At 65.0% G+C, this 54102-nt stretch carries 60 protein-coding genes and 1 pseudogene (1 of these 61 only partly in view); 27 read left to right on the top strand and 34 right to left on the bottom strand.

Annotated features, from left to right (window positions below; translation table 11 throughout):
* Positions 1-662 carry the 3' portion of a MetQ/NlpA family ABC transporter substrate-binding protein gene (locus ACK6AU_RS03235; protein ID WP_185696696.1) on the top strand. It extends 112 nt beyond the left edge of the window, so 662 of the gene's 774 nt are visible here — the last part of the coding sequence; its start codon lies beyond the left edge, outside the window; it ends in the stop codon at positions 660-662.
* Positions 663-873: 211 nt separating this feature from the next.
* Here the strand turns inward: ACK6AU_RS03235 and ACK6AU_RS03230 are convergent, their stop codons facing one another.
* Genes ACK6AU_RS03230 through ACK6AU_RS03210 form a run of 5 tightly spaced genes read right to left on the bottom strand, consistent with a single transcriptional unit; the run spans position 874 to position 4782 of the window.
* Positions 874-1509, bottom strand: coding sequence for an SCO family protein (locus tag ACK6AU_RS03230; RefSeq protein WP_185696697.1), 636 nt, complete (start codon positions 1507-1509; stop codon positions 874-876).
* Entirely contained in the window at positions 1506-2408 is a 903-nt protein-coding gene (cyoE, locus tag ACK6AU_RS03225) for a heme o synthase (RefSeq protein ID WP_185696698.1), read from the bottom strand. Before cyoE ends, ACK6AU_RS03230 begins: the two co-directional genes overlap by 4 nt.
* Entirely contained in the window at positions 2396-3475 is a 1080-nt protein-coding gene (locus ACK6AU_RS03220) for a heme A synthase (protein ID WP_185696699.1), read from the bottom strand. The genes cyoE and ACK6AU_RS03220 overlap by 13 nt, the downstream gene beginning before the upstream one ends.
* A gap of 10 nt (positions 3476-3485) precedes the next feature.
* Complete coding sequence (locus tag ACK6AU_RS03215; protein WP_053137961.1) at positions 3486-4076, bottom strand: hypothetical protein; 591 nt, start codon at positions 4074-4076, stop codon at positions 3486-3488.
* Positions 4042-4782: an SURF1 family protein gene (locus ACK6AU_RS03210; RefSeq protein WP_185696700.1), complete on the bottom strand. Its 741-nt coding sequence runs from the start codon at positions 4780-4782 to the stop codon at positions 4042-4044. Before ACK6AU_RS03210 ends, ACK6AU_RS03215 begins: the two co-directional genes overlap by 35 nt.
* Positions 4783-4852: 70 nt before the next feature.
* On the opposite strand from ACK6AU_RS03210, the gene ACK6AU_RS03205 reads away from it, so the two are divergent.
* Entirely contained in the window at positions 4853-5056 is a 204-nt protein-coding gene (locus tag ACK6AU_RS03205) for a twin transmembrane helix small protein (RefSeq protein ID WP_185696701.1), read from the top strand.
* Positions 5057-5062: 6 nt separating this feature from the next.
* Here ACK6AU_RS03205 and ACK6AU_RS03200 read toward each other — a convergent pair whose 3' ends face one another.
* The 4 genes from ACK6AU_RS03200 to coxB form a co-directional block, all read right to left on the bottom strand.
* Positions 5063-5950 carry a cytochrome c oxidase subunit 3 gene (locus ACK6AU_RS03200; RefSeq protein WP_185696702.1) on the bottom strand — a complete coding sequence of 296 codons (888 nt, stop codon included), beginning with the start codon at positions 5948-5950 and terminating at the stop codon, positions 5063-5065.
* Between the two features lie 33 nt (positions 5951-5983).
* On the bottom strand, positions 5984-6544 hold the full coding sequence (locus ACK6AU_RS03195) for a cytochrome c oxidase assembly protein (protein ID WP_185696703.1): 561 nt from the start codon (positions 6542-6544) through the stop codon (positions 5984-5986).
* A 36-nt stretch (positions 6545-6580) separates the two neighbouring features.
* Entirely contained in the window at positions 6581-8176 is a 1596-nt protein-coding gene (ctaD, locus tag ACK6AU_RS03190; protein ID WP_185696704.1) for a cytochrome c oxidase subunit I, read from the bottom strand.
* A gap of 82 nt (positions 8177-8258) precedes the next feature.
* Complete coding sequence (coxB, locus tag ACK6AU_RS03185) at positions 8259-9386, bottom strand: cytochrome c oxidase subunit II (protein ID WP_185696705.1); 1128 nt, start codon at positions 9384-9386, stop codon at positions 8259-8261.
* Positions 9387-9810: 424 nt separating this feature from the next.
* Between coxB and ACK6AU_RS03180 the strand changes: the two genes are divergently transcribed.
* Positions 9811-10461: a hypothetical protein gene (locus tag ACK6AU_RS03180; RefSeq protein ID WP_022642257.1), complete on the top strand. Its 651-nt coding sequence runs from the start codon at positions 9811-9813 to the stop codon at positions 10459-10461.
* 66 nt (positions 10462-10527) lie between these two features.
* Here ACK6AU_RS03180 and ACK6AU_RS03175 read toward each other — a convergent pair whose 3' ends face one another.
* The 3 genes from ACK6AU_RS03175 to ACK6AU_RS03165 all read right to left on the bottom strand — a co-directional run bounded on the left by ACK6AU_RS03175 (position 10528) and on the right by ACK6AU_RS03165 (position 14155).
* A complete protein-coding gene (locus ACK6AU_RS03175; RefSeq protein ID WP_409297702.1) occupies positions 10528-12048 on the bottom strand; it encodes a SulP family inorganic anion transporter in 1521 nt (506 codons plus the stop codon).
* Between the two features lie 91 nt (positions 12049-12139).
* Complete coding sequence (locus tag ACK6AU_RS03170; RefSeq protein ID WP_409297700.1) at positions 12140-12877, bottom strand: carbonic anhydrase; 738 nt, start codon at positions 12875-12877, stop codon at positions 12140-12142.
* A 219-nt stretch (positions 12878-13096) separates the two neighbouring features.
* Positions 13097-14155 carry a PA0069 family radical SAM protein gene (locus ACK6AU_RS03165; RefSeq protein WP_185696707.1) on the bottom strand — a complete coding sequence of 353 codons (1059 nt, stop codon included), beginning with the start codon at positions 14153-14155 and terminating at the stop codon, positions 13097-13099.
* 316 nt (positions 14156-14471) lie between these two features.
* Here ACK6AU_RS03165 and ACK6AU_RS03160 point away from each other — a divergent pair, with 316 nt between their 5' ends.
* Positions 14472-14828 carry a hypothetical protein gene (locus ACK6AU_RS03160; RefSeq protein ID WP_185696708.1) on the top strand — a complete coding sequence of 119 codons (357 nt, stop codon included), beginning with the start codon at positions 14472-14474 and terminating at the stop codon, positions 14826-14828.
* Positions 14829-14873: 45 nt separating this feature from the next.
* Here ACK6AU_RS03160 and ACK6AU_RS03155 read toward each other — a convergent pair whose 3' ends face one another.
* Genes ACK6AU_RS03155 through ACK6AU_RS03145 form a run of 3 tightly spaced genes read right to left on the bottom strand, consistent with a single transcriptional unit; the run spans position 14874 to position 18727 of the window.
* Positions 14874-16178, bottom strand: a complete 1305-nt coding sequence (locus ACK6AU_RS03155; RefSeq protein ID WP_185696709.1) for a cytochrome c — start codon at positions 16176-16178, stop codon at positions 14874-14876.
* Between the two features lie 12 nt (positions 16179-16190).
* Positions 16191-17975 (bottom strand): GMC family oxidoreductase, encoded by a 1785-nt coding sequence (locus tag ACK6AU_RS03150; protein ID WP_031320868.1) that lies wholly within the window; start codon positions 17973-17975, stop codon positions 16191-16193.
* 2 nt (positions 17976-17977) lie between these two features.
* Positions 17978-18727, bottom strand: coding sequence for a gluconate 2-dehydrogenase subunit 3 family protein (locus tag ACK6AU_RS03145; protein WP_185696710.1), 750 nt, complete (start codon positions 18725-18727; stop codon positions 17978-17980).
* 293 nt (positions 18728-19020) lie between these two features.
* Between ACK6AU_RS03145 and ACK6AU_RS03140 the strand changes: the two genes are divergently transcribed.
* Positions 19021-19662 carry a tyrosine-protein phosphatase gene (locus ACK6AU_RS03140; protein ID WP_185696711.1) on the top strand — a complete coding sequence of 214 codons (642 nt, stop codon included), beginning with the start codon at positions 19021-19023 and terminating at the stop codon, positions 19660-19662.
* A gap of 105 nt (positions 19663-19767) precedes the next feature.
* Here ACK6AU_RS03140 and ACK6AU_RS03135 read toward each other — a convergent pair whose 3' ends face one another.
* Positions 19768-20055 carry a YheV family putative zinc ribbon protein gene (locus ACK6AU_RS03135; RefSeq protein WP_022642248.1) on the bottom strand — a complete coding sequence of 96 codons (288 nt, stop codon included), beginning with the start codon at positions 20053-20055 and terminating at the stop codon, positions 19768-19770.
* Positions 20052-22130, bottom strand: a complete 2079-nt coding sequence (prlC, locus tag ACK6AU_RS03130; protein ID WP_409297695.1) for an oligopeptidase A — start codon at positions 22128-22130, stop codon at positions 20052-20054. The genes ACK6AU_RS03135 and prlC overlap by 4 nt, the downstream gene beginning before the upstream one ends.
* Before the next feature lie 75 nt (positions 22131-22205).
* Here prlC and ACK6AU_RS03125 point away from each other — a divergent pair, with 75 nt between their 5' ends.
* Complete coding sequence (locus tag ACK6AU_RS03125) at positions 22206-22751, top strand: gamma carbonic anhydrase family protein (RefSeq protein WP_185696713.1); 546 nt, start codon at positions 22206-22208, stop codon at positions 22749-22751.
* Between the two features lie 28 nt (positions 22752-22779).
* The gene (locus ACK6AU_RS03120; RefSeq protein ID WP_185696714.1) at positions 22780-23430 is read left to right on the top strand and encodes an HAD family hydrolase; all 651 of its coding nucleotides are present in this window, start codon (positions 22780-22782) and stop codon (positions 23428-23430) included.
* A 70-nt stretch (positions 23431-23500) separates the two neighbouring features.
* Here ACK6AU_RS03120 and ACK6AU_RS03115 read toward each other — a convergent pair whose 3' ends face one another.
* Together ACK6AU_RS03115 and ACK6AU_RS03110 are read right to left on the bottom strand one after the other, a co-directional pair.
* Positions 23501-23959, bottom strand: a complete 459-nt coding sequence (locus tag ACK6AU_RS03115) for an REP-associated tyrosine transposase (RefSeq protein ID WP_185696715.1) — start codon at positions 23957-23959, stop codon at positions 23501-23503.
* A 142-nt stretch (positions 23960-24101) separates the two neighbouring features.
* Complete coding sequence (locus ACK6AU_RS03110) at positions 24102-25181, bottom strand: aminopeptidase (RefSeq protein WP_409297692.1); 1080 nt, start codon at positions 25179-25181, stop codon at positions 24102-24104.
* Positions 25182-25240: 59 nt separating this feature from the next.
* On the opposite strand from ACK6AU_RS03110, the gene ACK6AU_RS03105 reads away from it, so the two are divergent.
* Complete coding sequence (locus tag ACK6AU_RS03105) at positions 25241-25657, top strand: hypothetical protein (RefSeq protein WP_409297690.1); 417 nt, start codon at positions 25241-25243, stop codon at positions 25655-25657.
* Positions 25658-25701: 44 nt separating this feature from the next.
* The gene (locus tag ACK6AU_RS03100; RefSeq protein WP_185696718.1) at positions 25702-26121 is read left to right on the top strand and encodes a hypothetical protein; all 420 of its coding nucleotides are present in this window, start codon (positions 25702-25704) and stop codon (positions 26119-26121) included.
* A gap of 6 nt (positions 26122-26127) precedes the next feature.
* Here ACK6AU_RS03100 and ACK6AU_RS03095 read toward each other — a convergent pair whose 3' ends face one another.
* Complete coding sequence (locus ACK6AU_RS03095) at positions 26128-26361, bottom strand: DUF1161 domain-containing protein (protein WP_022642240.1); 234 nt, start codon at positions 26359-26361, stop codon at positions 26128-26130.
* A 143-nt stretch (positions 26362-26504) separates the two neighbouring features.
* Entirely contained in the window at positions 26505-26936 is a 432-nt protein-coding gene (locus ACK6AU_RS03090) for an OsmC family protein (RefSeq protein ID WP_409297687.1), read from the bottom strand.
* A 224-nt stretch (positions 26937-27160) separates the two neighbouring features.
* Between ACK6AU_RS03090 and ACK6AU_RS03085 the strand changes: the two genes are divergently transcribed.
* Entirely contained in the window at positions 27161-28162 is a 1002-nt protein-coding gene (locus ACK6AU_RS03085) for an LLM class flavin-dependent oxidoreductase (protein WP_409297685.1), read from the top strand.
* A 73-nt stretch (positions 28163-28235) separates the two neighbouring features.
* Here the strand turns inward: ACK6AU_RS03085 and ACK6AU_RS03080 are convergent, their stop codons facing one another.
* Both ACK6AU_RS03080 and ACK6AU_RS03075 read right to left on the bottom strand, forming a co-directional pair.
* Positions 28236-28460: a DUF1161 domain-containing protein gene (locus ACK6AU_RS03080; protein ID WP_185696721.1), complete on the bottom strand. Its 225-nt coding sequence runs from the start codon at positions 28458-28460 to the stop codon at positions 28236-28238.
* A 134-nt stretch (positions 28461-28594) separates the two neighbouring features.
* Positions 28595-28810 carry a dodecin gene (locus tag ACK6AU_RS03075; RefSeq protein ID WP_022642236.1) on the bottom strand — a complete coding sequence of 72 codons (216 nt, stop codon included), beginning with the start codon at positions 28808-28810 and terminating at the stop codon, positions 28595-28597.
* Positions 28811-28967: 157 nt separating this feature from the next.
* Here ACK6AU_RS03075 and ACK6AU_RS03070 point away from each other — a divergent pair, with 157 nt between their 5' ends.
* Entirely contained in the window at positions 28968-29294 is a 327-nt protein-coding gene (locus ACK6AU_RS03070; protein ID WP_022642235.1) for a YqjD family protein, read from the top strand.
* 22 nt (positions 29295-29316) lie between these two features.
* Here ACK6AU_RS03070 and ACK6AU_RS03065 read toward each other — a convergent pair whose 3' ends face one another.
* On the bottom strand, positions 29317-30210 hold the full coding sequence (locus ACK6AU_RS03065) for a LysR family transcriptional regulator (RefSeq protein WP_185696722.1): 894 nt from the start codon (positions 30208-30210) through the stop codon (positions 29317-29319).
* Between the two features lie 124 nt (positions 30211-30334).
* Here ACK6AU_RS03065 and trpB point away from each other — a divergent pair, with 124 nt between their 5' ends.
* Positions 30335-31555 carry a tryptophan synthase subunit beta gene (gene trpB / locus ACK6AU_RS03060; protein WP_022642233.1) on the top strand — a complete coding sequence of 407 codons (1221 nt, stop codon included), beginning with the start codon at positions 30335-30337 and terminating at the stop codon, positions 31553-31555.
* Positions 31555-32367 (top strand): tryptophan synthase subunit alpha, encoded by an 813-nt coding sequence (gene trpA / locus ACK6AU_RS03055; RefSeq protein ID WP_409297682.1) that lies wholly within the window; start codon positions 31555-31557, stop codon positions 32365-32367. Before trpB ends, trpA begins: the two co-directional genes overlap by 1 nt.
* Positions 32368-32434: 67 nt before the next feature.
* On the opposite strand, the gene ACK6AU_RS03050 is transcribed toward trpA, so the two are convergent.
* Positions 32435-32761, bottom strand: coding sequence for a DOPA 4,5-dioxygenase family protein (locus ACK6AU_RS03050; RefSeq protein ID WP_185696724.1), 327 nt, complete (start codon positions 32759-32761; stop codon positions 32435-32437).
* A gap of 82 nt (positions 32762-32843) precedes the next feature.
* Between ACK6AU_RS03050 and ACK6AU_RS03045 the strand changes: the two genes are divergently transcribed.
* Positions 32844-33503 carry an NAD(P)-dependent oxidoreductase gene (locus ACK6AU_RS03045; protein ID WP_185696725.1) on the top strand — a complete coding sequence of 220 codons (660 nt, stop codon included), beginning with the start codon at positions 32844-32846 and terminating at the stop codon, positions 33501-33503.
* Between the two features lie 3 nt (positions 33504-33506).
* Here ACK6AU_RS03045 and ACK6AU_RS03040 read toward each other — a convergent pair whose 3' ends face one another.
* A complete protein-coding gene (locus ACK6AU_RS03040; RefSeq protein WP_185696726.1) occupies positions 33507-34505 on the bottom strand; it encodes a LysR family transcriptional regulator in 999 nt (332 codons plus the stop codon).
* 215 nt (positions 34506-34720) lie between these two features.
* On the opposite strand from ACK6AU_RS03040, the gene ubiA reads away from it, so the two are divergent.
* Together ubiA and ACK6AU_RS03030 are read left to right on the top strand one after the other, a co-directional pair.
* Positions 34721-35626, top strand: a complete 906-nt coding sequence (gene ubiA / locus ACK6AU_RS03035) for a 4-hydroxybenzoate octaprenyltransferase (protein ID WP_185696727.1) — start codon at positions 34721-34723, stop codon at positions 35624-35626.
* Positions 35627-35685: 59 nt separating this feature from the next.
* Positions 35686-36165, top strand: coding sequence for a DoxX family protein (locus ACK6AU_RS03030; RefSeq protein ID WP_185696728.1), 480 nt, complete (start codon positions 35686-35688; stop codon positions 36163-36165).
* Here the strand turns inward: ACK6AU_RS03030 and ACK6AU_RS03025 are convergent.
* Positions 36131-36262 (bottom strand): annotated as a pseudogene (locus ACK6AU_RS03025) (LysR family transcriptional regulator); the annotation flags it as partial. The gene ACK6AU_RS03030 and the pseudogene ACK6AU_RS03025 sit on opposite strands and share 35 nt — an antisense overlap.
* Positions 36263-36343: 81 nt before the next feature.
* On the opposite strand from ACK6AU_RS03025, the gene ACK6AU_RS03020 reads away from it, so the two are divergent.
* Positions 36344-37912, top strand: a complete 1569-nt coding sequence (locus tag ACK6AU_RS03020; protein ID WP_409297678.1) for a SulP family inorganic anion transporter — start codon at positions 36344-36346, stop codon at positions 37910-37912.
* 75 nt (positions 37913-37987) lie between these two features.
* On the opposite strand, the gene aroE is transcribed toward ACK6AU_RS03020, so the two are convergent.
* Together aroE and hemF are read right to left on the bottom strand one after the other, a co-directional pair.
* Positions 37988-38809 carry a shikimate dehydrogenase gene (aroE, locus tag ACK6AU_RS03015; protein ID WP_409297676.1) on the bottom strand — a complete coding sequence of 274 codons (822 nt, stop codon included), beginning with the start codon at positions 38807-38809 and terminating at the stop codon, positions 37988-37990.
* A 43-nt stretch (positions 38810-38852) separates the two neighbouring features.
* A complete protein-coding gene (gene hemF, locus ACK6AU_RS03010) occupies positions 38853-39770 on the bottom strand; it encodes an oxygen-dependent coproporphyrinogen oxidase (RefSeq protein WP_185696731.1) in 918 nt (305 codons plus the stop codon).
* A 167-nt stretch (positions 39771-39937) separates the two neighbouring features.
* Between hemF and ACK6AU_RS03005 the strand changes: the two genes are divergently transcribed.
* Positions 39938-40915, top strand: coding sequence for an NADPH:quinone reductase (locus tag ACK6AU_RS03005; protein ID WP_409297673.1), 978 nt, complete (start codon positions 39938-39940; stop codon positions 40913-40915).
* A gap of 64 nt (positions 40916-40979) precedes the next feature.
* Here ACK6AU_RS03005 and ACK6AU_RS03000 read toward each other — a convergent pair whose 3' ends face one another.
* Complete coding sequence (locus ACK6AU_RS03000; protein WP_185696733.1) at positions 40980-41537, bottom strand: L-threonylcarbamoyladenylate synthase; 558 nt, start codon at positions 41535-41537, stop codon at positions 40980-40982.
* A 54-nt stretch (positions 41538-41591) separates the two neighbouring features.
* Positions 41592-42695, bottom strand: coding sequence for a DNA-processing protein DprA (gene dprA / locus ACK6AU_RS02995; protein WP_185696734.1), 1104 nt, complete (start codon positions 42693-42695; stop codon positions 41592-41594).
* 369 nt (positions 42696-43064) lie between these two features.
* Between dprA and def the strand changes: the two genes are divergently transcribed.
* The 5 genes from def (at position 43065) to ACK6AU_RS02970 (ending at position 47642) form a co-directional block, all read left to right on the top strand.
* The gene (gene def, locus ACK6AU_RS02990; protein WP_185696735.1) at positions 43065-43571 is read left to right on the top strand and encodes a peptide deformylase; all 507 of its coding nucleotides are present in this window, start codon (positions 43065-43067) and stop codon (positions 43569-43571) included.
* 70 nt (positions 43572-43641) lie between these two features.
* Positions 43642-44586 (top strand): methionyl-tRNA formyltransferase, encoded by a 945-nt coding sequence (gene fmt / locus ACK6AU_RS02985; RefSeq protein ID WP_409297670.1) that lies wholly within the window; start codon positions 43642-43644, stop codon positions 44584-44586.
* Positions 44583-45893, top strand: a complete 1311-nt coding sequence (rsmB, locus tag ACK6AU_RS02980) for a 16S rRNA (cytosine(967)-C(5))-methyltransferase RsmB (RefSeq protein WP_185696737.1) — start codon at positions 44583-44585, stop codon at positions 45891-45893. Before fmt ends, rsmB begins: the two co-directional genes overlap by 4 nt.
* Positions 45894-45917: 24 nt before the next feature.
* Positions 45918-47291, top strand: a complete 1374-nt coding sequence (trkA, locus tag ACK6AU_RS02975; protein WP_053137831.1) for a Trk system potassium transporter TrkA — start codon at positions 45918-45920, stop codon at positions 47289-47291.
* A gap of 33 nt (positions 47292-47324) precedes the next feature.
* Positions 47325-47642 (top strand): tetratricopeptide repeat protein, encoded by a 318-nt coding sequence (locus ACK6AU_RS02970; protein WP_185696738.1) that lies wholly within the window; start codon positions 47325-47327, stop codon positions 47640-47642.
* A 159-nt stretch (positions 47643-47801) separates the two neighbouring features.
* Here the strand turns inward: ACK6AU_RS02970 and ACK6AU_RS02965 are convergent, their stop codons facing one another.
* The 3 genes from ACK6AU_RS02965 to ACK6AU_RS02955 form a co-directional block, all read right to left on the bottom strand.
* Positions 47802-48041, bottom strand: a complete 240-nt coding sequence (locus ACK6AU_RS02965) for a PilZ domain-containing protein (RefSeq protein WP_185696739.1) — start codon at positions 48039-48041, stop codon at positions 47802-47804.
* A gap of 70 nt (positions 48042-48111) precedes the next feature.
* Positions 48112-48999 (bottom strand): lysophospholipid acyltransferase, encoded by an 888-nt coding sequence (locus ACK6AU_RS02960; RefSeq protein WP_185696740.1) that lies wholly within the window; start codon positions 48997-48999, stop codon positions 48112-48114.
* Between the two features lie 91 nt (positions 49000-49090).
* Complete coding sequence (locus tag ACK6AU_RS02955) at positions 49091-49651, bottom strand: DNA-3-methyladenine glycosylase I (protein WP_185696741.1); 561 nt, start codon at positions 49649-49651, stop codon at positions 49091-49093.
* An 81-nt stretch (positions 49652-49732) separates the two neighbouring features.
* On the opposite strand from ACK6AU_RS02955, the gene glyQ reads away from it, so the two are divergent.
* The 4 genes from glyQ to ACK6AU_RS02935 form a co-directional block, all read left to right on the top strand.
* Entirely contained in the window at positions 49733-50686 is a 954-nt protein-coding gene (glyQ, locus tag ACK6AU_RS02950) for a glycine--tRNA ligase subunit alpha (protein ID WP_022641565.1), read from the top strand.
* Complete coding sequence (glyS, locus tag ACK6AU_RS02945) at positions 50683-52737, top strand: glycine--tRNA ligase subunit beta (protein WP_185696742.1); 2055 nt, start codon at positions 50683-50685, stop codon at positions 52735-52737. The genes glyQ and glyS overlap by 4 nt, the downstream gene beginning before the upstream one ends.
* Positions 52738-52754: 17 nt before the next feature.
* Positions 52755-53288: a D-glycero-beta-D-manno-heptose 1,7-bisphosphate 7-phosphatase gene (gene gmhB / locus ACK6AU_RS02940; protein ID WP_185696743.1), complete on the top strand. Its 534-nt coding sequence runs from the start codon at positions 52755-52757 to the stop codon at positions 53286-53288.
* 80 nt (positions 53289-53368) lie between these two features.
* Positions 53369-54102 (top strand): lysophospholipid acyltransferase family protein (locus ACK6AU_RS02935; protein ID WP_409297665.1); only part of this gene is annotated, 734 nt, incomplete at its 3' end.

The following is a 54102-nucleotide window of genomic DNA, read 5'->3' as shown; positions in this document are numbered from 1 at the left end:
TCAAACCGGCCCTGGCCAAGGAAGGCGTGGACCTGAAGGTCAAGGTCTTCACCGACTACGTGCAGCCCAACGTGCAAGTGGCGGAGAAACGCCTGGACGCCAACTTCTTCCAGCACCAGCCGTACCTGGATGAGTTCAACAAGGCCAAGGGCACCCAGCTGGTGAGCGTCGCCGGCGTGCACGTGGAGCCCCTGGGCGCCTATTCAAGCAAGTACAAGCAACTGTCGGAACTGCCCAACGGCGCCACCGTGGTCGTGCCCAACGACGCCACCAACGGCGGCCGCGCCCTGTTGCTGCTGGACAAGGCCGGCGTGATCAAGCTCAAGGACGCCAACAACATCCTGGCCACCGTCAAGGACATCGCCGAGAACACCAAAGGCCTGAAATTCCGCGAACTGGAAGCCGCCACCATCCCGCGCGTGCTGACCCAGGTCGACCTGGCCCTGATCAACACCAACTACGCCCTGGAAGCCAAGCTGGATCCGGCCAAGGACGCCCTGGTGATCGAAGGCAAGGACTCGCCTTACGTGAACATCCTGGTGGCCCGTCCTGACGACAAGGACTCGGAGGCCATGAAGAAGCTGGTTGCCGCCCTGCACAGCCCTGAGGTGAAGAAGTTCATCGAAGAGAAGTACAAGGGCGCGATCGTGCCGGCGTTCTGATCGACTCGCAGAAACAGCAACGGGGCGCCTTGGGGCGCCCCGTTGCGTTTCAGCATTCAACCGCCTATGTGTAGCCGCATCCTGAAACCCCGGCACGCTGTATGTAGCCGCTGCCGCAGGCTGCGCACGGCCTCGCAGAGGACGCGACCTGGCGATCCTGAAGGCGCTGCGCGCCTTGGCGCAGCCTGCGGCAGCGGCTACAGGGCAAGCATTACTTGCGTTGCACCATCGCCGGTAGCTGGGCCACCAGCTTCTGGTTGTTCAGCGGCGCGCGGATGAAGCCACGCTGGTTGCCGTCCGGGCCGATCACCGCCAGGTTGCCACTGTGGTCCACGGTGTAGTTGGGCTTGCTGGTGTCGGCGGGGATGAAGGGAATGCTCACGGCATTGGCAAGCTTCTGCAGGTCTTCGACCGAAGAGGCGGTCAAACCCTTGAAGTCCTTGTCGAAGTAGCCCAGGTACTGCTTGAGCTGCTGCGGGGTATCGCGGTTGGGATCGACGCTGACCAGCACCACCTGCAACTGGTCCACCACCTCCTTGGGCAGTTCGCTCTTGATCTGGCGTAGCTGGGCCAGGGTGGTGGGGCAGATGTCCGGGCAGAAGGTGTAGCCGAAGAACAGCAGCGACCACTTGCCCTTGAGCTCGTCCACCACCACTGGCTGGCCATCCTGGTCGAGCATCTTCACCGCAGGCAGGGTGCGGCTCTGGGGCAGCAGGATGATGCCGGCGTCGATCAGTGCGGTAGGGTCGCCCTGGCCTTTGCCGGACAGGACTTTATTGACGGTCAGGCCCAGGATCAGGGCTACCACGGCAACGAGGATGAAGACGGTTTTCTGGGTTCTGGTCATAGGTTCAACAGTAGGTAGTGGTCTACGAGCAAGGCGATGAACAGCAGGAACAAGTAGTAGATAGAGTACTTGAAGGTATCGATCGCCGCGTGTGGTCGAGTGCCACGGTACAGCACCCACGCCCATTGCAGGAAGCGCCCGCCCAGGATCAGGGCGCAGGCCAGGTACAGCACGCCGCTCATGTGGATCACGAAGGGCAGCAGGCTCACCGCCAGCAGGGCGAAGGTGTAGAGCAGGATATGCACCTTGGTGTACTGCTCGCCGTGGGTCACCGGCAGCATCGGGATATCGGCCTTGGCGTATTCCTCCTTGCGGTGGATGGCCAGGGCCCAGAAATGCGGTGGGGTCCAGGCGAAGATGACCAGCACCAGCAGCAACGGCTCGGCGCTCAGGTGGCCGGTGGCGGCGACCCAGCCCAACAGCGGCGGGGCGGCGCCGGCCAAGCCGCCGATGACGATGTTCTGCGGCGTCGCGCGCTTGAGAAAGCCGGTGTAGACCACCGCGTAGCCCAGCAGCGAGGCCAGGGTCAGCCAGGCCGTGAGCGGATTGGTGAAGGCCAGCAGCAACGCCTGCCCGGCCAGGGCCAGAAGCAGGGCGAAGGCCAGCGCGGCCCGGGGCGAGACCCGGCCCTCGGCCAGTGGACGCTTGCGCGTGCGGGCCATCTGCGCATCGATGCGCCGGTCCACCACATGGTTGACGGCCGCCGCGCCTCCCGCGCACAGGCCGATGCCCAGGTTGCCGAACACCAGCACGGTCCAGGGCACGCCGGCCCGGGTGGCGAGGAACATGCCCACCAGGGAGGTGATCAGCATCAGCACCACCACCTTGGGCTTGGTCAGTTCCAGGTAATCGCGCCACAGCGCCTGGGGGTGCTGACGGGTATCGATCAGAGTCGCCATGGCATCTCTCCTTTGATAGTGACAAGACCAGACACCGGCTTGCGAGGACTGAGCCGCCAGCCCAGGGGCCGGCGTTCGCGGACCTGCACCAGGCTGGTCCGGGCGTGATAGTTGACCAGTACCAGGGTCAGCAACAAGGCAGCGCCCCCGGCGTTGTGAGCCACGGCCACCGGCAGCGGCAAGTGCAGCAGGACGTTGCTCAGGCCCAGGCCGACCTGGGTCGCCAGCGCCACCAATACCAAGGCGGCCAGGCGGCTCATGCCCACCTGGCGCAACTGCCAGGCCAGCCCCAGCAGCACCAGGCTCACCAGCACCGCACCCAGGCGGTGGGTCATGTGGATCGCGGTGCGGGCATCGCTATCCAACTGCCCGCCCAGGTAATTGGGGCCGATGTGCTGGGTCAGGTGGAAGCCATTGGCGAAATCCATCTGCGGCCACCACTGCCCATGGCAAGTGGGCAGGTCGATACAGGCCACCGCCGCATAGTTGGAGCTGACCCAGCCACCCAGGGCAATCTGTCCGATCACCAGCACCAGGGCGGCCGTGGCCCAGTGCTGCAGGCGCCGCGGCACGATCAGCGCCGGCAGCACGCCGGACAAGCGCAGGGTCAGCAGGAACAGCAGGCTCAGGGTGGCGAAGCCGCCGAGCAAATGCGCGGTGACCACCTGGGGCCAGAGCTTGAGGGTCACGGTCCACATGCCGAAGGCGGCCTGGGCGAACACCACCGCCAAGAGGAACAGCGGCAGCTTCAGCGGCTGCCCGGGATAGCGCCGATGGGTCCAGGAACGCGCGGCCAGGAGCACGATCAACAGCCCCAGGGTGCCGGCGAAATAGCGGTGGATCATCTCGTTCCAGCCCTTGTGCGCTTCCACCGGCGCCTCGGGAAAGTGCAGCTCGGCATGGGCCAGCTGGGCCTCGCTCTTGGGCACGCTGATGAAACCGTAGCAACCGGGCCAGTCGGGGCAACCGAGACCGGCATGGGTCAGCCGGGTATAGGCCCCCAGCAGCACCACGATCAACGCCAGCAGGGTGGCGAACAAGGCAAGGCGAAATCCAGGTTTGGCCATGTCGATGCCCTCATCCGATGTTCGACAGTTTCAGCAGGTGGCGCAGGTCGTCGAGCAAGTCCTTGCCCTTGACCCCGGCGTCATAGCGCAGCACCAGGTTGCTGTGGGGATCGACGATCCACAGCTGCGGCGCCTGGGAGTCCCTGGCGCCCTTGGCGAAGGTCGCCAGGTCCAGCGGGTAGCGCTGCAATTGCGGGTACTCGCGCTGCAACCTGGCCTCGAACCCGGCGTCCAGTGGCTGGGCACTGGCCAGGGCATGGCTGGCCCGCGAGGCATCGCGGCCCAGGGCCACCTGGAGCTGGCGCGCCAGGTACACCAGTTGCTGGCAATCCTCGAGGCAGCCCCGGGGCGCGGTGACCAGGATCTGCCACCGGTTGTCCTCGGCGAAAACCCCGATCTGCGCGCGAGTCTGGCCATTGCCGATCATCTCGCCGTGATAGCTGCGGCTGTCCGGCACCCAGAACTGCAGCTTGTACATGCAGGTGGCGAGGATCATCGGGCCGATCACCATCAGCACGATCAGCACCAGTTGCCAACGACCGCGCCGCCGGCTGGGCATCCGGGTTTCAGAGATGTTGGGTGGATTCATGGCCGTTCCCATGGCGTTTCTCCCTTGCGTTGTGCCAGCCGAAGTAGCCGTAGAGGGCGAGCAGGGCCAGAGCCAAGGCGAACCACTGCGCGGCATAGGCCTGGTGCTTTTGCGGGCCCATGGCGACCACGGGCCACTGTGTGAGATAGGCGCCGGGGCCGGATTCCTGGCGCACCTCATGATCGAAACCTGTGCGACCCAGCTCGGCCCACAGCTTGTCCGGCAGCACCGCCGTCACCAGCCGCGGCCAACTGGCCCCCGATGGATCGGCATGCAGCTGGAACGCCGACCCCGGTGCGACATAGACCCAGGCCTCCAGGTCCAGGCTCTGCGAAGGGGTGTCGAAACGCGGCGGTGTGCGCCGGTCGGGCCAGGGCAGCCAGCCACGGTTGACCAGCAACCAGCGGCCGCTGGCCTGGTCCAGGAAGGGTTGCAGCAGCTCGACCCCGACCTTGCCCTCGTGCAGGCGGTTATCCAGCAGCAGGCTGTGCTCGCCATCGAAATGCCCGTGCAAGCGCACGCGCGCGAAGGCCGGGTCCGACGCCTCCAGCAGCTCGAACAACGGCACCGGCGCGGCCGTCCGGCGTTCGGCGTAGCTGTCCAGCAGCTGGCGCTTCTGCTCGCCACGCCCCAGTTGCCAGAACCCCAGCCAAACCAGCACCGGCAGCAACGCAAGCACCACCAGGGTCGGCACCAGGCCCGGGCGAAAGCCCTTCATGGCCGCGCCGCAAACGTGAGAAATCCACTCGCTATACTGACTTGCATCGCGCTTCCCCCCGGAGTCCACCATGCTCAAAGCAGCCATCGTCCTGATGCTGATTGCCACGGTTGTCAGCCTGTTCAGCGGCCTGTTCTTTCTGGTCAAGGACGACAGTCAATCCAAGCGCCTGCTGACCTCGCTGAGTATTCGAGTGTGCCTGGCCGTGATCACCGTGGGCTTGATCGCCTGGGGTTTCTTCAGCGGCCAGCTGGTGTCCCATTCCCCCTGGTAAGGCTGTTCAGAGCACGTAGACGAAAACGAACAGGCCGATCCATACCACGTCGACGAAGTGCCAGTACCAACTGGCGGCCTCGAAGCCGAACTGGTGCTCGGCATCGAAATGCCCACGCATCACCCGCATCAGCATCACGAACAGGATCAGCGTGCCAATGGTCACGTGGGCCCCGTGAAAGCCGGTGAGCATGAAGAAGGTCGCGCCGTAGATCCCAGAGCCCAGGGTCAGGCCCAGCTCGTGATAGGCATGGATGTACTCCTTGGCCTGGAAGCCCAGGAAGGCACAGCCCAGCACCACGGTCAGCGCCAGCCACAGCTTCAGTGCCCCGCGATGGCCCTTCTTCAGGGCGTGGTGGGCGATGGTCACGGTGACGCTGGAGCTCACCAGCAGCACGGTGTTGAGCAGCGGCAAGCCCCAGGGGCTGATGGTCCCCTTGGGCGATGGGAACAGCTTCGGATCGGGGTTTTCGAGTAGCGGCCAGACGAACTGGAAGTTCGGCCACAGGGTGTGGGCGATGCCCTTGTGTCCCTCGCCGCCAAGCCAGGGCCCGGACAGGTGCCGCACGTAGAACAGGGCGCCGAAGAAGGCCAGGAAGAACATCACTTCCGAGAAGATGAACCAGCTCATGCCCCAGCGGAACGAGCGGTCGAGTTGGTCGCTGTACAGCCCGGCGCGGCTTTCCTTGATCACCGCGCCGAACCAGCCGAACAGCATGTAGGCCAGCAGCAGGCCGCCGACGAAGAAGATCAGCGGACCGTGGGATTCCGGGCGCGCCGCCTTGAGGTCGTTGAACCAGGTCGCAAGGCCAGCCACGGTGATGAACATGCCCAGCGTGGCGACGATCGGCCACTTGCTCTGGGCGGGGACGTAATAGTGCTCATGGGTCGCCATTGATTGTTCTCCTTATCGGGCACGCCAGGGCGCCTAGCCGCCAGTCTTGGCGGCGGCCGCCACCGGTGGATGACGCGCGGTGATATCGAACAGCGTGTAAGCCAGCGTCAGGTGCTTCACATCCTTGGGCATGTCGCGATCGACGATGAAACGCACCGGCATCTCGATCTGCTCACCGGGTTGCAGCACCTGCTGGGTAAAGCAGAAGCACTCGGTCTTGTGGAAATACACCGCCGCGCTACTGGGCGAGATGCTCGGGATCGCCTGGGCGCTCATCGGGTGGTCGCTGGGGTTGCGGGCAATGAAGATCATCTCGTTCACCGCACCCGGGTGGACCACGATGTCATCGGACTTGGGGTAGAAGTCCCAGACCATGTCGATGGCGTTGGTGGACAGGAACTGCACCCGCACCTGGCGCGAGGTATCGACCTGCTGTCGTTGCGCATCCTGGTACTGCCCGCTGGTCTTGCCATTGATCCCCAGGGCCTTGCACATCACGTCGTAGATCGGCACCAGGGCGAACCCGAAGACGAACATCGCCACCACCACCAGCAACAGGCGCGTGACCAGCTTCTTCAACGAAATCTCAGCCATCGGCCCATCCTCCCAGCAGGTCCCGCGCCAGGCTGTTCATTTCACTTCCGGCGGCGTGACGAAGGTGTGGTACGGCGCTGGCGACGGAATGCTCCACTCCAGCCCGTCGGCGCCTTCCCAGGGCTTGGCCGGGGCCGGCGCGCCGCCGCGAATGCACTTGATGACGATGAACAGGAAGAAGATCTGCGTCGCGCCGAAGGTGAAGGCACCGATGGACGACACCATGTTGAAATCGGCGAACTGCAGGTTGTAGTCCGGGATCCGGCGCGGCATGCCGGCCAGGCCGACGAAGTGCATGGGGAAGAACGCCATGTTCATGCCGATGAAGGACAGCCAGAAATGCAATTTGCCCAGGGTCTCGTCGTACATGTGCCCGGTCCACTTGGGCAGCCAGTAGTAGGCCGAGGCGAAGATGCCGAAGATCGCCCCGGGCACCAGCACGTAGTGGAAGTGCGCCACCACGAAGTAGGTGTCCTGGTACTGGAAGTCCGCCGGGGCGATGGCCAGCATCAACCCGGAGAAACCGCCGATGGTGAACAGGATGACGAAGGCCACGGCGAACAGCATCGGCGTCTCGAAGGTCAGCGCGCCCTGCCACATGGTGCTCACCCAGTTGAACACCTTGACCCCCGTGGGCACGGCGATCAGCAAGGTGGCGTACATGAAGAACAACTCGCCCACCAGCGGGATACCCACCACGAACATGTGGTGCGCCCAGACGATGAACGACAGGAAGGCGATGGCCCCGGTGGCGTAGACCATCGAGGTGTAGCCGAACAGCGGCTTGCGGCTGAAGGTGGGGATGATCGAGCTGACCGCGCCGAAGGCCGGCAGGATCATGATGTACACCTCGGGGTGGCCGAAGAACCAGAACACATGCTGGAACAGGACCGGATCGCCACCGCCGGCGGCGCTGAAGAAGCTGGTGCCGAAGTGGATGTCCATCAGCATCATGGTCACCACGCCCGCCAGCACCGGCATCACCGCGATCAGCAGGAACGCGGTGATCAGCCAGGTCCAGACGAACAGCGGCATTTTCATCAGGGTCATGCCCGGGGCGCGCAGGTTGAGGATAGTGGCGATGACGTTGATTGCCCCCATGATCGAGCTGATGCCCATCAGGTGGATGGCGAAGATGAAGTAGGTCACGCTTTCCGGCGCATAGGTGGTCGACAGCGGCGCGTAGAAGGTCCAGCCGAAGTTCGGCCCGCCCCCGGCCATGAACAGGGTCGAGAGCAACAGCAGGAAGGCCGCGGGCAGCAGCCAGAAGCTGAAGTTGTTCATCCGCGGCAGGGCCATGTCCGGCGCGCCGATCATCAGCGGGATCATCCAGTTGGCCAGGCCGACGAAGGCCGGCATCACTGCGCCGAAGACCATCACCAGGCCGTGCATGGTGGTCATCTGGTTGAAGAACGCCGGCTCGACGATCTGCAGGCCGGGCTGGAACAGCTCGGCGCGGATCACCATGGCGAAGGTGCCGCCCACCAGGAACATGGTGAAGCTGAACCACAGGTAGAGGGTGCCGATGTCCTTGTGGTTGGTGGTCAGTACCCAGCGCATCAGGCCCTTGGCCGGCCCGTGGGCATGGTCATCATGGCCGGCATGGCCGTGGTCATCGATCACAGCACTCATGTCCTGTCTCCTGCACGCGAATGGACTGGACGATCGGCGGCGGCGCGCCGCGACCGGTTGCGCAGATACCCAAGAAGCCGGCTCATTTGCTTTCCGCCTGTTTGAGCGCCAGGACATCCTTGGGCGTCACCATGTCGCCCTTGTTGTTGCCCCAGGCGTTGCGTTCGTAGGTGACCACGGCGGCGATATCGACTTCCGACAGCTGCTTGCCGAAGGCGGCCATGGCGGTGCCCGGCTTGCCGTGGAACACCAGGCTCAGGTGAGCCTCCTTGGGTCCGGTGGCGATCTTCGAGCCCTTGAGCGCCGGGAACATCGGCGGCAGGCCCTGGCCCTCGGCCTGGTGACAGGCCACGCAGGTGGTGTGGTAGATCTTGTCGCCACGGGCCACCAGTTCGTCGAGGGTCCATTCCTTGCTGGTCAGCTCCTTGAGCTTGGCGGCCTCGGCCTTGCGCTCGCCCATCCAGGCGTCGTAGTCGGCCTGGGACTTGACCTCCACCACGATCGGCATGAAGCCGTGGTCCTTGCCGCACAGCTCGGCGCATTGGCCACGGTAGATGCCGGGTTTGTCGACCCGGGTCCAGGCTTCGTTGACGAAACCGGGGATGGCATCGCGCTTGACCGCGAAGGCCGGTACCCACCAGGAGTGGATGACATCGGCGGCGGTCACCAGGAACCGCACCTTGGCGCCCACCGGCAGCACCAGCGGCTGGTCGACTTCCAGCAGGTAGTGCTCGCCCTTGGCGCTCTTGTTGTGGATCTGTTCGGCGGGAGTGGCCAGGTTGCTGAAGAACTCCACATCCTGGCCCAGGTATTTGTAGTGCCACTTCCACTGGTAGCCGGTGATCTGCACGTCCACGTCCGGCTCGCTGGTGTCGTACATCTTGATCAGGGTCGCGGTGGCCGGCACGGCCATGGCCACCAGGATCAGGAAGGGAACGATGGTCCAGAGGATTTCCACCGTGGTGCTTTCGTGGAACCTGGCCGGGACCTGGCCGGTGGAACGACGGTGAATGATCATCGACCAGAACATCGCGCCGAAGACGATGACGCCGATCACCACACAGATCCAGAAGATGGTCATGTGCAGGTCGAATACCGCGTGGCTTATCTCGGTAGCCCCAGGCGCCATATTCACCGTCCAGGCGGCTTGCGCCTGACTGAATATCGTCCACAACAGGAGGCCCATCCAGACGTGTGGATGTCGCTTCATTGCGGGTTCCCCTTATCGTTCTTGTTATCCCGCCGGCTATACACCTGCGGCAAGGGAGCGACTGCCTAGACTACGAACTTAGACCGTCGAGCCTCGCTGCAATTGCAGTCGGGCATCATCAGCTAACTTCATACATTGGCGAGTATAGCCAGCGACTCTCACCTCGCAACGCAATGGCGTAAACCTGCTGAAACACCCCATGGAAGCTTTGCAGGCCACGGTAATCAAGGGATTGACGAAAAAGAGGGGGTGCGACGATATAACGCACCCTACTAAGTAATAAGTGAATATTACAAATATGTCTTAAACACTTTGATGAGCAGGCTAACTTATGTTCTCCCCCCGAGGGATGGTCGCTAATGGGCGGCAGGCCGTCATCCCACCTCGGTTGTCCCGATCGACCGCCCTTGTCCCTGGAGCTTTCATGAACACCGCCGCATTACGCGAGCAGATCCTATTGGCTCAACAGCACGAAGCCAGCACGGGCCACCTGGCCCGCCAACTGGAAGCGCAGCTCCCTCACCTGCACCCCGCCATCCTGCTGCCCGAAGTCGACGCACAAGGCGTCATGACCCGTTTCGTCAGCGCATACATCGATCAGGTGCCAGACCTTCTGGACGCCGCCAACGCCGTTGCCCGCGAAGCGGGCATCGAATCGCAGATCAAGCCGGTGCTCAAGATCGCCGAGCAATTCTTCCTCCAGCCGCCGGCCATCATGGCCGGGCATGTCGGCCTCGACGGCCTGCTGGACGAAGCCTACCTGGCCCTGCGCCTGGTAGAGGAAGTCAACGACCTGTACATCAAGCACTTCGGCCGTCCACTGATCCCCCTGGACATGACGGTCGCCAATCTCATCGCCCATCAGCTGATCGGCGAAACCTTTGCCAACCAACTGGACGAAGCCGTGCATCACGCGGTCGACGCCATGCTCGACGAAGACAGCTTCGCCCTGGAGTCAGTGGAAACCTACCGCGACCGACTCGGCAGCCCCGACACCGAGGCAGCCTGGAAGCGCTGGCCGTGCCTGTCACGCCAGCTGGGCGTGGAACTGGAACTCGACCAGCCCGCCGCCTGACCCACTCCTCGCCGGCAAGGCCCACCGTGGGCCTTGTGGCGAAGGGCCTGGCGCCAGGCCCATGCTTCACACGCCCATCCCGCCGACACCGCTCAAGCGTCCCTCCAGGCGTCGCTTCAGGCCCCGGGACTCGATCACCAGCCGCGAGCCCTTGGCCGCGCTGGCCCGCTCCCATTCTTCCAGCAATTCCAGGCACGCATGGTCGATGTAGCCCAGGTGGTTGAGCGGCACATGCAAGGTCGTCCCCGCCGGCACCGTGGCCAGGACCTGGCTCAGCGCGGGCACCTTGAGGAAGGTCGCCGTCCCCACCAGGCGCAGTTCCATCTGTCCCGCCTGCGGCAGGTCGACCAGGCTGATCTTCAGGCGCGCGGCCTGCAACGCCAGCTTGAGCAAGGTCAGGGCGAAGCCCACCAGCACCCCGGTCAACAGGTCGCTGAAGACGATCGCCAGGGCCGTCACCGCATAGGTGAACATCGGCATCCGCCCGTAGCGTCCCAAACCACGGAAGGCCTTGAGATCCACCAGCTTGAAGCCGGTGTAGACCAGCACGCCGGCCAGGCTCGCCACCGGGATGCGCTGCAGTACGCTGGACAGCAGCAGGACGAACCCCAACAGCCACAGGCCGTGGAAGATGGTCGAGTAGCGCGTGCGGGCACCGGCCTGGACGTTGGCCGAACTGCGCACTATCACCCCGGTCATCGGCAGGGCGCCCAGCAGGCCGCAGAGCATGTTGCCAGTGCCCTGGGCCGACAGCTCGCGGTCGAAGTCCGAACGCTGGCCGTTGTGCATGCGATCCACAGCAGCAGCCGAGAGCAGCGTCTCGGCACTGGCGATGAAAGCCAGGGCCACGGCCGCTACCAGCAGGGCCGGGTCCGCCAGGTGCAACAGGTCGCCAGGACGCAACCAGTCGATGGCCTCGGCCATGCTCGCCGGCACCTCGACCCGGTTCACCGGCAGCGCCAGCAGCAGGCTGGCCAGGGTCGCCAAGCCCACCCCGAGCAGCGCCCCGGGGACGAAACGCAGCGCCCGGGGCCGCCACTTGTCCCAGCCCCACATCACCGCGATGGTCGCCAGCCCCAGCAACCCGGCCTGCCAGCCCAGGCCATCGAGGGCCCGCGACAGCGCTGCGGGAAAGCGGGCGAGGTTATCCAGCCCCGAGGCCTGGGGCGCGGCATCCACCAGCACGTGGACCTGGGACAACACGATCAGCACGCCGATACCCGCCAGCATGCCGTATACCACTGCCGGTGCCGTGACCCGGAACCAGCACCCCAGGCGCAGGCGCCCGGCCAACCACTGCAACAGCCCGGCCAGCAACAGGACCGGCCCGAGCATGGCCACCCCATGCAGGCGCACCAACTCGAAGACCAGCACCGCCAGCCCCGCGGCCGGGCCGCTGACCTGCAATGGCGATCCCGCCAGCCAACCCACCACCAGGCCGCCGATGATCCCGGTGATCAGGCCCTTGGCCGGCGGCAGGCCCGAGGCGATGGCAATCCCCATGCACAGGGGCAGGGCCACCAGAAACACCACCACCGAAGCCAACAGCTCCCGTGGCAGGACACTTTTAAGCTGTGCTGCACGCATGACAACTCTCCCGACATTTTCTTCAGGCGTGGCAAGGCCGGACTGCTCGCAAGCCGCCCAGGCCAAGACCTCACAAGGAATTGAGGTGGATTCAGAAACGCGCTTTGGGCGTCGCCACGGGAATCGGATGGCTACCGTCGAGCGGCAGGAAACAGCTCTTGTCCGCGTCGTAGGCCTTGATCGAGCTGGTCTCGATGTCATAGACCCAGCCGTGGATGAACAACTGGCCGTTGGCCATGCGCGAGGCAACGGAAGGATGGGTACGCAAGTGCTGCAACTGGGCGATGACGTTCTCTTCGGTCAGGACATGCATGCCCGAAGGCTCGTCGGCGCACGAGCAATTGTCCTGGACCATGGTCCGGGCCACTTCGGCGTGGCGCAGCCAGGCCCTGACCGTGGGCATCTTTTCCAGGCTCTGCGGGTTGAGCACGGCGCGCATGGCCCCGCAGTCCGAATGTCCGCAAACGATGATGTGGTGCACGCCCAGGGCCATTACCGCGTATTCGATCGCCGTGGATACACCACCGTTCATCTGCCCGTAGGGCGGCACCACGTTGCCCACGTTGCGGGTCACGAACAGGTCGCCAGGGGAACTTTGGGTGATGAGTTCGGGAACGATCCGCGAATCGGCACAGGCGATGAACATCGCCCTTGGCCGCTGGGCCGTGGCGAGTTTCTTGAACAACTCTTGCTGCTGCGGAAAGACTTCATGATGAAAATGCAAAAAACCGTCGACGATATGCTGCAGCGCTGCATCGGCGGTCTCGGCGGAACCGTTGGTAGGGGCTGGAGCCGACGCAGCCAGCGGCTGTTTATCCTTGTCACTCATGATTGATGCTCTCTGTCGGATGTGGTGAATGTCCCAGACATGATCCGGCACGACGCCAACGGCTGAGCAAAAAACGACCGAACCGTCGGAAGTGACATCCAAGTCACTTGATGAGCAAGGTAGCCGTGAAAACTTAACTCAAACTGAATGCAGCGCTCTAGAACGCCACTATGGGCCGCGAAACGATGGGCGGCACCTCCCTTCGCAAAAGCCGCGGGCCTACAGCAACGACATCTGCCTGCCCGGCGGACAGAATGCCGAGCAGTCCAGGTCGAAACCGCCGCGACGGTCGAGCCCCAGGCGCTTGAGTGCCTTGGCGAAACGCTGGGCCAGCAGGTCGGCGAACGGGCCCTCGCCGCGCATGCGGCTGCCGAAGCGGCTGTCGTAGAGTTCGCCGCCGCGGCTCTGGCGGATCAGGCTCAGGACATGGGCCGCCCGCTGCGGGTAATGCGCCGCCAGCCATTCCTCGAACAAAGGCGCCACCTCCAGGGGCAGGCGCAGCATCATGTAGGCCGCGCTTTGCGCCCCGGCGGCCTGGGCCTCGGTCAGCAGGGCCTCCAGTTCGCTGTCGTTGATCATCGGGATCATCGGCGAGCACAGCACTCCCACCGGGATGCCCGCTTCGCGCAACACCCGGATCGCCCGCACGCGGGCCTTGGGCGCCGCGGCCCGGGGCTCGAGGATGCGCTTGAGTTCATCGTCCAGGGTGGTGAGGCTGATCATCACCGCCACCAGCCGCTGCCGGGCCAGCTCGGCCAGCAGGTCCAGGTCGCGCAGGATCAGCGAACCCTTGGTGACGATGGTCACCGGATGCCGGTAGCGCAGCAGCACCTCCAGGGTGCGCCGGGTCAGCCGTTGTTCACGCTCGATCGGTTGGTAGGGATCGGTATTGGAACCCAGGTTGATCGGCGCGCACTGGTAGCCGGGTTTGGACAGTTGCTGCTCCAGCAGGGTGGCGGTATTGCTCTTGGCGATCAGCCGGGTTTCGAAGTCCAGCCCCGGCGACATGTCCCAGTAGGCATGGCTGGGCCGCGCATAGCAGTAGATGCAGCCGTGCTCGCAACCGCGATAGGGATTGATCGAGCGATCGAAGGGCAGGTCCGGCGAATGGTTGCGGGTGATGATCGACTTGGCGATTTCCAAGCGCACCTCGGTGCCCTGGGTCAGCGGCACTTCCTGGTGCCAGCCGTCATCCTCGGCCACCGAGCGGCTGGGGGCGAAACGGTTGTGCGGGTTGCTCGCGGTGCCGCGACCGCGGGGCGGCAGGGGGCTGGACATGGGGGCACTCCATAACTGTATGCGCATACAGTAATTGAGCTGCGACAAGCTGCCTAGCGCCGTCGAGCAGAACGCTCGCGAGCTTGGTCAGCGAACGGGTCAGTCGCCCCCACCCATCGTTGATCTTGATCCGTTTATCGCTGGTTTCCAGCTCCTGGTAGCTCCCGCCAAAGCTCGACTTCACCTTCGAATCGAGATCAGGGCCGGTCTGCTCCTTGAGCTCGCAGAAGGCCGACAGACGCCAAGGCCTGCGAAGGATTCGCGCCAACGACGCTGCCTGCGCTATAACGCGGGCGACCCTCAAAGGAACACGGCAATGCCCATGACACCCGGCACACTGGAAAAGATCTTCTATGCGGCCTACGCCTACCTGCCGAGCTACGGGCAAGGCGCCGACCTGATCATCGTCAGGGCCGCGGATGGCCAGCTCTGGGGCCTGGCCTGCGAGTTCGATCTGTGCACCCGGGACATCCGCCAGGCCGCAGTGAGCGGCCCGCAGCCCTTCGATGCAGCCGATGCGAAGTTCGCCGAGGCGCACTGGCGCCCTCACCACGACGACATCGGCCTGCTGCCCGCGAGCTGGGAAGACCTGATGAACGCCGGATTGGCGGACTGCATCGCCGGCTACCAGCTACAAAGCCAGCTGGGGATCCAGCCCTTCCCCCGAGGCTGAAGGGCCGCATCCAACCGGCGCCCGTTGCGGGCGCCGGTCCTGCCACTAGTGACGTGGAATCACGTTGCCCAGGTCGTCGTTGGAGGTGCTCTGCAGGCGCCCGTCACGCAGCCCGGCCACGTCCGCGGCCTTCACCGGCGCGCCCTGGTTGCCCCAGCTGCTGCGGATGAAGCTGACCACGTCGGCCACCTCCTGGTCCGACAGCCGCCAGGCGAAGGGCGGCATGGTGAGGGTCGACGGCGCGCTGTGGGTGGCGGGCAGGGTACCGCCCTTGAGCACGATGTTGATCAGCGAGGTGGCGTCCTCCGATTGCAGCACCGGGTTGCCGGCCAGCGCCGGGAACACCCGGGTATAGCCATGGCCATCGGTACGGTGGCAGGCGGCGCAGTTGTCGATGTACACCGAGGCGCCCGGCTTGCTGTCGTCGCCTTTCCACAGGGCATCGGCCACCTGCTTGTCGTACGGGTGCGGCTGGTCGGCGGGATCGTTGGCCGGCAGCGACTTGAGGTAGCGGGCGATGGCCGTCAGGTCCTGGTCGCTCATGTACTGCATGCTGTGGACCACCACATCGCTCATGCCACCGAACACCGCGCTGCGATCGCTGCGACCGGTCTTGAGGAACTGCACCAGTTGCTCTTCGCTCCAGCTGCCCAGGCCGTCCTTGTGATCGCCACGCAGGCTCTTGGCGATCCAGCCCTCCAGCGGTGCGCTGCCGGACAGGAAGGCACTGCCTTCGCTGGCGCTCAGGGCCTTCTCCTGCATGGTCAGCGCCCGTGGCGTATGGCAGGCGCCACAGTGCCCCAGGCCTTCCACCAGATAGGCGCCACGACTGATCAGCGGGTCGCTGTCGGCCGCCACGGCGGCTGGCGCCACGCTCGGGGCGAACATCCAGCGCCAGATCGACAACGGCCAGCGCATGCTCAGGGGCCAGGGAATGTCGCTGTCCTGGTTATCCCGCACCACCGGCGCCACGCCGTGCATGAAGTAGGCGTAGAGCGCCTGCATGTCGGCGTCGTTGACCCGGGCGTAGGACGGGAAGGGCATGGCCGGGTACAGCGTGCTGCCGTTCTTGGCCACGCCATGGCGCACGGCCCGGTCGAAGTCCTCGAAGCTGTAGTCGCCGATACCGGTCTTGTCCGGAGTGATGTTGGTGGAATAGATCACCCCGATCGGGGTTTCCATCGGCAGGCCGCCGGCGAACGGCTTGCCGTCCTTGGCGGTGTGGCAGGCGACGCAGTCACCGGCACGGGCCAGGTATTCGCCCTGCTTGACCAGGGCCGGGTCGACCTCGGCGGCCTGGAGGGAGGCGCTGCCCAACAGCGCCAGGCTGGCGATAACGAGTGCTTTCATGGTCATCGCTCCTTATGCCTGGACCAGCGGGCCGGGGTTCTTCAGGTACTGCTCGCGGATCGCCCGCGCCGACCAGTAGGTCAGCGCCGCCACCAGCCCGGTGGGGTTGTAGCCCAGGCCCTGGGGAAAGGCCGAGGCTCCAGGCACGAACACGTTGTGCACGTCCCAGCTCTGCAAGTAGCGGTTCAGGGCGCTGGTCTTGGGGTCGGTGCCCATGATCGCGCCACCGTTCAGGTGAGTGGTCTGGTAGGAGGCGGTATTGAAGTGCTCGCCGACCTGCTTGCCCAGCAGGGCGATGGCCTTGGGGTTCATCGCCTGGGCGATCTTGCCCATCTTCTCGACCATGAAGCGGTTCATCTTGATGTCGTTTTCCTGCCAGTCGAAGGTCATCCGCAGCAGGGGCAAGCCGTAGGCATCGCGGTAGACCGGGTCCAGGTCGAGGTAGTTGCCCCGGTAGGACTGGTGCGCACCGTGGGCGTCCATGGACACCTGGTGGGTGTAGTAGTCGGCCGTGGCCTTCTTCCAGGCGCTGCCCCAGGCCGGGGTGCCTGGCGGGTTGGACGTCCCGGCGATCGGCCGGCTGCCGGCCTGGTTGACCCAGAACGGCGAACCCCCGACGAAGCCATGGGGGCCGTGGTCGAAGTTGTCGGCGTTGAAGTCGTCCACCGCCACGCCGTTGCCACCGGCGCCGATGAAGTTGTTGGTGTGCACGTCCTTGTCGAAGTAGGCCTTGATGGTGGCCATGTTCTGGTAGGCGAAGTTCTTGCCCACCACGCCTTCGCCGGTGATCGGGTCGTAGGGCTTGCCGATGCCCGAGAGCAGCATCAGGCGCACGTTGTGGAACTGGAAGGCGCCGAGGATCACCAGGTCCGCCGGTTGCTCGATCTCGCGCCCCTGGGCGTCGACGTAGGTGACGCCGGTGGCCAGGGTCTTGCTGCTGTCCAGGTTGACCTTGAGTACATGGGAATTGGCCCGCAACTCGAAATTCGGCAGCGGCTTGAGGGCCGGCAGGATATTCACGTTGGGCGAGGCCTTGGAATACATGTAGCAGACGTAGCCACTGCAGAAACCGCAGAAGTTGCACGGCCCCATCTGCGCGCCATAGGGGTTGGTGTAGGGCCCCGAGGTATTGGCCGACGGCAGGTTGTAGGGCTTGTAGCCCACTTCATTGGCGGCTTTCTGGAACAGCTGGGCGGAATAGGTGTTCTTCTGCGATTCCAGCGGGAAGTGGTCCGAGCGATCCGGCGCGTAGGGGTTGCCGCCCTTGCCTTCGCCCACCAGCTGGCCCTTCACGGTCCAGGCCTGGCCCGAGGTGCCGAAGACCTTTTCCGCATAGTCGAAGAACGGCTCCAGCTCTTCGTAGGTGACGCCGAAGTCCTGGATGGTCATGTCCTTGGGGATGAAATTCTTGCCGTAGCGTTCTTCATAGTGGCTGCGCATGCGCAACTCGATGGGGTCGGCGCGAAAGTGCACGCCAGACCAATGCAGGCCGGCGCCGCCCACGCCATTGCCGGGCAGGAAGGCACCCAGTTGGCGGTTGGGCAGGGCCACGTCGTTGACGCTGTGGCGGATGGTCACCGTTTCCTTGGAAATATCCTGGAAGAGCTTCTTGCGCACGCTGTAGGTGAGCTCGTCGATCACCTGGGGATAACTGCCGTCCGGGTAGGTGTCCTGCATCGGCCCACGCTCCAGCGCCAGCACATTGAGCCCCGCCTCGGTCAGTTCCTTGGCCATGATGGCGCCGGTCCAGCCAAACCCGACGATCACTGCGTCGACCTTCTTCATCACTGTCGCCATGCTCAAGCCCTCTCGCCGCGAATCGATACTGCCGGGAAGGGGTACTGCTCGTTACGCTCCACCCAATCCATGAAATCGGCGCGCGCGCCGGGGAAGCCGATCAGGGTCCAGCCCACCAGGCCCTTGTTGCCACCGTGGATCGGGTCGCTGAAGAAACCCTCCTTGGTGTTCTGCAACAGCAGGTTGAAGAACAGCTTGGCCGGGACCGTGTCGAACTGCGGCGTACCCGCCTCCAGCTGCTTGAGCAATTCGTCTCGGGTAGCGCTGTCTTGAGCAGCAAATGCTTGGCCCTTGAGCTGCTTGCACCAAGCGTCCGTCGCAGCGATACCCAGGCGATAGATCTCCTTGGGCACCAGCTTGCTCTGCCAGCCCATCTCTGGCGCGGCATCGGCCTTGAACGGGCCTTGCATGTACCACAGGGCACCAGCGGCGTAAGGCGTGTTCATCTGTCGGTCGATGTATTCCGGAACGCCGGCTTCCAACGCGCCAGGCCCCATGTCGTCCGCCGGGATCAGGCGTTCCACCGCCGCCTTGATGAAGGCCCATTCCTCGGCGCTGAAGTAGCTGGGCTCATAGTGGCCGCCACTCGCCTGCTTGCTCGGCGCGGCGGGCTTTTCGGCTGCGACAGCCTCGGGAGCCACGGCCAGCATGCTGCTGCCCAGTCCGGTACTGGCCACGGTGACTACCGGGATCAAGGTCAGGGATTTACGCAAGAACTCACGCCGCGGGTTGTCGCGATCTTGATCGGACATGGGTGCACCTCATCAGGCATTGATGGATTTCAGCCGCGTCATGGCGCGGCTTTGTGTTTTGGTAACGCAGAAAGCCGGGCAAAACCCGGTTTTATGAACACATCAGCAAACAATAGTTACAAATGATAGCAGGCTAAGCATTCGAATTAATCGTTTCAGCTCCAAAAAAAAGCTCAGTTGATTCAAAAAAGGCAGGATCAGATTTGCTTCACGATTCTTTGACACAGGCCTCACGGGGCATTGACCGGTACAGGGCGAGACTGCCGCCATCGTTCCCTCACCCGTGACCGTCCATGTCGAGAACTCGCTTGCTTCCCGCTCTTTGCCTGGCATTGCTGGCCCTGCTCGCTCCCCTGGCGCAGGCCGCCGACCGCCCCGAGCATTGGGCCCAACCGGTGGAAAAACAGTACAACCTGTACCAGATGTCACCGACCCTGTATCGCAGCGCCCTGCCGGACAAAGACGCCGTGCCGTTGCTGGAAAAGCTCAAGGTGGGGACGGTGATCAACTTCCTGCCCGAGTCGGACAGCAGTTGGCTGGCGGCGCCAGGCATCCATCAGGTGCAACTGCCTTACCGTACCAACCACGTGGATGATGCCGATGTGCTCAAGGCCTTGCGCGCGATCCAGAGCGCCGAAGCCCAGGGCCCGGTGCTGATGCACTGCAAGCATGGCTCGGACCGCACCGGACTGATGTCGGCGATGTACCGGGTGGTGGTCCAGGGCTGGAGCAAAGAGGAAGCCTTGAGCGAAATGACCCAGGGCGGATTCGGCGACAGCACCCACTTCAAGGACGGCATTCGCTACATGATGCAGGCCGATGTGGAGAAACTGCGCACGGCACTGGCCAACGGCGACTGCAGCACCAGCGTGTTCGCCACCTGTTCGGTGAAGAGTTGGTTCGAGACGGTCAGCGCCGGCAAGCCGGCGAACTGATTGCGAGGCGGGAGAGGGCTTTCCCGTAGGAGCCAAGCTTGCGCGCCGCGATGTGTCTGACACACCGCTATCGCACGCAAGCTGCACTCCTACAGGGGTTCCCGGTTACTGGGGTTCGTCGGTTTTCTTCTTCAACTTGGGGTTGGGGAAGAACTGCACCGACTGCACCTTGGCATCCGCCACCTTGAGGGCCGCGGTGTTCACCCGCGTGCTCAATTCCTTGGGTACCGACAGTCCCTGCTCGTTCAAGGTGTCGGAGTAACCGCAGGCCACGCATTCGCGATGGGGCACGTCGTCTTCGCTCCACATCATCAGCTTGTCCTGCTCACTGCACGCCGGGCAAACCGCACCGGCGATAAAGCGTTTCTTGGTCTTCACGGGGGCTTCACTCATGCTGCCGCGTCCTCGCTGAGGCCGCTATGGCGCAAGAGTGCGTCAATCGACGGGGCCCGTCCGCGGAAATCGACGAACAGCACCATCGGCTCCTGGGAACCGCCACGGGCCAGGATCGCCTCGCGGAAGGCACGGCCGGTCGCGGCGTTGAGCACACCCTCTTCCTCGAAACGCGAGAAGGCGTCGGCCGACAGCACTTCGGCCCACTTGTAGCTGTAGTAACCGGCGGCATAACCACCGGCGAAGATGTGGGCGAAGCTGTTGGCGAAGCGGTTGTAGGCCGGCGGACGCATCACCGAGACCTCGTCGCGCACGGACTCCAGCACCTGCAGCACGCTGCGGCCATCGCCGTGGGTGGCGTGCAGTTCGAAGTCGAACAGCGAGAACTCCAGCTGGCGCACCATCATCATCCCGGACTGGAAGTTCTTGGCCGCCAGCATCTTGTCCAGCAGGTCCTGGGGCAGGGCTTCGCCGGTTTCGTAGTGACCGGAGATCAGCGCCAGGCCCTCGGGCTCCCAGCACCAGTTCTCCATGAACTGGCTCGGCAGCTCCACGGCATCCCAGGCCACGCCGTTGATCCCGGAGACACCGGCATGCTCGATGCGGGTCAGCAGATGGTGCAGGCCGTGGCCGAACTCGTGGAACAAGGTGGTGACTTCATCGTGGGTCAGCAGCGCAGGCTTGCCGGGTGCGGCCGGAGTGAAGTTGCACACCAGGTTGGCCACCGGGCTCTGCAGGGTACCGCTGGCGGTGCGCCGACGGTCGCGGGCGCCATCCATCCAGGCACCGCCACGCTTGTTCGCACGGGCATAGAGGTCGAAGAAGAAGCGGCCGACGTGCTGGCCGTTCTCCCTGATCTCGAACAGGCGCACGTCCGGGTGCCAGGCATCGAAACCCTTCTGCTCGGCGATCTCGATGCCGTACAGGCGCTGGACGATGGCGAACAGGCCGGACAGCACCTTGTCGATGGGGAAGTAGGCGCGCAAGGCTTCCTGGGACACGCTGTAGCGCTGCTCACGCAGCTTCTCGCCATAGAAGCCGCTGTCCCAGCTTTGCAGGTCAGGGCAACCTTGCTCGGCGGCATAGGCCTTGAGCTGTACCAGATCCTGGGCGGCGAACGGCTTGCTGCGCTTGGCCAGGTCCCGCAGGAAACCCAGCACCTGGTCGCTGGACTCGGCCATCTTGGTGGCCAGGCTCAGTTCGGCGAAGCTGGCGAAACCCAGCAGCTTGGCCAGCTCCTGGCGCAAGTCGAGGATCTCCTGCATCACCGGGCCGTTATCGTGCTGGCCGGCGTTGGGGCCCTGGTCGGAGGCCCGGGTGCAGTAGGCGGCGTAGACCTCTTCACGCAGGGCGCGGTCCTGGGCGTAGGTCATGACCGCGTAGTAGCTGGGGAACTCCAGGGTGATCAGCCAGCCGTCCAGGTCCTTGGCCTGGGCCGCGGCGGCCATCTGCGCCTTGGCCGAATCGGTCAGGCCGGCCAGCGCCGCTTCGTCGGTGATGTGCTTGGTCCAGGCCTGGGTGGCATCGAGCAACTGGTTGGAGAAGCGACTGCCCAGCTCGGACAACTTGCTCTGAACCTCGGCGTAGCGCTTCTGCTGCTCCGGCGGCAGGTCGATGCCCGACAGGCGGAAATCGCGCAGGGAGTGTTCGAGGATGGTCTTTTGCGCCACATCGAAACCCGCCGCCTCCGGGCTCTTGGCCAAGGCGTCGAAGGCCTGGAACAGCTCGCGGTTCTGGCCCATTTCGGTGGAGTAGGCGCTCAATGCCGGCAGGCAGGCCTCATAGGCCTCGCGCAGTTCGGCGCTGTTGCACACGGCATTGAGATGGCTGACCGGGCTCCAGGCGGCGCCCAGGCGATCGTTGAGCTCGTCCATGGCCAGCACCAGGCCGGCCCAGGTCGGCGCAGTGGCCTGGGTCTTGAGGATCTCGGCGATGGCGGCGCGGTTGTCAGCCAGGATCTGTTCGATGGCCGGCTGTACGTGTTCGGCACGGATCGCCGAGAACGGGGGCAGGTCATAGGGCTGCAGAAGAGGGTTGTTCACACTCACGGTGGGCACCTTGGCTGGAAGAAACATTGAGCCATCTTAATTACAATCGACCGCAATCGCAGCTATAGACCCCATTAATAAATCTCAGAGAGGCACCTGCACTTGGCCATCCGCACCTATCAGGACCACAGGCCGAAACTCGGCGAACGAGCCTTCGTCGACCGCTCGGCGGTAGTCATCGGCGACGTCGAGATCGGCGCCGACAGCTCGGTCTGGCCCCTGACCGTGATCCGCGGCGACATGCACCGCATCCGCATCGGCGCCCGCACCAGCGTGCAGGATGCCAGCGTGCTGCACATCACCCATGCCGGCCCGTTCAATCCCGAGGGTTTCCCGTTGTTGATCGGCGATGACGTGACCATCGCGCATAAGGTCATGCTCCATGGCTGCAGCATCGGCAGCCGGGTCCTGATCGGCATGGGCAGCATCGTCATGGACGGCGCGGTGGTAGAGGACGACGTGATAGTCGGTGCCGGCAGCCTGGTACCGCCGGGCAAGCGCCTGGCCAGCGGCTTCCTCTATGTCGGCAGCCCGGTGAAGCAGGTGCGGCCGCTGACCGACAAGGAACGTGCGTTCTTCACCTATAGCGCCGGCAACTACGTGAAGCTCAAGGACCAGCACCTGGCCGAAGGCTACGACCAGCCCTGACCAACCGTTGCACAGCCCAGGAATTCCCATGCATTACCAAACCGTATTGTTCGATCTCGACGGCACCCTCACCGACCCTCGCGAAGGCATCACCCGCTCGATCCAGTTCGCCCTGGGCAAGCTGGGCATCGACGAGCCGGACCTTGCCAGGCTCGAACACTTCATCGGCCCGCCGCTGCTGCAGGCCTTCATGCAGTTCTATGGCTTCGACGAGGCCCGGGCCTGGGACGCGGTGAACTTCTATCGCGAACGCTTCAAGGTCACCGGCCTGTACGAGAACCGCGTCTTCGACGGCGTCATGCCGCTGCTCGAGACCCTCGGCGGCCAGGGCCGGCAGCTGTACATCGCCACCTCCAAGCCCTGGGTGTTCGCCCGGGAGATCGCTCGTCACTTCGACTTCGCCAAGCACTTCAAGGTGATCTACGGCAGCGAGCTGGACGGCACCCGTACCGACAAGGTGGAGCTGATCGCCCACCTGCTGGAGCAGGAACGCCTGGACCCGGCCGACACCCTGATGATCGGCGACCGCAAGCACGACCTGATCGGCGCGAAGCGCAATGGCCTGGACGCGGCAGCGGTGGGCTACGGCTTCGGCAGCCACGAGGAACTGAGCGCCGAGGCACCGGCCTATCACTTCCAGACCCTGGAGCAACTGCACCAGGCCTTCCTGCCGCGCTGAACCGAGTGCATCGCGGGCCAGCACGCTTATCCCGGTAGGAGCGAGGCTTGCCCGCGATGAGGACGGATCGTCAGATCCAGATCGCATCCCAAAGCGAATAATCTCCTACCTGCTTCACTAACCCCGCGCGTAATGGATTGGCCACGATGTACCGTGCAATGGCCAGTACATCTTCTTCCTTGCGAATGCCCCGATCATGGTAACCACGTTGCCAAACTGCCTCTTTGCGCCGCCGCTGGCGATTCAACGATACGCAAATGCGCGAGCGTGTTATGCCCATCAGCACAGGTAACGTGGTGTCGTGCAGTTCGACCAACCAGTGAAAATGATCGGGCATGACGACAAAGGCCAATGAGCTGGCGAGTTGCTCCTGTTCGGCCTGCTTGAAAGCCGCTACTACCAGGCGCCCCGCTTGCAAATTGTCGAATAGGGGTTCTCGGTCCTGGGTGACAGAGGTAAGGACATAGATGTGCCCGGGCTGGGAATAGCGTCCAGTGCGCAGGCGATGAGCGTGAGGTTTTTGGGGCATGGTCAATCCTCCTTGATCATGTTTCAGGCTAGATCGAAGGAGGCAGAGACGGGGTGTATCTGTAGTGCTAGATGTGTCCGGAAAGGCGCTATCGCGGGCAAGCCTCGCTCCTACGAAAGCAAGCGTGTTCCTGGGTGTGCTTCTAGAGGCCACCCATCAGGGCTTTGAGCGCCGCCTTGCGCTTATCGGGCGACTGGCGGCCGAGCTTTTCAACCGCCGCGTAGAAGGCCGGCCAGTCGCCGTGCACTTCCTTGAACAATGCGGCGAAGGCCGGCACCCACTGGTCGTACAGGCCGAAGGGCAAGAGCCGGGCATTGTTCATGGGGGCGTCGATCCAGGCGTCGTAGCGCTTGGAGCCGGCCCATTGGCTGTCCCGTAGCTGGCGGTAGTCCTGGCGCATGCGCTCGAACTCCTGGGCCTTGCGCTGGCGCATCTGCTCGGCGGGCAAGGGCAGGGCATACAGCTGCTCCAGGCGCTTGCGGGTGTCGAGCACCAGCTGGGTGAACTGGTCGCGCTGGCGCAGCTCGCCATCGGTGGCCGGCGGCAAGCCGCGATAGGCCCGCCATTGCCGGGTGCCTTCCTGCTCGACGAAAGTGGCGAAGGACTCGTTGAACTCGGTGTCGTCCTTTACGTAGAAGCGCTGGTGGGCCAGCTCATGGAAGATCAGGGTCGCCAGGCGCTCGTCGCCCCAGTGCAGCATCGAGCTGATGATCGGATCGTCGAACCAGCCCAGGGTCGAATAGGCCTCCACCCCGCCAACGGCCACATCCAGGCCCTTTTGCTGCAACAGCGCCGCCTCGCCCCGGGCCGCGCCCTGGTTGTAGTAGCCGCGATAGGCCACGCAACCGGCGATGGGAAAGCAATGGGTTTGCGGGGCCAGGGAAAACTCCGGGGTAGCGAACACGTTCCACACCACATAGGGCCGGCCGATATCGACGTACAGCCGATAGCTGCGGTTGTCCGGCAGGTGCAGGTGCTCGCTGGCGAAGGTCCGGGCCCGCTGCGACTGGACCAGGTGGGCCCGCAAGGTAGCGTCGCGGGATGGATCGGCCAGCACCTGGGTTACCGGCGTACGCGCGCGCAACAGCTGTAATTGGCCACTGGCCAGCTGGCTGTAGTAGCTGGCGCTGCTGCAACCGTTGAGCAGCAAAAGCACCAGGATCGGAAACCAAACGCGCCAAACGCGATCAAGTACCCCATGGCTTGGACACGGCCTAGTCAAATCGAATCATCCACAGAGAGTCTGCCCGCAAGACTATCTCGCCTGCCTGGAGCTTTGCCATGCGCGTGTTGCTGCTGACCACCGGATTACTGGCCCTCAACGGCTGTGCCAGCCTGCCCGATCCCGACCCGGCGCAAGCCTGGATCGATCTCGCCCCACCCCAGGACACCACCTTGCAAGCCGTGCAAGTGGACGCCAAGGGCGCCGGGGACCCGCGCTACTTCCAGGTCCAGCCGGGCAGCCATGAATTGACCCTGCGCTACCAGTTCGCCGTGGCCCCGGGCAATATCGGCGCCGACGTGGAGAAGCCGCTATGGCGCGACTGCCAGTTGAACGTGAAATTCAGCGATTTCAGCGCTGGCCAGCGCTACCAGGTGCGGGCCGGCAACATCGGCTTCCATCCCTGGGCCAGGCTCTACGACGAACAGCACACCCTGCTGGGCAAGGCACAACCAGCGGGCTGCCAGCGCAGCTGATCGGCGCTATGCTGGGGCTCCTTCGCTAACCCGGCCCCTTGTTCATGCGCCTGCCACTGCTGATCCTCGCCCTTGCCACCCTCACTGCCTGCAGCACGCCACTGCCCAGCGTCGACCCGCAACAGGCCTGGATCGACTTGGCCACCCCGGCGCCGGGGGGCCGGCTGCTGATGGCCGAGCGCCTGGACAACCAGCGCCTGAGCGACGGCCGGTTCTTCCAGGTCACTCCCGGTAGCCACGAATTGATGGTGCGTTTCGATTTCGAAGTGTTCGCCGGCGGCATGGGCATGACCACCGACCCACAGGAGCGGCTGTGCTACCTGAGCCTGCGCTACGACCACTTCCAGGCCGGCCAGCGCTACCGGCTGGAAGCCCGCAACCTGGCGTTCACCCCCAGCGCCCGGCTGTACAACGCCCAGCGCGAGATCGTCGCCGAAGAGCGGATGATCAACTGCGTACCCTGAGCCGGTTCAGCGATCGTTCTTCTGGTAGATGATCTTCTTCGTGCCGTTCTCGCAGCTGCCGACCACCATGTTGTCGTCGTGGACCTCGTCATTGGTGACGATTTCCAGGGTGTAGGAGGAGACGCCCCGGGCCTGGATCTTGGCTTCGATCTCGGCCTTGAGTTCCTCGCAGGGCTTGGGCGCGGCCAGGGCCGATGTGGCCAGCGCACAACTTGCTACCGCCAAGGCAAAACGTTTCATGATTGCAAACTCCCTTGTTGCGGCGTGTGCGAACGCACACTCAAGCCGCAGTCAGGTATTCGACCACATTTTCCATGACCCGGTGCTGAACGGGCGCACAGCCTGGGCCTGCCGGCTCCCGATGCGGAAGCCGGCGGCCACGTTCAACCGAGCAGGGTCGCGTCCAGCGTGATGCTGGCCTTGAGCACCTTGGATACTGGGCAACCTTCCTTGGCCTTGCGGCTCAGTTCGTCGAACTGCTGCTGGCTGGCCCCCGGGATCCTGGCCTTGAGGACCAGGTGCACGGCAGTGATGGCGAAGCCGCCATCGACCTGGTCCAGGGTCACTTCAGCCTGGGTATCGATACTCTCGACCTTGAGCCCGGCCTCGCCGAGGATCATGGAAAACGCCATGGAAAAGCAGCCGGCATGGGCCGCGCCGATCAATTCCTCGGGGTTGGTGCCCTTGCCGCCTTCGAAGCGTGCCGTGAAGCCGTAGGGGGCGTCGCGCAGGACCCCGGTTTCGGTGGAAATCGATCCCACGCCGGTTTTCAGGTCGCCTTGCCAATGGGCCGAAGCCTTTTTCTGGATAGCCATGTATCTCTCCTCGAGGAAGCGGTGCAGGGGAATTCCCGCGCCTCAAGGGTTCTGAGGACAGATCCGCGGGCAAAGTTCAGCCGGTCTGCAGCGACCATTCACCCGACAAATTCACTCTGGCTATTGAAACTCGGGTATATGCCCACATTGCATAGGTCTGACTGACAGATTTCGGCAGGTTTTGCGCGTGTAAAAGCCTGCACACCTCAAGGAGAAGCAGGCTTATGCAATCGCTGTCCGCTGTGAAGTTCTCGACCCTCGACCTGGTGCCCGTGCGTGAAGACGGCAGCCCGGCCCAATCCCTGCGCAATTCCCTGGACCTGGCCCAGCATGTAGAAAAGTTCGGCTATACCCGGTTCTGGGTCGCCGAGCACCACAACATGGATGGCATCGCCAGTTCCGCCACCTCGGTGCTCATCGGCTATCTGGCCGGCGGCACCTCGACCATCCGCATCGGCTCTGGCGGGGTGATGCTGCCCAACCACGCGCCGCTGGTGATCGCCGAGCAGTTCGGCACCCTGGAAAGCCTGTACCCGGGACGCATCGACCTGGGCCTGGGCCGGGCTCCGGGCTCGGACCAGATGACCGCGCGGGCCCTGCGCCGGGAACGTTCCGGCAGCGCCGACGACTTCCCCGAGGATGTGGCCGAGCTGATGGCCTACCTGGGCCCGCGCTCCCCGGAACAGCGAGTGATCGCGATGCCCGGCACCGGCAGCAACGTGCCGGTGTGGCTGCTGGGTTCCAGCCTGTTCAGCGCGCAGTTGGCTGGGGAGCGAGGCCTGCCCTACGCCTTCGCCTCGCACTTCGCACCGCGCTACATGCATGAGGCGATCCGCGTGTATCGCAATCACTTCAAGCCTTCGGCGGTACTGGACAAACCCTACGTGATGCTCGGCGTACCACTGGTAGCCGCCGATACCGACGAGCAGGCCGACTACCTGGCGACCTCGGTGTACCAGCGCATCCTCGCCCTGATGCGCGGCCAGAGCCTGGTCCAGCGCAAGCCGGTCAAGAGCATGGACGGCTTGTGGCTGCCCCATGAAAAGGACGCGGTGGGGAGTTTCCTCGGCCTGGCGATGATCGGCAGCCCGGCGAAGATCCGCGCCAGGCTGGAAGTGCTGGTGGAACAGACGGGCGCCGACGAGTTGATCTTCACCTGCGACCTCTACGAGCACGCCGACCGCCTGCATTCCTACGAGCTGCTGTCCCAGGTGATGAAGGGCTGAGCGGGCCTGGATTCCGGGCACAAAAAAGCCGACGCCTGGCGTCGGCTTGGTTTTTCCCGGAGGCTACAAGGGATCAACCGCGCTTGTAGACGATCTCCTTGGTGCCGGCTTCGCAGGAGCCGACCACCTTGCCATCGGCCGCGGCGCCCTTGTCGACCACTTCCAACGAGTAGTGGGGGACGCCCTTGGCATCGATCTTCGCGGCGATCTCGCTCTTGAGCTCCTCGCATGGCTTGCCGGCGGCAAGGGCAGTTCCCGCAAGACTGAACAGAGCAGCAGCTAAAACTAGTTTTTTCATCGGTCACATTCCCTGGTCGGATCAACAGTGGCGGCGTGAATGCCAGCCTGACAGAGGCTCAAGACAGTTGTAGCGCTTTGCCATTTCCTATGGCACTCGGCCAGCGCACAAGTTCCAGAGCCTAGCTCAAGCCCTCAACTATTGGCAATGCGGAAGCCAACCTTGAGGGTGACCTGGAAATGCGCCGCCTTGCCGTCCTTGATATGGCCACGGGTCTCGGTGACTTCGAACCACTCCAGGTGCTTGATGCTCTTGTGTGCCTCGGCCAGCGCATTGTTGATCGCGTCTTCGATGCTGTTGGGCGAAGAACCGACCAGCTCGACCTTCTTGTAGGTGTGATGATCACTCATGGCACTCTCCTTTTCCGGTGGTGAACTAAAGCCTAGCAGTGATTGCCCGCTGCACTTGTGGCGCCTTGTCTCAGGGGAAGTTCAGATTTTCTGCACTTTCCCAAGGCCGTGCAGTCGGAACCTACACACTTCATCACCACGTTGCAGGAGAGCCCACATGGCCAATTCGTCGTTACGCAAAGCCTCGCTGGAAAGTATGGAAGCCGAGATCGAGAGCCTGCTCAAATCCCTGGAGAGCCTCAAGGATGATGCTTCCGAGGAGTCGCGCAAGACCCTCAAGACCCTCAAGAGCAATGCCGAAAGCGCGCTGAAACATTCGCGCAGCCTGCTCAGCGATGCCTATGAAGAGGTCAAGGTGAAAACCCGCGAGACCGGGATCGCCACCCGCGACTACGCCCAGGAGCACCCCTGGACCACCGCCGGCGTCGCCGTCGGGGCCATCGGCCTGCTGGCCGCCTATCTGTTGTGCAAGCGCAACAACTGAGTCCGGCTCTTCACAGCAGAACTCAAGCCGGTTGGCGCAGTTCGGTCTTCAGCCACTGCGCCAGCTGCCGGGCGCGCCCGTCGGCGGCGCGCTTGGGCGACCATAACGCCAGCTGCCCCGGGGTCTCGCAAAAGCCCCAGGGCGCCACCAGCCGACCCGCCAGCAAGTCCTCGGCCACCAAGGGTTGCGGGGCGATCGCCACCCCCAGCCCGGCCACCGCCGCCTCCAGCAAATAATACAGATGCTCGAACCCCTGGCCGTATTTCAGTGCCTCGGGGGCGATGCCGTTGCGCCGTGCCCAACTGGGCCAGGCCTGGGGTCGTGAGGTGGTGTGCAGCAGCGGCTCGGCCACCAGGGCCGTCGCCGGTGCCTGGTGCAGGCGCGGATAACCGGCGTAGCGCGGGCTGAGCACCGGGCCGATGCGTTCGCCGGCCAGCTCATGCACCTGCATGTCCGCCGGCCAAGGCGGCTCGGCGAACACCAGCAGGGCATCCAGCCCCGGCCGTCGTGGGTCCAGATCGCCTTCGCCGGCGGACAGGTGCAGGCGCAGGTCCGGCAGGTCGGCATTGAGCCGGCCCAGGCGCGGAATCAACCAGCGCGCCAACAGGCTGCCGGAACAACCGAGGACGAAAGGCGCATCGGCGCCGCCTTGAGTGAGTTCGGCACAGACATCCCGCAAGCGTTCGAAGGCCTCGCTGCTGGCGTCCCGCAGGCGTACCCCGGCATCTGTGAGTTTAACGCCACGCCCATCCTTGCTGAAAAGGCTCAGCCCCAAGTGTTCCTCAAGCACCTTCAATTGCCGGCTGACCGCGCCGTGAGTGACATGCAGCTGCTCGGCGGCCTGGCTGACGCTGTTCAACCGGGCAGTGGCTTCGAAGGCCCGCAGGGCATTCAGGGGGGGCAGGTCGCGGCTCATTTGACTTGTGAGTTTTCCTGACATGTTGTGGCGATCTTATCGGTTTTCAGCGCCCGATGGCAGGGGTAGAGTGGGGTCCATTGTTTCCACGCTTTCTTCCACGAATCCATCCGGGAGCGCTCCAATGACCCAGTCCCAATTGCGTAATGGTCCTGACGAAAACGGCCTGTTCGGCGGGTTCGGCGGCCGTTATGTCGCAGAAACCCTGATGCCGCTGATCCTCGACCTGGCCCGTGAATACGAAAAGGCCAAGCAGGACCCCAAGTTCCTCGAAGAGCTGGCCTACTTCCAGCGCGACTACGTCGGCCGCCCCAGCCCGCTGTACTTCGCCGAGCGCCTGACCGAGCACTGCGGCGGCGCCAAGATCTACCTCAAGCGTGAAGAGCTCAACCACACCGGCGCGCACAAGATCAACAACTGCATCGGCCAGATCCTCCTGGCCAAGCGCATGGGCAAGCAGCGCATCATCGCCGAGACCGGCGCCGGCATGCACGGCGTGGCCACCGCCACCGTGGCTGCGCGCTTCGGCCTGCAATGCGTGATCTACATGGGCACCACCGACATCGAGCGCCAGCAGGCCAACGTATTCCGCATGAAGCTGCTGGGCGCCGAGGTGATCCCGGTCGTGGCCGGCACCGGCACCCTCAAGGATGCGATGAACGAAGCCCTGCGCGACTGGGTGACCAATGTCGACAACACCTTCTACCTGATCGGCACCGTGGCCGGCCCCCACCCGTACCCCGCCATGGTCCGCGACTTCCAGGCGGTGATCGGCAAGGAAACCCGCGAGCAGATGCAGGCCCACGAAGGTCGCCTGCCGGACAGCCTGGTGGCATGCATCGGCGGCGGCTCCAACGCCATGGGCCTGTTCCATCCGTTCCTCGATGACCAGGGCGTGCAGATCATCGGCGTCGAGGCCGCGGGCCACGGCATCGAGACCGGCAAGCACGCCGCCAGCCTCAACGGCGGGGTGCCCGGCGTACTGCACGGCAACCGCACCTTCCTGCTGCAGGACGACGATGGCCAGATCATCGATGCCCACTCGATTTCCGCCGGCCTGGACTATCCCGGCATCGGCCCGGAACACGCCTGGCTGCATGACATCGGCCGGGTCGAGTACACCTCGATCACCGATACCGAGGCCCTCGAGGCATTCCACCAGTGCTGCCGCCTGGAAGGCATCATCCCGGCGCTGGAGTCCTCCCATGCTCTGGCGGAGGTATTCAAGCGTGCACCCAACCTGCCCAAGGACCACCTGATGGTGGTCAACCTCTCGGGCCGTGGCGACAAAGACATGCAGACCGTGATGCACCACATGCAACAGTCCCAGCAGGAGAAACACTGATGAGCCGCCTGCAAACGCGCTTTGCCGAACTCAAGGAACAGAACCGCGCCGCCCTGGTGACCTTCATCACCGCCGGTGACCCGAACTACGACACGTCCCTGGCGATCCTCAAGGGCCTGCCGGCCGCCGGCGCCGACGTGATCGAACTGGGCATGCCCTTCACCGACCCCATGGCCGACGGCCCGGCGATCCAGCTCGCCAACATCCGAGCCCTGGGCGCCAAGCAAAACCTGGCGAAAACCCTGCAGATGGTCCGCGAGTTCCGCGTGGACAACAGCGACACGCCGCTGGTGCTGATGGGCTACTTCAACCCGATCCACCACTACGGCGTACCGCGCTTCATCGCCGATGCCAAGGCCGCCGGGGTCGATGGCCTGATCGTGGTGGACATTCCGCCAGAACATAACAGCGAGCTGTGCGACCCGGCCCAGGCCGCAGGCATCGACTTCATCCGCCTGACCACGCCGACCACCGACGACACGCGCCTGCCCAAGGTGCTCGACGGCAGCTCGGGGTTCGTCTACTACGTGTCGGTGGCCGGGGTGACCGGCGCCGGCGCCGCGACCCTGGAACATGTGGAGCAGGCCGTGGCCCGCCTGCGCCGGCATACCGACCTGCCCATCAGCATCGGTTTCGGCATCCGTACCCCGGATCAGGCCGCGGCCATCGCCCGTCTGGCCGATGGCGTGGTAGTGGGCTCGGCGCTGATCGACCACATCGCCAGCGCCGAAACTCCCGCCCAGGCCGTGGACGGTGTGCTGAGCCTGTGTTCGGCGCTGTCCGAGGGCGTGCGCAAGGCCCGGATCGGCTAAGGCCGGGCCAGCAGCGAAAAAGGGTTCCAGGAGCAGTCCTGGAACCCTTTTTTCATTGCCGGGCGCCTCAGAACACGCTCAGGTCCAGAGGCCGCAGCGCGCCCATCCAGATCGCATGCTCGGTGTGATCCCGTAGCTCGTCGCCGGTTTCCGGGTGCAGGAACACCACCAGCCCCTGGCGATTGAGCGCCAACCAGGGCACCACCTGGCCGAACAGTTCCGGCCCGAAGGCCAGCTGGCAACTCCAGTCCGGATGCGGCCCGACTTGCCGCTCGTGGACCCGGCCCATGCGCAGGTCGAACAATTGCGCCGCCTGCTCGCACAAGGCCCGGGCCTGGTCGATGGTGCTGGCGTCAAAATAGACATGGGCGTGATAGCCCTTGATGCATTGCATGCAAACCCTCGCGATGTAAGACGAACCCTCGTGGCCCGCCACAGGTCACAAGCCTACCAGTAGGAAACAAGGAGGCCCGGCCATGAAAAATGCCGAAACCCCAGTGGTCAAGCTGGCGCTCTATGGTGCCATGAGCAGCCTGGGCAGTGCGCTGATGGCGGAAAGCCTGAGGCGCCAGCATGAAGTCATCGCCATTCTCGACGATCTCACCGCCCTGGCCCCGCGCCCTGGCTTGCGCACCAAGGGCGGTAATCTGTTCGATGCCGAGGGGGTGCAGCAGAGCGTAGCCGGCTGCTCGGCGGTGATCTGCCTGCTGGATGCTCCCGGCCTGCCGGGCAGTGCGATCCCGGGCAGGGTCGCCGATCCGCTGGCCCAGGTGCAGGCGGCCGATGCGCTGGTTGCAGGCCTGCAAGCGGCCAAGGTCCAGCGGCTGGTCCTGGTGGGCAATTTCGCCATTCTCGACGACCCGCCCGTCTATACCAGCCTGCCCCGTCACGCTGCCGAGGAGATCCTCGAGGCCCTGCACAACAGCCCGCTGGACTGGACCCTGGTCAACGCCCCGCGTTCGGTGGCCGGGCTGGGTATCGAACACTTCAACCAGGTGGGCGAGAGCCTCGAGCCCGGGCTCGCCGAGCCTCTGCGGCGGCTCAACGGCGTGGCCGTGGGCATCAATGACGAGCTGCGCCTGAATCTGCACCTGCGCGAGCACGTGGAGTTCGTCGGCATCCACGAAAACGCTTGATGCTCAGGACAGGGGAGCCAGGCTCGCCGCCACGTCCAGCAGCTGTCGGCGCAACCACAGGTGGGCCGGATCGGTGTCGTTGCGCCCATGCCAGATCGCCAGCAGCGGCGATGGCTCGACCGCCAGCGGCAAAGGCCGCTGGCACAGGCCCAAGCGCCGCTCAAGATCCCGAGCCAGGGGTTGCGGCACGATCGCCACCAACGGCGACTGCTCCAGCAACTGCGGCAGCACCAGGGAGTGGGGCAGGGTGACCTTGTACCGGGGCCGGCGCCCGATCGCCGCCATGGCTTGCTCCAGCTGCTGGCGGTGGAACATCTCCGATTGCCGGGCGATGCCGCGCTCGAGGATGTAGCCGTTGACCGCGCCTTCCTCCTGGCCACCGACCGAAAGGATGACCAAGGGGCAGTCCGCCAGGGCCTGCAGCGTCACCTGCGGCAGCTCGAGCAGCGGGTGGCCGGGACACATCAGCAATACATCGCGCTGCTCCCACAGGCAGGCGCTGTGCACCCGCCGCGGCAACTCGGCGAACATGCCGATGGCCAGGTCGATACGCCCGACATCGATCTGTTCGGCCAGGTCCAGGCGGGTCGAGGGCCGGACCACCAGGTCCACCCCCGGCGCCTGCCGGGCCAGGCGCTGCAGCAATGGCGCCAGCAGCACCGAACTCAGGTAGTCGTTGCTCGCCAGGGTGAAGGTGCGCACGGCGCTGGCCGGGTCGAAGGCTTCCACGCCCACGGTGCGCTGGATGCTCAGCAACGCCTCGCGCAAAGGGCCGGCGATCGCCTCGGCCCGGGCCGAGGGCTGCATGCCCCGGGCGGTGCGGATGAACAGCTCGTCCTGCAGGGATTCGCGCAGCCGGGTCAGGGCATGGCTGACCGCCGACTGGCTCAAATGCAAGCGCTTGCTGGCCAGGAGGATGCTGCGGTCCTCGTAGACCGCAGCGAAAACCCGCAGCAGGTTGAGGTCGAAACGCGGGAGGCCGGGCACTTCGTCACGGAGCATATTGCATATCCTGCAGGAGGCTATTGCGGATTGTTCGCTTGCCGCCGGGGGCGGGCGCGGGCAACTTTAACAGCATCCGACCCGCACCCAGAACGCCCCGCGACCAAGCCCGGCGATCACGCTGGCGGCTTGCCCGAAGTTCGCTGAAAGCCCTCTGCGTCCCAGGATTGCAGGGCCCGGCAGCGGCGATGGAAGACCACCCTGGAACCACGAACATGAACGCCCCCGATCTCAACGACATCCCGGCCCGGGACTGGGTCGCCACCCGGCTGCCCCGCACCTGGCAACCCTACGCCCGGCTGATGCGCCTGGACCGGCCCATCGGCACCTGGCTGACCCTGCTGCCGGCCCTGGCTTCGCTGCTGCTGTCCGCCGGGCAGGTGCCCCCGGCCTGGCTGGTGCTGGTGTTCTGCCTCGGCGCGCTGCTGATGCGCAGCGCCGGTTGCAGCATCAACGACATCCTCGACCGGCGCTTCGATGCCCAGGTCAACCGCACCCGCCAGCGCCCCCTGGCCAACGGCTCGTTGAGCCTGCATCAAGCCCTGGCCTGCCTCGCGATCCAGCTGTTGTTGGCCGCCGCCTTGCTGTTGACCCTGCAGCCGCTGACGGTGCTGTTGGCCCTGTGCTGCGTGCCCCTGACCCTGGTCTATCCGCTGCTCAAGCGCTTCACCCACTGGCCCCAGGCGTTCCTCGGCGCGGTGTTCAATTGGGGCGTGCTGATGGCCAGCGTGGAAACCACCGGCGCCCTGCAACCCAGCGCCCTGGCGTTGTGGCTCGGTTGCCTGTTCTGGCAGCTGGGCTACGACACCCTGTATGCCTACAGCGACCGTGAAGACGACCTGAAGATGGGCCTGCGCTCCACCGCGACCCTGTTCGCTGGCCAAGGCAAGGCCTGGATCGGCGGCTTCTACACCATGACGCTGTTGTGCTGGGGCGCGGCAGGGTTGCTGGCCGGGGCCAATCCCGGATTCTTCATCCTGCTGCTGCCGATCGGGCTTTCCCTGGCCTATCAGCTCAGCCTGTTCAGCCCCGACGATCCGGGGCCCTGCAACCTCCTGTTCCGCAGCAACTGCCATATCGGCGTCCTGCTGCTGGCCGGGGCCTCGGTAGCCATCGTCTAGCCACGGCCTTCGCCACACCCGCAACAAAAACGACCTCCAACCACACAAGGATTTGTCATATGCCTGCCCGTTCGTTCGCCCCCGCAATGCCCTCGCCAACCTCCGGCAACCCGCCGCAACAGTGGGCGACCCTGCTGCTGCGCCTGGCCCTGGGGGCCATGTATTGCGCCCACGCGCTGTTCAAGATCCTGGTGTTGGGCTGGCCGGGAACGATCAAGCTGTTCAGCCTCACCGGCATGCCCGAGTGGCTGACCTACCCGGCGGTGGCGGCGGAACTGCTGGGCGGCTTGCTGCTGATCCTGGGGATAGGCGTGCGCTGGGTGGCCCTGGCGCTGCTGCCGATGCTGCTGGGGGCCATCGCCTTCGTCCATGGCGCCCACGGCTGGATCTACACCAGCCCGGGCGGTGGCTGGGAATACCTGGCCTTCCTGGCCGTGGTGTCGCTGGCGTTGGTCTGCCTGGGCAACGGCGCGCTGTCCCTGGCCGGATTGTTCAAGGCCCCGGTCAAAGGGCAATGGACGGCAACGCCAAGCCCTTGAGGGCCTGGGCGCTGGTGGCTTGCTCGGCCATCAGCCAGTCGACGAAACGCTGGATCAGTGGCCCCCGGCGTTTACGCTGGGGCAGCACCACGCCACCGGCATTGCGAGCAAGGACTGGGGTAAGCCCTGCGGCAATGCTTTACCCTGACGCCTCTGAACACGCTGAACGCGAGGACCCATGGCCTGGCCAGACCGCCATTCACTGCTGCCGTTCCTGAGCTGGCTGCCACGCCAGACTCGCGCCAGTGTCGGCCGCGACCTGCTGGTGGGCCTGAGCGGGGCGATCCTGGCGCTGCCGCAATCGATCGCCTATGCCCTGATCGCCGGGCTGCCGCCGGAGTACGGGCTGTACGCGGCCATCGTCCCGGTGCTGGTGGCCTGCCTGTGGGGCTCGTCCTGGCACTTGATCTGCGGCCCCACGGCGGCCATTTCCATCGTTCTCTACACCAGCGTCAGCCCCCTGGCGATGCCGGCTTCGGCGGACTACATCACGCTGATCCTGCTCCTGACCCTGCTGGCCGGCATCTTCCAGTGGCTGCTGGGGATGCTGCGCTTCGGCGCGCTGGTGAACTTCGTCTCGCATTCGGTGGTGCTGGGCTTCACCCTCGGCGCGGCGGTGGTGATCGCCCTGGGCCAGTTGCCCAACCTGATGGGCCTGGACCTGCCGAACCAGGCCACCGCCCTTGGCAGCCTGGGCCTGCTGTTGCAGCACCTGGGCGACCTCGACCGGCCGTCCCTGCTACTGGGGCTCGGTACCCTGGCGCTGGGGGTCGGCTTCAAGCTGCTGGCCCCGCGCTGGCCAGGCCTGCTGCTGAGCCTGGTGCTCAGTGCGCTGGCGGTCTGGCTGCTGCCGGGGCTGTTCGGCCAGGTACGGCTGGTGAGTGCCTTCGCCGGCCACTTGCCGCCCCTGAGCCCGTTGCCGCTGGACCTGGAGCTGGTCCTGCGGCTGCTGCCCAGCGCCGTGGCGGTGGGCATGCTGGGGCTGGTGACCAGCCTGTCGATCGCCCGCTCGCTGTCGGCCCGCTCGGAGCAACTGCTCGACGCCAACCAGGAAGTGCGCGCCCAGGGCCTGTCGAACATCGTCGGGGCCTTCTTCTCCGGCTACCTGTCCTCCGGCTCCTTCACCCGCTCGGGGCTGAGCTACGAGGCCGGCGCCCGTTCGCCCCTGGCCGGGGTCTTCTCGGCGCTCTGGGTGGCACTGTTCACAGTGGCCGGCGCCGGGCTGATCGCCCATATCCCGATCCCCGCCATGGCCGGCAGCATCCTGCTGATCTGCTGGGGCCTGGTGGATCACCGGGCCATTCGCGCCTTGTTCCGGGTCAGTCGCGCCGAGTTCGCCGTGATGAGCCTGACCTTCATCGCCACCTTGCTCCTGGAATTGCAGACCGCGATCTATGCCGGGGTCCTGGCGTCGCTGTTCTTCTACCTCAAGCGCACCTCGCAACCCCGGGTGCAGTACAGCCGCGAAGGCGACGAGGACATCCTGCGGGTCGGCGGCTCGATCTTCTTCGGCGCCAGCCATTACCTGCAGGTGCGGATGCAGCGCTGCCACGGGGCGAAACTGGTGATCGACGCGCGGCAGATCAACTTCATCGACTATTCGGCAGTGGCGATGCTGCACCAGGAGGCGCGCCGGCTCAGGCGCCAGGGCGGCAGCCTGACCCTGCGCCGGGCGCGGGCCTCGGTGATCGAGGAATTGCGCAAGCTCGAAGGCGCGGATAAATGCCCGATCCGCTTTGAGGATTGAGCATGGGTTGCTGTGGGGTCATAGCGACGAACCCATCGCCAGCCGGCTATTGGCGATGAACGATGAGGCGAGCCGTCAGAGCGCCAGCTGGCGCCGCAGCTCGGCCAGTACCGGGGCGCTGTCCGGGCGCACGCCACGCCACAGGAAGAAGGCTTCCGCCGCCTGCTCGGCGAGCATGCCCAAGCCATCGAGCACCTGGGCCGCGCCCTGTGCGCTGGCCCAACGGCAGAAGGTGGTCGGCTCCTTGCCGTACATCATGTCGTAGCACACCGTCCTGCCCGGCTCGACCAGGCTGCCGGAGATCGCCGGCAACTCGCCCGAAAGACTGGCGGAAGTGGCGTTGATGATCAGGTCCACCGACTCTTCCAGCCAGTCGTAACCGCTGGCCGACACCAGCCCCAGGTCGGCGAAGGCCGCGGCCAGTTGCTCGGCCTTCTCCACGGTGCGGTTGGCGATCACCACCGAGGCCGGTTGCTCGGCCAGCAACGGCTCCAGGGCACCACGCACCGCGCCACCGGCGCCCAGCAGCAGGATGCGCTTGCCCTTGAGGCCGACCCCGGCGTTGACCGTCAAGTCGCGTACCAGCCCGGCACCGTCGGTGTTGTCGCCCAGCAAGCGGCCATCGGCCTGCTTGCACAGGGTGTTCACTGCGCCGGCGCGCTGCGCCCGCTGGGTGAGGCTGTCGCACAGGCGGTAGGCTTCTTCCTTGAACGGCACGGTGACGTTGGCCCCGCGCCCGTGGGCGAAGAAGCGCCGGGCGGTGCCGGCGAAGTCGTCCAGGGGCGCCAGCAGGGTGGCGTATTCCAGCTGCTGGCCGGTCTGTTCGGCGAACAGCCGGTGGATCAACGGCGACTTGCTGTGGCCGATCGGATTACCGAAGACAACGTACTGGTCCATCTCTTCCCCCTTTGTGCACTGCCGATTCATCCGCCCGGTCCGCTCAGTGGGCGCCGGCCAGCCAGTCGCGATCCTTGAGGAAGTACTCGGTCAGGCGCGCTTCCTCGCTGCCCGGCTCGGCCTTCCAGTCATAACCCCAGCGCACCTGCGGCGGCAGCGACATGAGGATCGACTCGGTGCGGCCGCCCGATTGCAGGCCGAACAGGGTGCCACGGTCGTAGACCAGGTTGAATTCCACGTAGCGGCCCCGGCGGAACTCCTGGAATTCGCGCTGTTGCTCGGTGTAGGGGGTGGCCTTGCGGCGCTGGATGATGGGCAGGTAGGCCTCGATGTAGGCATCGCCGATGGCGCGCATGAAGGCGAAGCTGGTGTCGAAGTCCCATTCGTTCAGGTCGTCGAAGAACAGGCCGCCGATGCCCCGCGGCTCGTTGCGGTGCTTGATGTGGAAGTAGCTGTCGCACCAGGCCTTGTAGCGTGGATAGACATCGGGGCCGAAGGGCGCGCAGGCGCGTTCGGCGACCCGGTGCCAGTGCACGCAGTCTTCCTCGTTGCCGTAGTAGGGGGTCAGGTCGAAGCCGCCGCCGAACCACCAGACCGGTTCCTCGCCTTCTTTCTCGGCGATGAAGAACCGTACGTTGGCGTGGGAAGTCGGTACATGGGGGTTATGTGGATGGATCACCAGGGACACGCCCAGGGCCTCGAAGCCGCGACCGGCCAGTTCCGGCCGGTGGGCACTGGCCGATGGCGGCAGGCCGTTGCCGAACACATGGGAAAAGTTGACTCCGCCTTTTTCGATCACCGCGCCATCGCCGATCACCCGAGTACGGCCGCCACCGCCGGCAGGGCGGGTCCAGGCGTCCTCGATGAAACGGGCGCCGCCGTCTTCGGTTTCCAGTGCGGCGCAGATACGGTCTTGCAGGTCGAGCAGGTAGGCCTTCACGGCCTCGGTGCGGGTAGTCATGGCATCACCTTGGGTCGGGCAAAGCTACGCGGCGCTAGGGATGACGCGCAGGCCGGCGCAAATGGGCGCGTAGCATAACACCGCGCCGGGGCCTGCCACAGTTGACGAAGGTCAAGCAGAGGAGTCCGATAGGGCACTTTTAACAGGCGATCGAGGAGAGAGGAAAAATGGCCAAACGTATCCAGTTCCGCGCCCATGGCGGCCCCGAAGTACTTGAGTATGTGGATTACCAGCCGGCCGAGCCGGGCCCGCAGGAAGTGCGGGTCAGCAATCGGGCGATCGGCCTGAACTTCATCGACAACTACTACCGCAGTGGCTTGTATGCACCACCGGCCTTGCCCTCGGGCATGGGTTTCGAAGGCGCGGGGGTGGTCGAGGCGGTGGGCAGCGCGGTGACCCGCTTCAAGGTCGGCGACCGGGTGGGCTACGGCAGCGGCCCGCTGGGCGCCTACAGCGATGTGCATGTACTGCCCGAAAGCAACCTGGTGCTGCTGCCTGAGGGCATCGGTTTCGAGCAGGCGGCGGCGGTGATGCTCAAGGGCCTGACCGTGCAGTACCTGCTGCGCCAGACCTACGAACTCAAGGGCGGCGAGACCGTGCTGTTCCACGCGGCGGCAGGTGGCGTCGGCGCCCTGGCCTGCCAGTGGGCCAAGGCCCTGGGGGTGAAGCTGATCGGTACCGTCAGCTCGCCGGAAAAAGCCGCCCTCGCCAAGGGCCTCGGCGCCTGGGAAACCATCGACTACAGCCATGAGAACGTGGCCCAGCGGGTGCTGGAGCTGACCGGCGGACGCAAATGCCCGGTGGTCTACGACGGTGTCGGCAAGGACACCTGGCTGACGTCCCTGGACTGCCTGGCGCCACGCGGCCTGATGGTCAGCTTCGGCAACGCCTCGGGGGCGGTGGAAGGGGTGAATCTGGGAATCCTGGCGGCCAAAGGCTCGCTGTACGTGACCCGGCCGACCCTGGGCAGCTACGCCGACAACGCCGAGAACCTGCAACGCATGGCCGACGACCTGTTCGGCATGATCACCAGCGGCCACATCAAGGTCGAGATCAACCAGCGCTTCGCCCTGGCGGACGCGGCCAAGGCCCACGTCGAACTGTCGGCGCGGCGCACCACCGGTTCCACGGTACTGCTGCCCTAGCCTGGGGAAACAGCGGGCGAGGGTGGCGCGCTCCAATCGGCGCCGCAGCCCTCGCCAGCGCGGCTCAGGAAGGCCGGATCACCTTGCCGGTGGCCAGGTCGCGGATCAGGCTGGGGTTCTTGCGCCCGCCCAGGCTGCCACTCAGGACCAGGTCCAGCTGCCCCCGGAAGTACTGCTCGACCCGCAACCGGGTCCGCGCCGCCGGCCGCCCCTGGGGGTTGGCCGAGGTGGAGATCAACGGCCCGACCAGGGCACAGAGCTCGCGCACCAACGGATGATCGCTGACCCGCAAGGCCACGGTGTCGTGGACCCCGGTGACCCATTCGGGCAACAGGTTCTGATGGGGCACCAGCCAGGTATTGGGCCCCGGCCAGGTGCTGGACATGCGTTCGATCCAGGTTTCGGGGAAATCCTCGAACAGGAAGTCGAACTGGTGGATATTGTCGGCGATCAGGATCAAACCCTTGTCCACCGACCGCGACTTGATCGCCAACAGGCGATCCACCGCCTCTTCGTTCCACGGATCGCACCCCAGGCCCCAGACTGCTTCGGTTGGATAGGCAATCACCGCCCCTGCGCGAATCTCTCGTGCGGCTTGTTGCACACGCCAACTGCTGACCATTGCCGACTCTCCAGATAAAAGCTGTGCGCAGTTTACCGATCCTGCTTATAAAACCTAGCTCAGGCGCGCAAACCAGCGCCCGTTTTCATTGACCACGCGACCATCGACCTCCAGTTCGGTCAGGCTCGCCAGCACCCGCGGCAGGGGCCAGCCACTGGCCAGCGCCAGGGCCTCGCTGCCCTGGGGAGCGGCTTGCAGCAAGGCCAGCAGCGGATGGGAATCGGTGGCGACCGGCTCGGCTGGCGGCGGCAAGCGCTGCCAGCCCTGCAGCGTCTCGAGGATGTGCTGGACGCTTTCCACCAGCACCGCGCCATCGCGAATCAGCTGGTGACAACCGCGGGCGCCGGGGTGATGGATCGAACCGGGAATGGCATACACCTCGCGCCCCTGTTCTGCCGCCAGCCGGGCAGTGATCAGCGAGCCGCTGGCGACACTGGCCTCGACCACCAGCACCCCCAGGGACAGGCCGCTGATGATCCGGTTGCGCCGAGGAAAATGCTCCGGACGCGGCCCGGTATCCAGGGCGAACTCGGACACCAGCGCGCTGCCTTGCTCGACCATCGCCCGGGCCAGCTCCCGGTGATGCTGTGGATAACAATTTTCCAGGCCGGTGCCGAGCACCGCCACGGTGCGCCCGCCGACCTCCAGCGCCGCCCGGTGCGCGGCCCCGTCGATGCCCAGGGCCAGGCCGCTGGTGATGACGAAACCGGCCGCGGCCAGGTTCCGGGAAAACGCCGCCGCCGTATCCAGGCCGGGCCGCGAGGCACGCCGGCTGCCCACCAGCGCCAACTGTGGCGACTCGAGGATCGTCGGATCGCCGGCCACGAACAGCAGGGGCGGGGCGTCCTCCAACTGGGCCAGCAACGCCGGGTAGCCGGGCTGGTCCCACATCAGCAAATGCCTGGCCTGGCCGTCTATCCAGGCCAGTGCACGCCGAGCATCCTCGCGCACCGTAGCGCTGCGCCGGGCCTCGGCACAGGCCGCCGGCAATCCCAGGGACTGCCAGGCAGCGGCCGGGGCGCTGAGGGCCTTGGCCGCACCACCGAAAGCCTGGAGCAGGCGCTTGAAACGCATGGGGCCAAGGCCAGGCAGGCCATGCAAACGTAAACGGGCCTCCAGTTCCGCAGGGGAAATGGCGCCAATGGTCGAGTGCGACATGGATCATCCTTGATCGTCATGGCTGCGGCATACACCGGAACAACCTGTGGATAAATCTGTTGGTAACTTGTTGAGGAACACCTTCCCTCAAGACCCCAGGCACTTGCCCGGGCACTCTTGGCCAAGCCAGGCTGGCACGGACGCGCATGGATGGGAAAAAGCGCCGGCGATGCGCCTGCAGCCCAGGGACAGCAAGGCGAACAGTGATTTCCTCAGGGGCTGAATCCCTTTATCATGTGCGTTCGCGTGAAACGCCAAAGCCAGCACGGCTCGCTCCCTTGCAGAGCACGTTTTACATCGGCGGCCCAGGTCCAGGACCTGCCCGGACGCCGGATCCGCCCTCATTTCACACGTGTAGCAATTACGCCTATGGCCATTTTAAACATCCTCGAATTCCCCGATTCGCGCCTGCGCACTATCGCCAAACCCGTGGCCGTAGTGGACGACGAAGTGCGTCAGTTGGTCGACGACATGTTTGAAACAATGTATGAGGCCCCGGGCATCGGCCTGGCGGCGACCCAGGTCAACGTGCACAAGCGCGTCGTGGTCATGGACCTGTCCGAAGACCGCAGCGAGCCCCGGGTCTTCATCAACCCCGAGTTCGAGCCCCTGACCGACGAGATGGACCAGTACCAGGAAGGTTGCCTGTCGGTACCGGGCTTCTACGAAAACGTCGACCGCCCGCAGCGGGTCAAGGTCAAGGCCCTGGACCGCGACGGCCAGCCCTACGAGTTGATCGCCGAAGGTTTGCTGGCGGTGTGCATCCAGCACGAGTGCGACCACCTCAACGGCAAGCTGTTCGTCGACTACCTGTCCACGCTCAAGCGCGACCGGATCAAGAAGAAGCTGGAAAAGCAGCATCGCCAGCAGGCTTGATGGCCGTCTTGCAAAGGCTTGCCATGGCAAGCCTTTTTCTTTTTCGCATCTTCAGCAAGCGAGATTCCCCATGACTGAGCCATTGCGCATCGTCTTTGCCGGCACCCCCGAATTCGCCGCCGAACACCTCAAGGCCCTGCTCGCCAGCCCCTACGAGATCGTGGCCGTCTATACCCAGCCCGATCGCCCGGCCGGCCGTGGGCAGAAGCTGATGCCGAGCGCGGTCAAGGCCCTGGCCGTGGAGCATGCGATCCCGGTCTATCAGCCGCAGACCCTGCGCAACGCCGAGGCCCAGGCCGAACTGGCCGCACTCCAGCCGGACCTGATGGTGGTGGTAGCCTACGGCCTGATCCTGCCCCAGGCAGTGCTGGATATCCCACGCCTGGGCTGTATCAACAGCCATGCCTCGCTGCTGCCACGCTGGCGTGGTGCGGCACCGATCCAGCGCGCCGTGCAAGCCGGCGATGCCGAGAGCGGCGTGACCGTGATGCGCATGGAAGCGGGCCTGGACACCGGGCCGATGCTGCTCAAGGTACTCACCCCGATCAACGCCGAAGACACCGGCGGCACCTTGCACGACCGCCTGGCCGCCATGGGCCCGGGCGCCGTGGTGCAAGCCATCGCCGGCCTGGCCGCCGACACCCTGCAAGGCGAAGTGCAGGACGATAGCCTGGCCACCTACGCCCACAAGCTGAACAAGGACGAGGCACGCATCGACTGGAGCCGTCCCGCCGTGGAACTGGAACGCCTGGTCCGCGCCTTCAACCCATGGCCGGTGTGCCATAGCACCCTCGATGGCGAGAGCGTGAAGGTCCTGGCCGCCAACGTCTCCACAGGCCAGGGCGCTCCCGGTGAAATCCTATCCGCCAGCAAGGACGGCCTGGTCGTCGCCTGCGGTGCCGGCGCCCTGAGCCTGACCCGCCTGCAATTGCCCGGTGGCAAGGCCCTGGCCTTCAGCGACCTGTTCAACAGTCGCCGCGAGAAGTTCGCCAGCGGCAAGGTACTCGGCCAATGAATCCACGCCTGGCTGCCGCCCGTGCCCTGGCCGCCGTACTCAGCGGCAAGGCCTCGCTCAACAGCTCACTGCCCGCGCAGTTGGACAAGGTCGAGGAGCGCGATCGCGGCCTGACCCAGGACCTGGCCTTCGGCACCGCCCGCTGGCAACCGCGCCTCGAGCTGCTGGCCGCGCAATTGCTGCAGAAGCCCTTCAAGGCGGCCGACGCCGATGTCCAGGCGCTGCTGCTGGTGGGCCTGTACCAGCTGTTCTACAGCCGCATCCCGGCCCACGCCGCCATCGGCGAGACCGTCGGTTGTGCCGACAAGCTCAAGAAACCCTGGGCCAAGGGCCTGCTCAATGCCGTGCTGCGCCGCGCCCAGCGTGAGGGCGAGGCACTGCTCGCCGGCATGGAGCGCGACCCGGTGGTGCGTACTGCCCACCCGCGCTGGCTGCAGAAATCGCTCAAGGCCTTCTGGCCCGAGCAATGGGAAGCCATCTGCGCCGCCAACAACGCCCATCCGCCGATGATCCTGCGGGTCAACCGCCGCCACCACAGCCGCGATGCCTACCTGGCGCTGCTGGCCGAAGCGGGCGTTGGCGCCAGCGCCTGCCCGTACAGCGCAGACGGCATCCTGCTGGCCGAGGCCAGTGACGTGCGCGGCCTGCCAGGCTTCGCCGAAGGCTGGGTGAGCGTGCAGGACGAAGCCGCGCAACTGGCCGCCGACCTGCTGGACCTGGCCCCCGGGCAGCGGGTGCTGGACGCCTGCTGCGCCCCTGGCGGCAAGACCTGCCACATCCTCGAAGCCGAGCCGGCCCTGGCCGGCGTGGTGGCCGTGGACCTGGAAGCCAAGCGCCTGGTCCGCGTGCGGGAAAACCTCGAGCGCCTGGGGCTGGACGCCCAACTGATCGCCGCCGACGGCCGCGACACCCAGGCCTGGTGGGACGGCAAGCCGTTCCAGCGCATCCTGCTGGACGCGCCCTGTTCGGCTACCGGGGTGATCCGCCGGCATCCGGACATCAAGCTGACCCGCCAGCCCGACGACATCGCGGCCCTGGCGCAACTGCAAGGCGAGCTGCTCGATAGCCTGTGGCAAACCCTCGAGGTGGGCGGCATCCTGCTCTACGCCACCTGCTCGACCCTGCCCACCGAGAACACCGAGGTGATCGGCGCCTTCCTTGCCCGCACCCCGGGCGCCCGGGAGCTGGACCTGGCCACTGCAGCCGGCCTGCGCCAGCCCCACGGCCGCCAGCTGCTGGCCCAGGAGGGCGGCCACGACGGCTTCTACTATGCCAAGCTGATCAAGATCGCCGCCTCGCGCGGGTAAGCACAAGAATCTAGGGAGTAGTGGATGAAGATCATCATCCTCGGCGCCGGCCAAGTAGGCGGCACGCTGGCCGAACACCTGGCCAGCGAAGCCAACGACATCACCGTGGTGGATACCGATGGCGAACGCCTGCGCGATCTCGGCGATCGCCTGGACATCCGCACGGTGCAAGGCCGCGGCTCCTTTCCCACGGTGCTGCGCCAGGCCGGGGCCGATGACGCCGACATGCTGGTGGCCGTGACCAACAGCGACGAAACCAACATGGTGGCCTGCCAGGTCGCCCACACCCTGTTCCACACCCCGACCAAGATCGCCCGGGTGCGCGAGGCCGCCTACCTGACCCGCGCCGGCCTGTTCGACAACGATGCCATTCCGGTGGACGTGCTGATCAGCCCGGAACAGGTGGTGACCAACTACATCAAGCGCCTGATCGAGCACCCCGGTTCGCTGCAGGTGATCGACTTCTACGAGGGCAAGGCCCAGCTGGTGGCGGTGAAGGCCTACTACGGCGGCCCGCTGGTCGGCCAGCAACTGCGCCAACTGCGCGAGCACATGCCCAACGTCGACACCCGGGTGGCGGCGATCTTCCGCCGCGACCGGCCGATCATGCCCACCGGCGACACGGTGATCGAGGCCGACGACGAAGTGTTCTTCATCGCCGCCAAGGCCCACATCCGCGCGGTGATGAGCGAGATGCGCCGGCTCGAGGAATCCTACAAGCGCATCGTCATCGCCGGTGGCGGGCAGATCGGCGAGCGCCTGGCCGAGGCCATCGAGAGCCGCTACCAGGTCAAGATAATCGAGATGAACCCGGCCCGCTGTCGCTACCTCTCCGATACCCTGGACAGCACCGTGGTCCTGCAAGGCAGCGCCTCGGACCGCGACCTGCTGCTGGAAGAGAACATCGCCGACGCCGATATCTTCCTGGCCCTGACCAACGACGACGAGGCCAACATCATGTCCTCGCTGCTGGCCAAGCGCCTGGGGGCGAAGAAGGTCATGACCATCATCAACAACCCGGCCTATGTCGACCTGATCCAGGGTGGCGATATCGATATTGCCATCAGCCCGCAATTGGCCACCATCGGCACCCTGCTGGCCCACGTACGCCGTGGCGATATCGTCAGCGTGCACTCGCTGCGCCGGGGCGCGGCGGAAGCCATCGAGGCCGTCGCCCATGGCGACGCCAAGTCGAGCAAGGTGATCGGACGGGCCATCGGCGACCTCGGCCTGCCGCCGGGGACCACCATCGGCGCGGTCATCCGTGATGAAGAGGTGCTGATCGCCCACGACGATACGGTGATCGAGGCCGGGGACCACGTGATCCTGTTCCTTGTGGATAAAAAACATATCCGCGATGTGGAGAAGCTGTTCCACGTGGGCCTGAGCTTCTTCTGATCGAACGCTGTCTTGTCCACAGGAGGGACGACAATGCTGGAATCGCTGGAAAAAATGCTCGCCAAGGGTGTGGATAACCCACTGCTGCGCTTCGGCCTGGGCAAGGGCTACCTGGATCAGGGCGAGCATGCCCGGGCCGCCGCCCACCTGCACCAGTGCGTGACCCAGGACCCGAAGTATTCCGCGGCCTGGAAATTGCTGGGCAAGGCCTTGCAAGGGCAGGGCGAGCTACAAGCGGCGCGCCAGGCCTGGGAGCAGGGCCTGGAGGCGGCCCGGAGCCAGGGCGACAAACAGGCGGAAAAGGAAATGACCGTGTTCCTGAAAAAACTCGACCGCCAGTCCCAAGGCTGACCCTCACCCGGTAACCGCTGCCGCAGGCGGCGAACGAGCGCAACGCTCGCGGGGGCTCTCAAGATCTCACCAAAGGCTCAGCGAAAGACCGCCAAGCAAGGCCCTGCGGTCCTTTTCGCCGCCTCGCGGGCTCGGCAGCGGCTACCTACAGGGCCGGGCTCAGAGATAGCGCAGGGAGATGCCCTCGGCGTCCACCTGCACCACTTCCATGCGCACCCGTGGCGCGGCCGCCGGCAAGCCCTGCACCTGGCCATAGACCACGGCGCCCCTGGGCAACCGCGCCAGCTGCGGGCTTTGCACATAGACGCCGCTGGCCGAGAGGTTGCGGGTCTGCCCCAGGCATTCGCCGATGCTCTCGTGGGAAATCTTGATACGGAACGACTTGCGGTGATCGGACATCTTCTGCGCCCTTGTCCAGTGTCTGTGGATAATCCTCGAGCGAGGTTATCCACGGATCGTGCCAGCTCTGTCAGTACCAGCGCGCCTCGCCAGGAGGGCGCTTCTTGAAACGCTTCATGCTCCACATGTACTGGCTCGGGTAGGCCGCCACGTAACGCTCGACCACCTTGCTCATGGCCGCGCAGGAGACTTCGGTGTCGGTGCTGTACATGTCCTGCGGAGCCGCCTCGAGGATCACCTTGTAGCCCGAGCCGTCGGGCAGGCGCAGGGCATGCAGGAACACGCCAACGGCCTTGCCGCCGGCCAGCATGTTGGGCACGAACTTGCTGGTCAGGGCCTGGGTGGCGAAGAAGGGCACGAAGATCCCGGCGGATTCGGCCGGTTCCGGGTCGGCGGGAATGCCCACCGAGCCGCCCTTGCGCACTTCCTTGATGACGCTGAGGATGCCTTCCTTGGTGGAGGCCGCCACGCGGTTGCCCAGTTGCACCCGCTGCTTGCGCAGCAGTTCGTCCACCGCCTTGAGCTTGGGCGGACGGTAGAAAATGATCGGTTTGCACTGGCTGCAGTAGAAGTGGTTGAGCACTTCCCAGTTGCCCAGGTGGCTGGTAATGCCCACCACGCCCTTGCCCGAGGCCAGGGCCTGCTGGAGCACTTCCAGGCCCTGGACTTCACGCACCAGGGCAATGGAGCGCTCGGCCGGCCAGATCCAGGCACAAGCGCTCTCGGTCAGGGACTTGCCGATGTCCTTCAGGCTCTGCCCGACGAGACGCTCGCGCTCGGCGGGGTTCATCTGGGGAAAACACTTGGCCAGGTTGATGCGCACCACGTCGCGGGAGCGGTTGGGCGTCTTCCACATGATCCAGCCGATGGCCGCGCCGACCGCCTGCACCGCGCGCCAGGGCAGCAGGGCAAACAACCGCAGGGCTCCCACCAGCAGGGCGCCTTTGAACTTATCCACAGATGACTCCTGATCTCTTGGTCATGACCTAGTCGCAGCCGGCTATTCTAACCAGCCATCGGCGCCTGTGCGAAAGCGCCTGCCGTGGCGCTCATGGCGCCGGGGAGCTCAGGCTGGGGTAACGATCGCAGTCGCGGGTGTGGTCCATGACCATGCCCGAAGCCTGCATCAGCGCGTAGCAGATGGTCGGGCCGACGAAGGTGAAACCGGCCTTGCGCAAGCCTCGGCTCATGGCCTCGGCCTCGGGCGTCACCGCCGGGACCTCGCTGCGATCGGCAAAATGGTTGATCTTCGGCACGCCGCCGACGAAGGACCAGAGGAACGCCACCGGATCGTCCAGTTCCAGCCAGGCCTGGGCATTGCGCCGCGCGGCCTCGAGCTTGAGGCGGTTGCGGATGATGCCCGGATCGAGCATCAGCTCGTCGATCTCGGCATCGCTCATCTGCGCCACCCGTTGCACATCGAAGCCGAACAGTACCTGCCGATAGCGCTCGCGCTTCTTCAGCACAGTGATCCATGACAACCCGGCCTGGAACCCTTCGAGCAATAACAACTCGAACAAGCGCTGCCCATCGCGCAGCGGTACGCCCCATTCCTGATCGTGATAAGCCATGTACAACGGATCTTCGGTACACCAAAAGCAGCGTGGCATAAGGCTCCAGGGGGCGTGCGCAGGACCGAATCGGGTATACTCCCGCTCCTTAAATCGCAGCCCAAGTAACAGGTGAATTTCGTGAGCCAGCCTACGCCAGCCGTGCGTACCTTCCAAGACTTGATCCTCGCCCTCCAGCAGTACTGGGCCGAGCAAGGTTGTGTGGTACTTCAGCCCTACGATATGGAAGTAGGCGCCGGCACTTTCCACACCGCCACATTCCTGCGGGCCATCGGCCCGGAAACCTGGAACGCCGCCTACGTGCAGCCAAGCCGCCGCCCCACTGACGGCCGCTACGGCGAGAACCCCAACCGCCTGCAGCACTACTACCAGTTCCAGGTGGTCCTCAAGCCCAACCCCGAGAACTTCCAGGAGCTGTACCTGGGCTCGCTCAAGCACGTGGGCCTGGACCCACTGGTGCACGACATCCGTTTCGTCGAGGACAACTGGGAATCGCCGACCCTGGGCGCCTGGGGCCTGGGCTGGGAAGTCTGGCTCAACGGCATGGAAGTGACCCAGTTCACCTACTTCCAGCAGGCCGGCGGCATCGAGTGCTACCCGGTGACCGGCGAGATCACCTATGGCCTGGAGCGCCTGGCCATGTACCTGCAGGGCGTGGACTCGGTCTACGACCTGGTCTGGGCCGACGGCCCGTTCGGCAAGGTCACCTATGGCGATGTGTTCCACCAGAACGAGGTGGAGCAGTCAACCTACAACTTCGAGCACGCCAACGTCGACAAGCTGTTCGAACTGTTCGATTTCTATGAAAGCGAAGCCAAGCGCCTGATCGAGCTGGACCAGCCGCTGCCGTTGCCGAGCTATGAAATGGTCCTCAAGGCCTCGCACACCTTCAACCTGCTGGATGCACGCCGGGCCATCTCGGTGACCGCGCGCCAGCAGTACATCCTGCGTGTGCGCACCCTGGCGCGTTCCGTCGCGCAAGCCTACCTGCTGGCCCGGGCCAAGCTGGGCTTCCCGATGGCGACCCCGGACCTGCGTGATGAAGTGTTGGCTAAGTTGGAGGCGGCACAATGAGTGCGCAAGATTTTCTGGTTGAACTGGGCACTGAAGAACTGCCACCCAAGGCCCTGGCGACCCTGGCCGAAGCCTTTCTGGCCGGCATCGAAAAAGGCCTGCAGAGCGCTGGCCTGAGCTTTGAAGCCAAGCACGTCTACGCCGCGCCACGGCGCCTGGCGGTACTGATCACCCAGCTGGCCACCCAGCAGCCGGACCGCAGCATCAACCTCGACGGCCCGCCACGCCAGGCGGCCTTCGATGCCGAGGGCAACCCGACCCAGGCCGCCCTGGGCTTCGCCAAGAAGTGCGGCGTGGACCTGAGCGAGATCGACCAGAGCGGTCCGAAACTGCGCTACAGCCAGAGCATCAAGGGCAAGCCTACCGCCAGCCTGCTGCCGACCATCGTCGAGGATTCGCTCAACGACCTGCCGATTCCCAAGCGCATGCGCTGGGCCGCGCGCAAGGAAGAGTTCGTGCGTCCGACCCAGTGGCTGGTCATGCTCCTGGGCGATGAAGTCATCGACTGCACCATCCTGGCCCAGAAGGCCGGTCGCGACTCCCGTGGCCATCGCTTCCACCACCCACAGAGCGTGCGCATCACCGCGCCGGCCAACTACCTGGCCGACCTGCGTGCCGCCTACGTACTGGCCGACGCCAACGAGCGCCGCGAGCTGATCAGCAAGCGCACCGAAGAGCTGGCGCGCCTGCAGGAAGGCACCGCCATCGTCCCGGCCGACCTGCTGGACGAGGTCACCGCCCTGGTTGAGTGGCCGGTACCGCTGGTGTGCTCGTTCGAGGAGCGGTTCCTGGAAGTGCCCCAGGAAGCCCTGATCACCACCATGCAGGACAACCAGAAGTACTTCTGCCTGCTGGACGTGGATGGCAAGCTGCTGCCGCGCTTCATCACCGTGGCCAACATCGAGAGCAAGGACCCGCGCCAGATCATCGAGGGCAACGAGAAAGTCGTGCGCCCACGCCTGACCGACGCCGAGTTCTTCTTCAAGCAAGACAAGAAGCAGAAGCTCGAGGACTTCAACCAGCGCCTGCAGAACGTGGTTTTCCAGGAGAAGCTGGGCAGCGTCTACGACAAGGCCGAGCGTGTTTCCAAGCTGGCCGCCTTCATCGCCCCGCGCATCGGTGGCGACGCCCAGCGCGCAGCCCGTGCCGGCATCCTTTCCAAGTGCGACCTGGCCACCGAGATGGTCGGCGAGTTCCCCGAGATGCAAGGCATCGCTGGCTACTACTACGCCCTCAATGACGGCGAGCCGCAAGACGTGGCCCTGGCCCTCAACGAGCAATACATGCCCCGTGGCGCCGGTGCCGAGCTGCCCAGCACCCTGACCGGTGCCGCCGTGGCCATCGCCGACAAGCTCGATACCCTGGTGGGCATCTTCGGCATCGGCATGCTGCCCACCGGTAGCAAGGACCCTTACGCCCTGCGCCGTGCGGCCCTGGGCGTGCTGCGGATCCTGATCGAGAAGAAGCTCGACCTGGACCTGAACGAAGCGGTGGCCTTCGCCGTCGGCGCCTTCGGCAGCAAGGTCAAGGCCGCCGGCCTGGCCGAGCAGGTGCTGGAGTTCATCTTCGACCGCCTGCGCGCACGCTACGAGGACGAAGGCGTGGATGTGGCCACCTACCTGTCGGTACGGGCCCTGAAACCGGGTTCGGCCCTGGACTTCGACCAGCGCGTACAGGCCGTGCAGGCCTTCCGCAAGCTGCCGGAAGCCGCGGCGCTGGCAGCGGTGAACAAGCGCGTGTCGAACCTGCTGAGCAAGATCGAAGGCAACGTGCCGACCACCATCGAAGCCAAGTACTTCGACAATGCCAACGAGTTCTCCCTGTATTCGGCGATCCAGCAGGCGGACCAGGCTGTCCAGCCCATGGCCGCAGCCCGCCAGTACAGCGAGACCCTGGCCCGCCTGGCCGCCCTGCGCGAGCCGGTGGACGCCTTCTTCGAGGCGGTGATGGTCAATGCCGAAGACGCCAACGTACGGGCCAACCGCTATGCGCTGCTGGCGCGCCTGCGTGGCCTGTTCCTGGGCGTGGCCGACATTTCGGTACTGAGCTGAGCGGATAGGGAACTGCTGTGAAACTGCTGATACTCGATCGCGACGGCGTGATCAATCACGACTCCGATGCCTATATCAAATCGGTGCAGGAGTGGATACCGATCCCCGGATCGATCGAAGCCATTGCGCAGTTGAGCAAGGCCGGCTGGACGGTGGCGGTGGCCACCAACCAGTCCGGCATTGCCCGCGGCTACTACGACCTGGCCACCCTCGACGCCATGCACGCGCGCCTGCGCGAGCTGGTGGCGGAGCAGGGCGGCGAAGTCGGGCTGATCGTCCATTGTCCCCATGGTCCGGATGAAGGCTGCGACTGCCGCAAGCCCAAGCCGGGAATGCTGCGGACCATCGCCGAACACTACCAGGCCGACCTCGGCCATCTATGGTTCGTAGGTGACAGTCTCAGTGACCTGGAGGCGGCAACAGCCGTCGACTGTCAGCCCGTATTGGTAAAGACCGGAAAAGGCGAAAAGACCCTGGGGAAAACCCTGCCGGTAGGCACCTTGATTTTTGACGACTTGGCGGCCGTTGCCGCTGAACTTATCCACAATTAGGCCCCTTCTGGCATCCTGATCCAGGACCGTTCGGGAGAGCGCTTTTTAAAGCGGGCATGCCCGCAATGGTAAATGCCGCTATGTCGATCCTGCAGGCCATCAGAACCTTCTTCTTTTACCTGCTGTTGAGCACCAGCGCCTTGCTGTGGTGCTCCCTGAGCTTTTTCATCGCGCCGTTCCTGCCTTTCAAGGCGCGCTATCGCTTTATCAATGTCTACTGGTGTCGCTGTGCCCTGTGGCTGACCAAGGTATTGCTCGACATCCGCGTAGAAGTGAAGGGCGCGGACAATGTTCCGGAACACCCCTGCGTGATCGTCTCGAACCACCAGAGCACCTGGGAAACCTTCTTCCTCTCGGCTTACTTCCAACCCTTGAGCCAAGTGCTCAAGCGTGAACTGCTGTACGTGCCGTTCTTCGGCTGGGCCATGGCCATGCTGCGCCCCATCGCCATCGACCGGGACAACCCCAAGGCCGCCCTCAAGCAAGTGGCGAGCAAGGGCGATGAGCTGCTCAAGGACAACGTCTGGGTACTGATCTTCCCCGAAGGCACCCGCGTGCCCTATGGCCAGATCGGCAAGTTCTCCCGCAGTGGCAGTGCCCTGGCGGTGAACGCCGGCTTGCCGGTCTTGCCGGTGGCCCATAACGCCGGCAAATTCTGGCCCAAGACAGGCTGGAGCAAGCGCCCCGGGACCATCACCGTGACCATTGGCGCGCCCATGTACGCCGAAGGCAGCGGCCCACGGGCCATCGCCGATCTCAACGACCGGGTGGCGGCCTGGAACGAGCAGGCCCAGCGGGAAATGGGCTCATTGCC

Source organism: Pseudomonas sp. KCJK8993 (assembly GCF_046230915.1).
Lineage (GTDB): Bacteria > Pseudomonadota > Gammaproteobacteria > Pseudomonadales > Pseudomonadaceae > Aquipseudomonas > Aquipseudomonas piscis.
This window is presented reverse-complemented; position numbering and strand designations above follow the sequence as displayed.

Coding starts and splice junctions, on each gene's coding strand:
- ACK6AU_RS03230 (WP_185696697.1), bottom strand. CDS start 1,509: ATGACCAGAACCCAGAAAACCGTCTTCATCCTCGTTGCCGTGGTAGCC.
- cyoE (WP_185696698.1), bottom strand. CDS start 2,408: ATGGCGACTCTGATCGATACCCGTCAGCACCCCCAGGCGCTGTGGCGC.
- ACK6AU_RS03220 (WP_185696699.1), bottom strand. CDS start 3,475: ATGGCCAAACCTGGATTTCGCCTTGCCTTGTTCGCCACCCTGCTGGCG.
- ACK6AU_RS03215 (WP_053137961.1), bottom strand. CDS start 4,076: ATGGGAACGGCCATGAATCCACCCAACATCTCTGAAACCCGGATGCCC.
- ACK6AU_RS03210 (WP_185696700.1), bottom strand. CDS start 4,782: ATGAAGGGCTTTCGCCCGGGCCTGGTGCCGACCCTGGTGGTGCTTGCG.
- ACK6AU_RS03205 (WP_185696701.1), top strand. CDS start 4,853: ATGCTCAAAGCAGCCATCGTCCTGATGCTGATTGCCACGGTTGTCAGC.
- ACK6AU_RS03200 (WP_185696702.1), bottom strand. CDS start 5,950: ATGGCGACCCATGAGCACTATTACGTCCCCGCCCAGAGCAAGTGGCCG.
- ACK6AU_RS03195 (WP_185696703.1), bottom strand. CDS start 6,544: ATGGCTGAGATTTCGTTGAAGAAGCTGGTCACGCGCCTGTTGCTGGTG.
- ctaD (WP_185696704.1), bottom strand. CDS start 8,176: ATGAGTGCTGTGATCGATGACCACGGCCATGCCGGCCATGATGACCAT.
- coxB (WP_185696705.1), bottom strand. CDS start 9,386: ATGAAGCGACATCCACACGTCTGGATGGGCCTCCTGTTGTGGACGATA.
- ACK6AU_RS03180 (WP_022642257.1), top strand. CDS start 9,811: ATGAACACCGCCGCATTACGCGAGCAGATCCTATTGGCTCAACAGCAC.
- ACK6AU_RS03175 (WP_409297702.1), bottom strand. CDS start 12,048: ATGCGTGCAGCACAGCTTAAAAGTGTCCTGCCACGGGAGCTGTTGGCT.
- ACK6AU_RS03170 (WP_409297700.1), bottom strand. CDS start 12,877: ATGAGTGACAAGGATAAACAGCCGCTGGCTGCGTCGGCTCCAGCCCCT.
- ACK6AU_RS03165 (WP_185696707.1), bottom strand. CDS start 14,155: ATGTCCAGCCCCCTGCCGCCCCGCGGTCGCGGCACCGCGAGCAACCCG.
- ACK6AU_RS03160 (WP_185696708.1), top strand. CDS start 14,472: ATGCCCATGACACCCGGCACACTGGAAAAGATCTTCTATGCGGCCTAC.
- ACK6AU_RS03155 (WP_185696709.1), bottom strand. CDS start 16,178: ATGAAAGCACTCGTTATCGCCAGCCTGGCGCTGTTGGGCAGCGCCTCC.
- ACK6AU_RS03150 (WP_031320868.1), bottom strand. CDS start 17,975: ATGGCGACAGTGATGAAGAAGGTCGACGCAGTGATCGTCGGGTTTGGC.
- ACK6AU_RS03145 (WP_185696710.1), bottom strand. CDS start 18,727: ATGTCCGATCAAGATCGCGACAACCCGCGGCGTGAGTTCTTGCGTAAA.
- ACK6AU_RS03140 (WP_185696711.1), top strand. CDS start 19,021: ATGTCGAGAACTCGCTTGCTTCCCGCTCTTTGCCTGGCATTGCTGGCC.
- ACK6AU_RS03135 (WP_022642248.1), bottom strand. CDS start 20,055: ATGAGTGAAGCCCCCGTGAAGACCAAGAAACGCTTTATCGCCGGTGCG.
- prlC (WP_409297695.1), bottom strand. CDS start 22,130: ATGTTTCTTCCAGCCAAGGTGCCCACCGTGAGTGTGAACAACCCTCTT.
- ACK6AU_RS03120 (WP_185696714.1), top strand. CDS start 22,780: ATGCATTACCAAACCGTATTGTTCGATCTCGACGGCACCCTCACCGAC.
- ACK6AU_RS03115 (WP_185696715.1), bottom strand. CDS start 23,959: ATGCCCCAAAAACCTCACGCTCATCGCCTGCGCACTGGACGCTATTCC.
- ACK6AU_RS03105 (WP_409297690.1), top strand. CDS start 25,241: ATGCGCGTGTTGCTGCTGACCACCGGATTACTGGCCCTCAACGGCTGT.
- ACK6AU_RS03100 (WP_185696718.1), top strand. CDS start 25,702: ATGCGCCTGCCACTGCTGATCCTCGCCCTTGCCACCCTCACTGCCTGC.
- ACK6AU_RS03095 (WP_022642240.1), bottom strand. CDS start 26,361: ATGAAACGTTTTGCCTTGGCGGTAGCAAGTTGTGCGCTGGCCACATCG.
- ACK6AU_RS03090 (WP_409297687.1), bottom strand. CDS start 26,936: ATGGCTATCCAGAAAAAGGCTTCGGCCCATTGGCAAGGCGACCTGAAA.
- ACK6AU_RS03085 (WP_409297685.1), top strand. CDS start 27,161: ATGCAATCGCTGTCCGCTGTGAAGTTCTCGACCCTCGACCTGGTGCCC.
- ACK6AU_RS03080 (WP_185696721.1), bottom strand. CDS start 28,460: ATGAAAAAACTAGTTTTAGCTGCTGCTCTGTTCAGTCTTGCGGGAACT.
- ACK6AU_RS03075 (WP_022642236.1), bottom strand. CDS start 28,810: ATGAGTGATCATCACACCTACAAGAAGGTCGAGCTGGTCGGTTCTTCG.
- ACK6AU_RS03070 (WP_022642235.1), top strand. CDS start 28,968: ATGGCCAATTCGTCGTTACGCAAAGCCTCGCTGGAAAGTATGGAAGCC.
- ACK6AU_RS03065 (WP_185696722.1), bottom strand. CDS start 30,210: ATGAGCCGCGACCTGCCCCCCCTGAATGCCCTGCGGGCCTTCGAAGCC.
- trpB (WP_022642233.1), top strand. CDS start 30,335: ATGACCCAGTCCCAATTGCGTAATGGTCCTGACGAAAACGGCCTGTTC.
- trpA (WP_409297682.1), top strand. CDS start 31,555: ATGAGCCGCCTGCAAACGCGCTTTGCCGAACTCAAGGAACAGAACCGC.
- ACK6AU_RS03050 (WP_185696724.1), bottom strand. CDS start 32,761: ATGCAATGCATCAAGGGCTATCACGCCCATGTCTATTTTGACGCCAGC.
- ACK6AU_RS03045 (WP_185696725.1), top strand. CDS start 32,844: ATGAAAAATGCCGAAACCCCAGTGGTCAAGCTGGCGCTCTATGGTGCC.
- ACK6AU_RS03040 (WP_185696726.1), bottom strand. CDS start 34,505: ATGCTCCGTGACGAAGTGCCCGGCCTCCCGCGTTTCGACCTCAACCTG.
- ubiA (WP_185696727.1), top strand. CDS start 34,721: ATGAACGCCCCCGATCTCAACGACATCCCGGCCCGGGACTGGGTCGCC.
- ACK6AU_RS03030 (WP_185696728.1), top strand. CDS start 35,686: ATGCCTGCCCGTTCGTTCGCCCCCGCAATGCCCTCGCCAACCTCCGGC.
- ACK6AU_RS03020 (WP_409297678.1), top strand. CDS start 36,344: ATGGCCTGGCCAGACCGCCATTCACTGCTGCCGTTCCTGAGCTGGCTG.
- aroE (WP_409297676.1), bottom strand. CDS start 38,809: ATGGACCAGTACGTTGTCTTCGGTAATCCGATCGGCCACAGCAAGTCG.
- hemF (WP_185696731.1), bottom strand. CDS start 39,770: ATGACTACCCGCACCGAGGCCGTGAAGGCCTACCTGCTCGACCTGCAA.
- ACK6AU_RS03005 (WP_409297673.1), top strand. CDS start 39,938: ATGGCCAAACGTATCCAGTTCCGCGCCCATGGCGGCCCCGAAGTACTT.
- ACK6AU_RS03000 (WP_185696733.1), bottom strand. CDS start 41,537: ATGGTCAGCAGTTGGCGTGTGCAACAAGCCGCACGAGAGATTCGCGCA.
- dprA (WP_185696734.1), bottom strand. CDS start 42,695: ATGTCGCACTCGACCATTGGCGCCATTTCCCCTGCGGAACTGGAGGCC.
- def (WP_185696735.1), top strand. CDS start 43,065: ATGGCCATTTTAAACATCCTCGAATTCCCCGATTCGCGCCTGCGCACT.
- fmt (WP_409297670.1), top strand. CDS start 43,642: ATGACTGAGCCATTGCGCATCGTCTTTGCCGGCACCCCCGAATTCGCC.
- rsmB (WP_185696737.1), top strand. CDS start 44,583: ATGAATCCACGCCTGGCTGCCGCCCGTGCCCTGGCCGCCGTACTCAGC.
- trkA (WP_053137831.1), top strand. CDS start 45,918: ATGAAGATCATCATCCTCGGCGCCGGCCAAGTAGGCGGCACGCTGGCC.
- ACK6AU_RS02970 (WP_185696738.1), top strand. CDS start 47,325: ATGCTGGAATCGCTGGAAAAAATGCTCGCCAAGGGTGTGGATAACCCA.
- ACK6AU_RS02965 (WP_185696739.1), bottom strand. CDS start 48,041: ATGTCCGATCACCGCAAGTCGTTCCGTATCAAGATTTCCCACGAGAGC.
- ACK6AU_RS02955 (WP_185696741.1), bottom strand. CDS start 49,651: ATGCCACGCTGCTTTTGGTGTACCGAAGATCCGTTGTACATGGCTTAT.
- glyS (WP_185696742.1), top strand. CDS start 50,683: ATGAGTGCGCAAGATTTTCTGGTTGAACTGGGCACTGAAGAACTGCCA.